The sequence below is a fragment of the Stenotrophomonas sp. Nf1 genome, from assembly GCF_003028475.1.
In the GTDB taxonomy this organism is placed as follows: domain Bacteria; phylum Pseudomonadota; class Gammaproteobacteria; order Xanthomonadales; family Xanthomonadaceae; genus Stenotrophomonas.
Map to the genome: position 1 here is coordinate 115,344 of NZ_PYTV01000008.1, position 57,671 is coordinate 173,014.

Genomic DNA, 57,671 nt, shown 5'->3' on the forward strand with positions numbered 1-57,671 from the left:
GCACGCAACGTACGAGGGCAGGGCATGAACGTGCCGTGGGCGGCACTGGTTGGTGGCGGGCTGATCGGGCTGGCTGCGGTGCTGTTGCTGGCGACCACCGGCCGCGTGGCCGGCATCAGCGGGATCGCGGCCGGCACGCTGCGCCCTGCGCGGGGCGAGCGCGGATGGCGCTGGGCCTTCCTGCTCGGTCTGCTGCTGGCAGCGGGCGCCGTGCTGTGGTGGCAGGCGGCGCCCGCGCAGCCGGCGCGCGCGCTGATCCGCGATGCGCTGCCGGTCTGGCAGCTGGTCGGCGCGGGCCTTCTGGTCGGCTTCGGGACCCGGCTGGGCAGTGGCTGCACCAGTGGACACGGCGTGTGCGGCATGGCGCGAGGTTCGCGCCGGTCATTGGCCGCGGTGCTGGTGTTCATGGGCTGCGCGATGCTGACCACCTTCGTGATCCGTCACGGCGGAGCCATCACATGAGCCGCGCGATCTGGGCCACAGGCCTGTCCGGCGCGCTGTTCGGCGCGGGGCTGGCGCTGGCCGGCATGACCGACCCGCGCCGGGTGCTCGGCTTCCTCGACGTGGCCGGCGACTTCGATCCCACCCTGGCCTGGGTGCTGGGCGCGGCCGTGCTGGTCAGCGCGCTGGGCCAGCGCTGGGTGCTGCGGCGCACGCAGCCGCTGTTCGCCACGGGTTTCCAGCGGCCCGCGCTGACCGGCGTCGATGCGCGTCTGCTGCTGGGCGCGGCCCTGTTCGGTATCGGCTGGGGCTGGGCGGGCTACTGCCCGGGGCCGGCCCTTGCCGGGCTGGCTGTGGGGTCACGTGAAGCGCTGTGGTTCGTGCCCGCCATGCTGGCAGGCTTCTGGCTGCACGCGCGGGTCACGCGCTGAGCTTTCACCGCTGTGTCACCGCACGTGCGGTGAGATCCGGTGATCACGGGGAACGGAGCGCAGCGACATGGCACGGATGAAGTGGAAGCAGAAGGTGATGCTGGCGGTGGCACTGGTGGCGGCCGGCGCTCCCGCACTGGCCTGCACGCGTGCGGTGTACCTGGGTGACAACGGCGATGTGATCACCGCGCGGTCGATGGACTGGAAGGTCGATGTGGCGACCAATCTCTACGTGCTGCCGCGTGGCATGGCACGCACCGGCCAGGCGGGGCCGAAATCGCTGGCGTGGACGGCGCGCTACGGCAGCGTGGTGGCCACCGGCTACGACGTGTCGACCACCGATGGCATGAACGAGAAGGGCCTGGTTGCCAACCTGCTGTGGCTGGTCGAGTCGGAGTACCCGCAGCAGCGTGGCAGCAAGCCCGGCCTGGCCATCTCACTGTGGGCCCAGTACGTGCTGGACAACTTCGCCACGGTGGACGAGGCGGTGGCCGCGTTGCGGCGCGAGCCGTACTCGATCATCACCGACAAGGTGCCGGGCGAGGATCGCCAGGCGACGCTGCACCTGTCTCTGTCCGATGCCAGCGGTGACAGCGCCATCGTCGAGTACATCGGCGGCCGCCAGGTGATCCATCACGACCGTCGCTACCAGGTGATGACCAATTCGCCGATCTTCGAGCAGCAGCTGGCGCTCAACAGCTACTGGCAGCAGATCGGCGGCACGGTGATGCTGCCGGGCACCAACCGCTCGGCCGACCGCTTCGCGCGGGCGTCCTTCTACATCAATGCCATCCCCAAGGCCGAAGATCCGGTGGTGGCGTTGGCCAGTGTATTCAGCGTCATCCGCAATACGTCGGTGCCCTATGGCATCACCACGCCGGGCGAGCCGAACATCTCGTCCACGCGCTGGCGCACCGTGGCCGACCACAAGCGCCGGCTGTACTTTTTCGAATCGGCGTTGACCCCGAACACGTTCTGGGTCGATCTGAACAAGGTCGACTTCGGCGGCAAGGTGCTCAAGCTCGACCTCGGCCCGGACCAGCGCAATACCTTCGCAGGTGATGCACTGGGTCAGTTCGTGCCCAGCGCACCGTTCACCTTCCTGGGGGTCGACGGCTAGCGCGAGGCCTGGTCGGGCAGGTCCTTCGGATAGACAGCCAGTACGCCACAGCTTGGCCGGGCGAAGCGCGGTGTGCTGGCGCGAAGGTCTTCACCGCCGAATGGAGAGGGCAGCATGACCATGCGATCGCCGGGATTGCCGCAGATCAGCCCGTTGCCGAAACCGGATTCGAAGTTCACTTCCTGTGCACCGGCCAGGATCGAGCAGCTGCCGGCCAGTTCGACCCGGTAGTAGCGAATGCCGCCATTGCGGCGTGGGTTGGTTTCCACCACCACACCCTGCGAATCTTCGCTCCAGCTGCGTACATGGCGGCTGGCGAAGCAGAACGCCGGCGAGGTCTGGAAGGTGTGCCGCGGGCTGTTGCCGCCGCGGGTCGGTGTGCCCTTGGCGGTCACATCCACGCGCGGCAGGGTGGACGCATACAGGCGGCTGCTCTCGCGCGCGGTGATGGCGAACTCCCGGTTGTCGATCGGCGTGACGCTGCCGACGCCGCAACGGCGGCCATCCACCACCACCTGCTCGCTGGGCCGCCCGCAGGCCCAGCCTGACGGTGCTTCCAGGCGCAGCGCGCTGGCTTCGTTGATACCCGGGCACGCGGCGCTGAAATCAATGCGGTAGGCCTGGCCCCGGCCATCGCGGACGGCGATGGCGGTCGGAGTCTGCTGCTCGACCTGATGCACGTCGCGCGCGTCCAGGCAGTGCGGGGCGGGCGCGATGCGCTCGCCGGCCGATGGTGTTGTGGACTGGCCCTGTGCGGCCAGCGGCAGCAGGATGGCCAAGGCAAGCGGAAGCATGCGGATCATCGTGTTCACGTTGCCATCCCTGCGTCTGGAACTGGCTGGAACATAGCACGCGCGACGCCGGGCCGCGTTGCAGGCAGATGTCGGCACGCGCACACTCGTCACATGGGCGCGATCTTCCACCTTCGGCACTATGGCCAGGCCACCGGCCTGGACCGCCATGACTACGCGCAGTGGGTGCTGCCGCTGCAGGGCGAGCTGCAGTTCGAGATGGAAGGTCAGGGTGGCCGGTTGGATCTGCTGCAGGGAGCCTTCGTTGCCGCTGGCGAGGCCCACGACCAGATGGCCGATGGGCCCAATGGCTTCGTGATCGTGGATTGCCCTTCTGGTGTGCTGGATGACGATACCCAGGAGCACCTGCGCCGCCAGCGTTGGCTGTACCTGCCATTGTCAGTGCGCCAGCGGCTGGCACAGGTGCGCGAGGATCAGCCATTGCCGGCGCTGTTGCCGCAGCTGCTGCAGATGTTCGCGCCTGCCGGCAGCGGTGCACGGCTGCAGAGCCTGTGCGCGCAGGTGCAGGCCGATCCCGGAAGGGCGTGGCCGGTGGCGCGCATGGCGGTTGTCGTGGGTGTCAGCGAGAGCCGCCTGCATGCACTGTTCCAGCGTGAGTTCGGGCTCAGTCCGCAGGCCTGGCTCAGTGCCTGCCGGCTGCGTTGGGCCAAGCACCAGCTGCGCACCAGCGCTGCGCCGATCAGCGATATCGCGCTGGCCGCAGGCTATTCCGAGCAGAGTGCACTGACCCGCGCACTGCGCCGCGAATGTGGGCAGACGCCCGCCGCCTGGCGCCGGGGCGCAGGACTGTAGCGTCGAGCCCTGCTCGACTGCTTTTGCGCTGACCACCTCGCGAACGGCAGTCGAGCATGGCTCGACTCTACAAACACCGGTGTCCTGTGGAGCCGAGCCCACGCTCGGCTTCCCGCACGCGCGGCAGGGCAGGGCAGTAGCCTGGGTCAAGCGCGCTCGCCGCGCCGCCGCTTACACTGCGCGGCCTGTGCTCTCCCCCTGGCAATTCCAATGCGCAACAACCCGATGGCCCTGGGCATCGCCAATGGCGTTGCCGCCGGCGCACTGTGGGGCGTGGTCTTCCTCGCGCCCGCCGTGCTGCAGTCGTTCAATGCCCTGCAGTTGTCCGCTGGCCGCTATCTGGTCTATGGGCTGATTGCGGTGCTGCTGCTGTTGCCACGCTGGAAGCGGTTGGCGCCGCAGCTGGGGCGCGCCGAGTGGTTCGGCCTGCTGTGGCTGAGCCTGGCCGGCAATCTGGTGTATTTCCTGTTGCTGGCCACCGCCGTGCAATGGGCCGGTGGTGCGGCCGCATCGCTGATCGTCGGCCTGATTCCGGTGGTGGTGACCCTGGTCGGCGTGCGCGAGCAGGGCGCGGTGCCGCTGAAACAGCTGCTGCCCGCGTTGGGCCTGTGCGTGCTGGGCGTGGCGCTGGTCGGCTGGGAAGCATTGATGTCCGAGCATCTGGCAACACCGTGGCGGCAGCGCCTGATCGGCCTGCTGTGCGCATTCGGTGCGTTGTTCTCCTGGGCGCTGTACTCGATCGGCAACAGCCGCTGGCTGGCCCGTCGCCCGGACCTGTCCAGCCACGACTGGTCACTGCTGACTGGCGTCACCACCGGCGGCCTGGCGCTGCTGCTGGTGCCGATGGCGTTCATCGGCCACACCGGCAGCCATACCCCGGCACAGTGGAGCGGCTTCTGGGCGATCAGCGCCGGCGTGGCGGTGGTGGCCTCGATCCTCGGCAACGCGTTCTGGAACCGGGCCAGCCGGCTGCTGCCGCTGACCCTCACCGGCCAGATGATCGTGTTCGAGACCCTGTTCGCGTTGCTGTACGCGTTTGCCTGGCAGCAGCGCTGGCCAACCCTGCTGGAAGCGTTGGCGATCGTGTTCCTGGTCGCCGGGGTGATGCTGTGCGCGCATGCCCATCGTGCGCCGCGGGCGATCGCCGAACATGCGGGCTAGTTGCAGGCGTCAAGCGCGCTGATGCCGGATTTGTCTCAGATGCAACCAAATGCCGGCACGTTGAGCGATGATCGCGGCAGTCGATTTTTGCATCGCAGCACTTGACAGCCGCCCGCCGCGCAGTGTTTTCTGTACGCCATGGTTCTTGATGCCGCCCACGCCAGCCTGATCGCTCCCGCCACTGCGGGCCGTTCGACTGCGCCGGTCGCCACCACCACCATTACCACCACCACCGTCACCACTGCCCTGGTGCGGCCCGTCGTCTTCGTGTAACTCCCGAAAACCACGGCCCCGCACCATCCAGGTGGCGGGGAAACTCGACACCTGCATGCGACGGGGCCTCCTGCCGAGGTCTGCATGTCTTCCCACGCCCCCGCCCATCCCGTTGCCCCGGCCGATCTGGCTGCGCCGTCCACCGTCGTGCACAAGTTCGGTGGCACCTCCGTGGCCGATGCCGAGCGCTACCGCCATGCCGCCGGCCTGCTGCTGGCCCGCCCCGAAACCCTGCAGGTCACCGTTGTCTCGGCGATGAAGGGCGTCACCGACGCACTGATCGAGCTGGCGCAGCTGGCGGCCAAGGGCGATGCGGGCTGGCGCGAGGCCTGGCATGCGCTGCGCGCCCGTCATCGCGGCGCTGCCGTGGCCCTGCTCGGCGAGCAGGTGGGCGACACCGTGGAGTGGATCGATACGCGCTTCGATCAACTGGCTGAGGTGCTGGCGGCGCTGGCGGTGATCGGCGAGTTGCCGCGCGAGGTGCTCGACCGCGTGCAGGGGCTGGGCGAAGTGTTCTCCGCACAGCTGCTGGGTACCCATCTGCGCGCGTTGGGCGAAGACTGCGCGGTGCTCGATGCGCGCGATGTGCTGGTGGTGGGGCATGGTGAGCTGGGCGTGGATGTCGACTGGGAAGCCAGTGCGGACCGCCTGGCCAAATGGCGCCTGCAGCATCCGCAGTCGCGGCTGGTGGCCACCGGCTTCGTCGCCCGTGACCGCCACGACCGCATCACCACGCTGGGCCGCAATGGCAGCGATTACTCCGGTGCGATCTTCGCCGCATTGTTCAACGCCGATGAACTGCACATCTGGACCGATGTCGATGGCGTGCTGTCGGCCGACCCGCGGCTGGTGCCCGAGGCGGTGCAGCTGGAATCGCTGAGCTACGACGAAGCCTGCGAGCTGGCCTACTTCGGCGCCAAGGTGGTGCACCCGCAGACGATGTCGCCGGCGATCCGCCTGGGCTTGCCGATCTTCATCCGCAACACCTTCCAGCCGGCGCACCCGGGCACGCGCATCAGTGCCGAGCGCTCGCCGCGCGGGCCGGTGAAAGGGTTGACCCTGAGCCCCGGGCTGGCCCTGCTGAACCTGGAAGGCACCGGTCTGATCGGCGTGCCGGGTACCGCTGAGCGCGTGTTCGCCGCGCTGCGCCAGGCGCAGGTGTCGGTGGTGATGATCTCGCAGGGCTCGTCGGAACATTCGATCTGCTGCGTGGTGCGCGCCGCCGAAGCCGCACGCGGTCGCGAGGCGCTGCTGCACGCATTCGCGCATGAACTGTCGGTGGGCCAGGTGCAGCGCGTGCAGGTCAGTGAGGGGGTCAGCGTGCTGGCCGCAGTGGGCGATGGCATGGCTGGCCAGCCGGGCGTGGCGGCACGCCTGTTCGAAGCGCTGGGTCGTGCGCAGGTGAACATCCTGGCGATCGCGCAGGGGTCGTCGGAACGCAACATCTCGGTGGCGGTGGACAGCGCCGATGCCACCCGCGCGCTGCGCGCTGCACATGCCGGGTTCTGGCTGTCGCCGCAGACCTTCGCGGTGGGTGTGATCGGGCCGGGCAATGTGGGCGCCGCGCTGCTGGACCAGTTGCTGGTGGCACGGCCGCAGCTGTTGGCCAAGGCCAACGTCGACCTGCGCCTGCGCGCGCTGGCCTCGCGCTCGCGCATGCGCCTGGAAGCCGACGGCCTGCACGCCGACTGGCGGCAGGCGTTGCAGCAGGCCGGTGAGGCCAGTGACCTGGATCGTTTCACCGAGCATCTGCTGGGCGCGCACCTGCCGCATGCGGTGGTGATCGATTGCAGTGGCAGTGCCGAGGTGGCCGAACGCTACGAGGGCTGGCTGGCAGCCGGCATCCATGTGGTCACGCCGAACAAGCAGGCTGGCGCCGGCCCGCTGCCGCGCTACCAGCGCATCCGTGCGGCCGCTGCCGCCAGTGGGGCGCGCTTCCGCTACGAAGCCACGGTAGGTGCGGGCCTGCCGGTGATCACCACGTTGCGCGATCTGGTTGATACCGGTGACGAGGTGCTGGCCATCGACGGCATTTTCTCCGGCACGCTGGCCTGGCTGTTCAACCGCTTCGATGGCAGCCAGCCGTTCTCGGCGCTGGTGGCGCAGGCGCGCTCGATGGGCTACACCGAGCCGGACCCGCGCGATGATCTGTCCGGTGTGGATGTGGCGCGCAAGCTGGTGATCCTGGCGCGCGAGGCTGGGCACGCGCTGAGCCTGGAACAGGTGCAGGTGGAAAGCCTGGTGCCGGCGCTGCTGCGCGAGGGCAGCGTGGATGACTTCATGGCGCGCCTGGGCGAGTCCGATGCCAGCCTGCTGCAGCGGCTGACGGAGGCGCGCGCACGCGGCGCGGTGCTGCGTTATGTGGCGCGGCTCGGTGCCGATGGCGCTTCGGTCGGCCTGCAGGAACTGCCGGCCGACCACGCCTTCGCCAACCTGCGGCTGACCGACAACGTGGTGCAGTTCCGTACCCGTCGTTACTGCGACAACCCACTGGTGGTGCAGGGCCCCGGTGCCGGACCGGAAGTGACCGCCGCCGGTGTGTTCGCCGACCTGCTGCGGGTTGCGGCCGGTGAAGGGGCGCGCCTGTGATCGCACGTGCATTCGCACCGGCGTCTGTGGCCAATGTTGCGGTTGGCTTCGACATTCTTGGCCACGCGATTGCGGGCATCGGCGATACCGTGAGCGTGCGTCGTATCGATGAGCCGGTGGTGCGCATCGATGCCATCCGCGGCAGCGCGGTCGAGTTGCCGCTGGAGGCAGCCGGCAATACCGCCGGCGCCGCGTTGATCTCGCTGCGCGAGCGGCTGGGGCTGGCGTTCGGCTTCGCCATCGAGATCGACAAGGGCATTCCATTCGGCTCGGGCATGGGCGGTTCGGCAGCCTCGTGCGTGGCGGCACTGGTCGCCGCCAACGCGCTGCTGGAGCTGCCGCTGTCGCGTGAGGCGTTGTATCCGTTCGCGCTGGATGGCGAGGCGGTGGCCAGTGGCGGCCGCCACGGTGACAACGTGGGCCCGCTGCTGCTGGGCGGGATGGCGTTGTGCACGGCCGATCGGCTCGTGCCGATTCCGGTACCGGCGCAGTGGCACAGCCTGCTGGTGCATCCGCACGCAGTGCTGGAAACGCGGCGCGCGCGGCAGGCGTTGCAGGGCAGTTATGCCTTGGGCGAGTTCGTGGCGCAGAGCGCGAATCTGGCGCTGGTGCTCAGCGGCTGCCACCGCGGTGATGCCGGACTGGTGCGGGCCGGGCTGCGCGATGTGCTGGTGGAGCCTCGGCGGGCTGGCCTGATCGCGGGCTTTGCAGCGGCGCGCGACGCAGCGCTGGCGGCGCAGGCATTGGGTGCGGGCATCTCCGGTGCCGGTCCCAGCGTATTCGCCTGGTTCGAAGACGCCGAGCAGGCCCACGCCGCCGCCGCGCCGGTGCAGGCGGCCTTTGCTGCCGCGGGCTTCGTCAGCGACGCCTGGGTGTCGCCGCTGGACGCGCCGGGAGCCCGGCTGTGCTGAATCCTTCCCCTCTACTGGATACCGAGCCCATGCAATTCGTTTCGACCCGTGGCCAATCGCCGGCCGTCGGCCTCAGCGCGGCCATCGCCGCTGGATTGGCGCCCGATGGCGGCCTGTATGTGCCGGAGATGCTGCCGGCCGCACGTGAACTGCACGCGGGCGCGACGCTGGCCGAGACCGCGGCCGATCTGCTGGCGCCGTTCTTTGCCGGCGATGCGCTGGCGTCCGCGCTGCCGTCGATCTGCCATGAGGCCTTCGACTTCCCGGTGCCGCTGCGTCCGCTTGGCGACGGCGATCATGTGCTGGAGCTGTTCCATGGGCCGACCGCCGCATTCAAGGACATCGGTGCGCGCTTCCTGGCCGGCACGCTGTCGCGGCTGCAGGCCGGCCAGGATCGCGACCTGACGATTGTCGTCGCCACCTCCGGCGATACCGGTGCCGCGGTGGCGGCGGCGTTCCATCGCCAGCCTGGCGTGCGGGTGGTGGTGCTGTATCCGGATGGCCGCGTGTCGCCCCGGCAGGCGCATCAGCTCGGCTGCTTCGGCGACAACATCGTGGCCCTGCGCGTGGCCGGTGCGTTCGACGACTGCCAGGCCATGGTCAAGCAGGCACTGGCCGACCGCGAACTGCAGGCCCAGGTGCCGCTGAGCTCGGCCAACAGCATCAGCCTGGGCCGCCTGCTGCCGCAGATGAGCTACTACGCGCATGCGGCACTGACCCATCATGCCCAGACCCGGCGCCGGCTCAACCTGGTGGTGCCGACCGGCAACCTCGGCAACGCGATGGCCGCGGTGCTGGCGCGCGCGCTGGGCGTGCCGATCGGCCAGATCGTGCTGGCCACCAATGCCAATGCCGTGCTGCCGGCGTACTTCAATGGCGGCGACTACCAGCCGCAGGCCAGCGTGGCGACCGTGGCCAATGCGATGGACGTGGGCGCGCCGAGCAACTTCGAGCGGCTGCGCTGGCTCTACCACGGCGACGATACTGAACTGCGCGCGGCGTTCCGTGCGTTCGCGGTGGATGATGTGACCATCCGTGCCACGATTGCCGGCGCGCATGCCAGCCGCGGCGAGCTGTTCTGTCCGCACACGGCGACGGCGGTCAAGGTGTTGAAGGACCTGCGTGCGCGTGGCGCCAAGGGCGACTGGGCGGTGGTGGCCACCGCACATCCGGCCAAGTTCGAGGCGGTGGTGGAGCCGTTGATCGGCGAAACGGTGGCAGTCCCGCCGGCACTGGAGGCGCTGTTGCAGCGGCCGGCGCACGCCGAACCGTTGGCCGCCGATTACGCGGCGTTGCGCGAGGTGTTGTTGCGTTGATCGAGGATGTCTGGGGTTGCCGGCCAGCGGCCGGCACTACCAGAAGGATGCAACGCGGGTTGGGTATGACCGGATGGATCCCGCCCGGATTGGGTACGACCGGATGGATGCGGCGCGGGTTTGGCGCGACCGGATGGATGCAACGCGGGTTGGGTGCGACCGGATGGATGCAACGCGGGTGGGGCGCGACCGGATGGACGCAACGTGGGTTGGGCGCGACCGGATGGATGCCGCCCGGTAGTGCCGGCCGCTGGCCGGCAACCCCATGAACTGCGAAACCCTCAGATCAACCCTTCACCGGCCAGCCCGCGCAATCCGTCCTCGTCGAGGATCTCCACCACGTTCAGGTGGGGCAGGGCGATCAGCCCCTGCTGGCGCAGCTTGGTGAAGGTGCGGCTGACCGTTTCCATGGTCAGGCCCAGGTGGTCGGCGATGTCACCACGCCCCATCGGCAGCGACACGCGCAGTCCGTTGCCGCCAAGCCGGGCTTCGCGTGCGGCCAGGCGCAGCAGGAAATCGGCCACCTTCTCCGCCGGCTGCAGCCGGGCCAGCGCCAGCGCAGCGTCCTGTGCCGCATCCAGTTCCTGGCAGGCGCGTTGCAGCAGCTTGCGCTCCAGGTGCGGGAAGCGGCTGCGCAGCGCTTTCATCTGCGGCAGCGCGACGCGGCACACGCGGCTGTCGGCGATGGCTTCGATATCGTAGCGATGGTGGTCGCTGCCACTCAGGCCCAGATAATCGCCCGGCAACACGAATCCACTGATCTGGCGGCGGCCATCGGCCAGGGTGCGCACCAGGCGCAGCGCCCCAGCGGTCAATGTATAGACATGCTGGCGCTCTTCGCCGGTGCGGGCCAGCGTACTGCCCAGGGTGATCTGCTGCGACTGGGTGACCTGTTCCAGCGCCTGCACTTCATCGGGCGACAGCGCCGAGCACACCGCAAGGTGGCGGACCGAGCAATGCAGGCAGTCCAGCGTGGTGCAGGACGGCGAGGCGGGATCGGGGGTGGCGGGCGGAGCGCCGGAAGGCCGGGACATGTTGCGGGGGCGTATCACGGGCGGGGAGGCCTTTATGATACTTCATGCGGCCTTGCGGCCCCTTATCGGCGGCTGAGCGCTGCGGGGCGCTAGAATGTCGCCCCCTCCCACGTCCCGTTCCAGCAGGAGTTCCGCCCGTGATCAAGCCCCGTACCCCGCCCGGCACCCTTGAACTGCTGCCGCGCGAGCAGATTGCGTTCCAGCGCATGCTGGACGTGATCCGTCGCAACTACGAGCGCTTCGGGTTCCTGCCGGTGGAGACGCCGGTGTTCGAGCTGTCCGACGTGCTGCTGACCAAGTCCGGCGGTGAAACCGAGCGCCAGGTGTATTTCGTGCAGTCCACCGGTGCGCTGGCCAACGCCGCCGAGTCCGGTGACCGCTCGCTGCCGGAAATGGCACTGCGCTTCGACCTGACCGTGCCGCTGGCACGCTATGTGGCCGAGCACGAGCACGAGCTGACCTTCCCGTTCCGCCGCTACCAGATGCAGCGCGTGTACCGCGGTGAGCGTGCCCAGCGCGGCCGCTTCCGCGAGTTCTACCAGTGCGACATCGATGTGATCGGCAAGGACAGCCTGAGCGTGCGCTATGACGCCGAAGTGCTGGCGGTGATCCACGCGGTGTTCTCGGAACTGCGCATCGGTGAGTTCAGCATCCAGTTGAACAACCGCAAGCTGATGCGCGGCTTCTTCGAAAGCCTGGGCGTGGCCGAAGGCGAGCGCCAGCTGGCGGTGCTGCGTGAAGTGGACAAGCTGGACAAGCGCGGCGCCGATTACGTGCGCGACACCCTGGTGGGCGAGGGGTTTGAAATCCCGGCCGAACAGGTCGAGAAGATCCTGGCCTTCGTGGCTGTGCGTTCGCAGGGGCACGACGATGCACTGGCCCAGCTGGCCGCCCTGGAGGCCGGCGCGGCATCCTCGGAGACGTTGCGTACCGGCGTTGCCGAGCTGCGCGAAGTGCTGCAGCTGGTACAGGCGCTGGGCGTGCCGGAAAGCGCGTATTGCCTGAATTTCTCGATCGCGCGCGGCCTGGATTACTACACCGGCACCGTGTATGAGACCACGCTGACCGACCACCCGCAGATCGGCTCGATCTGCTCGGGCGGTCGTTATGAAGACCTGGCCAGCCACTACAGCAAGTCCAAGCTGCCGGGCGTGGGCATTTCCATTGGCCTGTCGCGCCTGTTCTGGCAGCTGCGCGAAGCCGGCCTGATCGACGGCATCGAGGCCAGCAGCGTGCAGGCGCTGGTGGCGCTGATGGACGAGCAGGGCATGGCGCAGTCGCTGGACATCGCCCGCCGCCTGCGCAGCGGTGGCATCAACACTGAAGTGCAGATGGAGCCGAAGAAGATCGGCAAGCAGTTCCAGTACGCCGCCAAGGCGGGCATCCGCTTTGTGGTGCTGGCCGGTGAGGACGAGCTGGCCCGTGGCGTGGTGGCGGTGAAGGATCTGCTGCGCGAGCAGCAGTTCGAAATCTCCCGCGACGAGCTGGCCAGTGCCCTGCAGGTGGAGCTGGAACAGTCGAAGGCGATGGCGTGATGCGCACCGCCGCAGGAGTGCTTTTCGTGCTCCTGCTGGCGGGCTGCCAGAGTGATCCGGCGCTGCATGCGGCGCGGATCGGCCCGGCACAGTACCGGTTGCAGGTCGATCGCTGCCACGTGATCGACCAGGCTCAGCTTGAGAGCGACCTGCGGGCCCTGGGCGCGCGGAAGTGCCCTGCGGGTGTGGGTGCGTTGGAAAACGTCCAGCCCCTGCCGAGCCGGCAGGGCAGCCTGCTTGGCGAATGCCTCCGGCGCGGGGCGCTGCAGGCCGAGGTGTGCTGCCTGCCCTGAGTCGAGCCAGGTTGTTGATTTGCAAGCAAAACGCCCGCCCTTTGGCGGGCGTTCTGCGTTTCCGGACGAAGCGCAGTCGAGCATGGCTCGACTCTACAAAAGCCGTTCCCGATCAGTTCCCAGCGAGATCCAGCAGATCGCGGCCAACTGTCGAAGGCGGGGTGGGTCCGGTTGAGGGGGCGTGAGCGCCATGGATGGCGCGACCGAGGCTACATGGACGTATTTACGCCGTCCCCCTCAACCGGACTCACCCCGCCAACCCTCAGCAGCCCAGCTCTTGCCGTTGCCGTTGCCGTTGCCGTTGCCGTTGACGGGTGCAGGGCGCAGCCCTGCCCACAACCCCGATTTGACGCACTGCGCAAGAATGCGCTAATGTACTAACGCGCTATTACATTGATGCATGGACACGACCCCGTGAAAGCCCGTCCCGAGATTGCCGCCAAAGACCCGAAGGCCGACCTGCACGCCCTGGCCCGGGCCTTTGCTGCCCTGCCCGAGCCGGAGCAGGTCGAGGCGTTCCTGCGTGACCTGTGCACGCCGGCCGAGCTGGAAGCCATGGCCGACCGCTGGAAGGTGGTGCCGCTGCTGCAGCAGGGCGTGCCGTACCGCGAGATCCACGAGCGCACCGGCGTCAGCGTGACCACCACCGGACGGGTGGCACGCACGCTCGAGCATGGCCATCGAGGCTATGCCGCCGCCATCGACCGCCTTGCTTCGCGCTGATCCACGCCCCGTTCCGAACTTCGAGACCTCCCCCATGAGTGCAACCCAGGCAGCGCCGGCGCGAGACCGGCTGCGTATCGCCATCCAGAAGAGTGGCCGGCTGGCCGAGCCCGCCCGCAACCTGCTCAGCGCCTGTGGCCTGAGCTGGCGCGAAAGCCGCGACAAGCTGTTCTGCTATGGCGAGTCGCTGCCGGTGGATCTGTTGCTGGTACGCGACGACGATATCCCCGGGCTGATTGCCGACGGCGTCTGCGACCTCGGCATCGTCGGCCGCAACGAGCTGGACGAGCAGGCCGCCGCACGCCGCCAGATTGGCCTGCCGGATGCTTACCAGGCGCTGCGCGGGCTGGGCTTCGGCCAGTGCCGGCTGATGCTGGCGGTGCCCGAGGAATGGCAGTGGCAGGGCCCGGCGCAGCTGGCCGGCACCCGCATTGCCACCAGCTATCCGGCCATCCTCAAGCAGTGGCTGGCCGAGCAGAGCGTGGACGCACAGGTGGTGGAACTGTCCGGTTCGGTGGAGATCGCTCCGCGGCTGGGCACCGCCGACCTGATCTGCGATCTGGTGTCCAGCGGCGCCACGCTGCGCGCCAACCAGTTGACCCCGGTGCACAACCTGCTCGACAGCGAGGCGGTGCTGGCCGGCGCGGTACGCGTGCCGGACGATGCGCGTGCGTCGCTGCGCGCGATGCTGCTGCGCCGCCTCGACGGCGTGGTGCAGCGCCAGGACCGCAAGCTGCTGATGTTCCGCGCCAGCGAGGACCGCGTGGATGCGTTGGCGCAGCTGCTGGCCGATGCCGAGCCGCTGGTGCGGCTGCCGGCCGATGGCGGCGCGCTGCGCCTGCAGACCATGTGCCCGGGCCCGCTGAGCTGGCAGCGCATGGAAGAACTCGAGCGCGCCGGTGCGCAGGGCCTGATGGTATTGAGCGTGGAGCGGTCGCTGGCATGAATCGTCTGATCTGGTCGCAACTTGATGACGCCGCGCGCACCGAGGCCTTGACCCGCCCGGTGCAGACCGTGGCCCAGCAGACCCGCGATGCGGTGGCGGCGCTGATATCGCAGGTGCGCGCGCAGGGCGACGACGCGCTGCGTGCGTTCACCGCGCGCTTCGATGGCGTGTCGCTGGCGTCTTTCGAAGTGTCGAACGCCGAATTCGTGGCCGCCGAAGCGGCGGTACCCGCCGAACTGCGCCAGGCGATGGTCGAAGCTGCCGATCGCATCACGCGCTTCCACAAGGCTGGCATGGGCAAGGGCTATGCCGTGGAAACCGCGCCAGGCGTGGTCTGTGAGCGCATGCTGCGGCCGATCGGCCGGGTGGGCCTGTACGTACCGGCGGGCAGCGCGCCGCTGCCGTCCACGGCGCTGATGCTGGGCGTGCCGGCGCAGCTGGCCGGCTGCCCGCAGGTGGTGTTGTGCACCCCGCCGCGCGCCGACGGCACGGCCGATCCGGCGGTACTGGTGGCCGCGCGGCTGACCGGCGTGCAGCGCGTGTTCAAGCTCGGCGGTGCGCAGGCCATTGCCGCGATGGCCTATGGCACCGACAGCATTCCCGCCTGCGACAAGCTGTTCGGGCCGGGCAACAGCTTCGTCACCGAAGCCAAGCAGCAGGTCGCACAGGACGGCGCCGCCGCCATCGATATGCCGGCTGGTCCCTCCGAAGTGCTGGTGATTGCCGATGCCGGCGCAAACCCGGCGTTCGTTGCGGCCGACCTGCTGTCGCAGGCCGAGCACGGCCCCGATTCGCAGGTGCTGCTGTTGACCGACGATGCCGCGATGCTGGCGGCGGTCGAGGCGGAAGTGGAGCGCCAGGTCTCGCTGCTGCCACGACAGCAGATTGCGCGTCAGGCCTTGTCGGCCTCGCGTCTTATCCAGGTCGGCACTCTGGGTGAGGCGTTCGCGATCAGCAACCGCTATGCACCTGAGCACCTGATTCTGGCGCTGCGCGAGCCGCGCGACTGGTTGCCGCAGGTGCAGGCAGCGGGTTCGGTGTTCCTGGGCGATTACACGCCTGAAGCGCTGGGCGACTATTGCAGCGGCACCAACCACGTGCTGCCCACCGCCGGCGCCGCGCGTGCCTACAGCGGTGTCAGCGTCGCCAGCTTCCAGAACCTGATCAGCGTGCAGAGCGCCAGTGCTGCCGGGCTGGCCGCGATCGGCGGCTGCGCGCGCATCATCGCCCGCGCCGAGGGCCTGGATGCGCACGAGCGTGCGGTTGCACTGCGCATGGAGGTAGCAGCATGAGCGCCGCCATTGATGATGTGCTGGCATGGGTACGCCCCGATCTGCAGGCCTTCACCGGCTACAGTTCGGCGCGCAGCGCGGCAGTGCAGGGTGATGTCTGGTTGAACGCCAACGAATCGGCCTGGGCCAATCCCGCTGATGCCGCAGGCAGCAGCCGCCGCTATCCGGAACCGCAGCCGCTGGCATTGCGCGAGGCCTTGGCCGCGCTGTACGGCGTGACGCCACAGCAGCTGCTGATCGGTCGCGGCAGCGACGAAGCCATTGATCTGCTGGTTCGCGCGCTGTGCGTGCCGGGTCGTGATGGCGTGCTGGTCACCTCGCCGGTGTTCGGTATGTACGCGGTCTGCGCGCGCCTGCAGGGCGCACCGCTGATCGACGTGCCACTGCTCGATGGCGAGGAAGGCCTGCGCGCCGATACTGATGCGGTCATCAGCTCGGCCAAGGCACACGGCGCCAAGCTGGTATTCCTGTGCGCACCGTCCAACCCGGCTGGCAGCGATATCAGCCTGGACGAGATCGAGCGTGTGGCCACGGCGTTGCGCGGACAGGCACTGGTGGTGGTGGACGAGGCCTACGTGGAGTATGCCGGACGTGCCTCGGCAACCACGCTGCTGGCCGCGCACGCCAATCTTGCGGTGCTGCGCACGCTGTCGAAGGCGCACGCGCTGGCGGCCGCCCGTATCGGAACCCTGATTGCAGCCCCCGAGCTGATTGCCGTACTGCGCCGCTGCCAGGCGCCCTATCCAGTGCCGACCCCGTGCGCGGAACTGGCTGTGCAGGCACTGCAGCCAGCCGCGCTGGCGCGTACCGCCGAGCGCGTGGCCACGGTCATCGCAGAACGCGAACGACTGCGCGCAGCACTGCCAGGCCTGCCTGGCGTGCGCCAGGTGTATGCCTCGGCCGGCAACTACCTGCTGGTGCGCTTCGCCGATGCCCAGGCCGCTTTCGATGCGCTGCTGGACGCCGGCGTGGTGGTGCGCGACCAGCGCGCCGCACCGCAGCTGGGCGATGCGCTGCGCATCAGCATCGGCAGCCCTGAAGAGAATGACCGCGTACTTGCGGCCCTGTCGGCGCGGAGGGCCGCAGCATGACCCCGATCCTGTTCATCGACCGCGACGGCACCCTCATCGAAGAGCCCGCCGATTTCCAGATCGACGCCTACGAGAAGCTGCGCTTCGTGCCGCAGGTGATTCCGGCGTTGCTGAAGCTGCGTGATGCCGGCTACCAGTTCGTCATCGTCAGCAATCAGGATGGCCTGGGCAGCGACAGCTATCCGCGCACCAGCTTTGATGGCCCCAACGACCTCATGCTGCAGATCTTCGAAAGCCAGGGCATCACCTTCCGTGATGTGCTGATCGACTGCAGCTGGCCGCAGGACAATGTGCCGACCCGCAAGCCGGGCATCGGCCTGATGACCGCCTACCTGCAGGACCGCAGCATCGACTGGGCACGTTCGGGCATGGTGGGGGACCGCATCACCGACCTGCAGTTCGCCGACAACCTCAACATCCGTGGTTTCCAGCTGCGCACCGAGCAGTTTGGTGGCGAGTGGGACTGGCCGGGCATCGCCCACGCGCTGGCCGATGCGCCGCGCACCGCGGTGGTCCAGCGCAACACCAAAGAGACCCGGATCCGCGTCGAACTCGACCTGGACCGCGCCGGTGACGCCCACATCCACACCGGCTTGCCGTTCTTCGACCACATGCTGGAGCAGATCGGCAAGCATGGTGGTTTCGCCCTGGACATCCAGGCCGAGGGTGACCTGCACATCGACGAACACCACACCATTGAAGATACCGGCCTTGCGCTGGGCCAGGCGCTGCGTGAGGCGCTGGGCGACAAGCGCGGCATCGGTCGCTATGGCTTCACCCTGCCGATGGATGAAACCCTGGCCAGCGCTGCGCTGGATTTCAGTGGCCGCCCGTATTTCGTGTTCGAAGGTGAGTTCAAGCGCGAACGGGTGGGCGACATGCCGACCGAACTGGTGCCGCACTTCTTCCGTTCGCTGTGCGATGCCAGTGGCTTGAACCTCAATCTGCAGGTGCGCGGCGACAACGACCACCACAAGGTGGAGGCCTGTTTCAAAGCGTTGGCGCGCGCGTTGCGCCCGGCGCTGGCCCGCCAGGGCACGGCGCTGCCGAGCACCAAGGGTGCGCTATGAGTGATGTCGCGTTGATCGATGCCGGCGGTGCCAATCTGGGCTCGGTGCGCTATGCACTGGAGCGGTTGGGCGCGAGCGTGCGGCTGGTGCGCGATGCTGATGGGCTGGTCGGTGCGCAGCGGGTGATCCTGCCTGGCGTCGGTGCGGCCGGACCGGGCATGCAGCGCCTGCATGCGCAGGGCCTGGTCGAGCCGTTGCAGCGGCTTGAAGTGCCGCTGATGGGCATCTGCCTGGGCATGCAGCTGTTGTTCGAGCGCTCGGAGGAAGCAGGCGTGGAAACGCTGGGGTTGATCCCAGGCGTGGTACGCAAACTGGTACCGGCCTGCGGCATCCGCGTGCCGCACATGGGCTGGAACCGCCTGCTGCCGCTGCGCGAATCATTGCTGCTGCGCGGCGTGCCGGAGCGCGCCAGCGCCTACTTCGTGCACAGCTATGCGGCTCCCCTGAACAGCCATACCGTGGCCGCCTGCGATCACGGGGGCCTGTTCACTGCCGTGGTGGAGCAGGGCCGCTACTACGGCGCGCAGTTCCATCCCGAGCGTTCCGGCGACACCGGTTCGCTGATGTTGCGCAATTTTCTCGAGGGCACCGTTGCATGAGTTTCATCGTCTACCCCGCGCTGGATATCCGCGATGGCCGTGTGGTGCGACTGCGGCAGGGCGACTACGCGCAGGAAACCTCCTACGGCGACGATCCACTGCCACGCGCGCAGGCGTTCGCCGCACAGGGCGCGCAGTGGATGCATCTGGTCGACCTGGATGCCGCGCGTGCCGGCGGCTATACGCTGGCGCCGCTGCTGGCGGCGATCCGCGCGAACACGCCGCTGCAGGTGCAGACCGGTGGCGGCGTGCGCGGCCGCGATGATGTGGCGCGTATTCTCGATGCCGGCGCCCACCGCGTCGTGGTCGGTTCGCTGGCGGTGCGCCGCCCCGACGAAGTCGTCGGCTGGCTGGAGGAATTCGGCGCCGAACGCATCACCCTTGCACTCGATGCACGCCAGGACGCGCAGGGGCAATGGCAGCTGCCGGTGCACGGCTGGACCGAGAACGCCGGGGTGACCCTGGATGATCTGGCCCAGCGCTACGCGCGCGCCGGCATGCGTCATCTGCTGTGCACCGACATCGCCCGTGACGGCATGCTGGCCGGGCCCAACATCAGCCTCTACCAGCATCTGTCGGCACTGCTGCCGGGTGTGGCGGTGCAGGCCTCCGGTGGCATCCGTGACGTGGCCGACGTCGCCGAGGCACGCGCGGCGGGCTGCGGCGGTGCGATCCTCGGCAAGGCGCTGCTGGAGCAGCGCATGGACCTGGGCGAGGCGCTGGCATGTTGAGCCGCCGCATCATTCCCTGCCTGGATGTACGCGATGGACGCGTGGTCAAGGGCGTGCGCTTCCGCGACCACGTCGACATGGGCGACATTGCCGAACTGGCACAGCGCTACCGCGACCAGGGCGCCGACGAGCTGGTGTTCTATGACATCGGTGCCAGCCCCGAGGCTCGTTCGGTGGACGTGGCCTGGATCGAGCGCATCGCGCGGCTGATCGACATTCCGTTCTGCGTGGCCGGTGGCATCGACAGTGTCGAAACGGCGCGTCGTGTGTTGTTTGCCGGTGCCGACAAGATCTCGATCAATTCACCGGCGCTGGGGCGCCCCGAGCTGATTACCGAGCTGGCCGACGAATTCGGCGTGCAGTGTGTGGTGGTGGGCGTCGATTCGGTGCGCGAGGCCGACGGGCAATGGCGGGTGCGCCGCTTCAGCGGCGATCCGGACAAGACCCAGGCGGTGCCGTTGCGCACCCTGGACTGGATCGTCGAAGCACAGCGCCGTGGCGCCGGCGAGATCGTGTTGAACTGCATGGACAGCGACGGCGTGCGCCGCGGCTACGACGTCGCGCAGCTGCAGCAGGCGCGGGCACTGTGCCAGGTACCGCTGATCGCCTCCGGTGGCGCCGGCACGATGGCGCACTTTGCCGAAGCGTTCGACCAGGCTGACGTGGATGGCGCGTTGGCCGCCAGCGTGTTCCACAGCGGCGCGATTGCCATTGCGGACTTGAAGCGCTACCTGCGCGAGCAACAGATCGAGGTGCGGGATGTCTATTGAAATCAAGCCGTCATCGGGCGCACTGCAGACGCTGGACTGGGGCAAGAGCGAAGGCCTGTTGCCGGCGGTGGTGCAGGACGCCGATACCCTGCAGGTGCTGATGCTCGGCTACGTCAGCGCCGAGTCGCTGGCGGCCACCCTGGCGATCGGCCACATGACCTTCTTCAGCCGCAGCAAGCAGCGCTTGTGGACCAAGGGCGAGCAGTCCGGCAACGTGCTGGTGGTGCAGTCGATCCATGTCGACTGCGATGCTGATTCGCTGCTGGTGTTGGCGCGCCCGGCCGGACCAACCTGCCATACCGGCGCGGAGAGCTGCTTCGACGGGGCGCCGAAGGATTTTCTGGGCGGGCTGAACCAGCTGGTGGCGGTGCGCGACGCGCAGCGGCCCGCCGGCAGCTACACCACGAGCCTGTTCGAAGGCGGCATCCGCCGCATCGCGCAGAAGGTGGGTGAGGAGGGCGTGGAGACCGCGCTGGCGGCGGTGGCGCAGGATGACGAAGCGCTGCTGGGCGAGGCCTCGGACCTGCTGTATCACCTGCTGGTGCTGCTGCGCGCGCGCGGGCTGTCGCTGGATGATGCGCGGGCGGTGCTGGAAAAGCGCCATCGTTGAAGGAGGCGTGCGGACCAACGGTCCGCACCCACCTTTGCAATGCAGCCGAGCATGGCTCGGCTCTACAATACCGCGTCTCTTTCTGCCGGATCGCCCCCATGAAACTGCCTGCCGCCTGGCTGTGCTGCCTGTTGCTGACCTCGCCGGCCTGGGCCGCCGATACCGTGGTCAGCGGCAAGGTCTATCTGGAGCGCGACGGCAAGCCGGGCCGTGGTGCCACCGATCCGGGCTTGGCCGGGGTACAGGTCTCCAATGGCGAGGCCATCGTCAAGACCGCCGCCGACGGCAGCTACAGCCTGCCGCTGCGCGACGGCCAGACCGTATTCGTGATCAAGCCCGATGCCTACGCCTTCCCGAAGGCGGCCGATGGGCTGCCGTCGTTCTGGCGCCACTACCGCCCGAACGGCTCGCCGGCGCTGAAGTACGGTGGCATCGCCGCCACCGGTGAGGTCACCCGCAACTGGGATTTCGCCCTTCAGCCGGACCGCCACGACAGCCGCCGCGGCTTCCAGATGCTGGTGTTCACCGATTCGCAGACCGCCAGCCTGAAGGACATCGGCTACTACCAGCAGTCGATCGTGGCGCCGCTGGTCGGCCAGACCAGGGCGCGTCTGGGCACCACGCTGGGCGACATCGTCAACGACGATCTGACCCTGTATCCGGCGATCAACACGGTCACCACCTCGCTGGGCGTGCCTTGGTTCCATGTGCCGGGCAACCACGACCTCGATTTCGATGCCGCCAGCGACGAACATTCGCTGGACAGCTGGCGCAACATCTATGGCCCGGACACCTACGCGGTGGAAGAGGGCGGTGCCAGCTTCGTGTTCCTCGATGATGTGGTGTATGACCCCAAGGCCAAGCCGAAGTACGTCGGCGGCCTGCGCGAAGATCAGTTCGCCTTCCTCGCCAGCTACCTGAAGGGCCTGCACAAGGACCGCCTGCTGGTGCTGGGCATGCACATCCCGCTGTTCGACGCGGCGCCGGGGCGCGAGACCTTCCGCCATGCCGACCGCCAGCGTCTGTTCGATCTGCTCAAGGACTTCCGCAACGTGCTGGTGCTCAGCGGCCACAGCCACACCCAGCAGCACGTCTACCACGGCAAGGCCGACGGCTGGAATGGCGACAAGCCGCTGCACGAGTACAACGTCGGTGCCAACTGCGGGGCGTTCTGGTCGGGCGTGAAGAATGCCGCCGGCGTGCCGGACAGCACCATGAGCGATGGCACGCCCAAGGGCTACGCGCTGCTGGATGTGGCCGGCAACGGCAGTTACACGCTGCACTACCGGGTGGCGGGCAAGCCGGCCAGCGAACAGATCGGCCTGCACGCACCCAAGGTGCTGCGCCAGGGCGCCTACCCGGCGTGGGGCATCTACGCCAACGTCTACATGGGTGAGGACGCCAGCGTGGTCGAGTACCGCGTCGATGGCGGCGCCTGGCAGCCGATGAAGCAGGTCAGCCAGCCCGATCCGCGCCTGATGGTGGAGAACGTGGCCGATGATCTGGCCAGCACGCTGCGCGGCTACGACCGCTCGCCGGAAGCCACCGCGTCGCCGCACCTGTGGCGGGGCGCGCTGCCGACCGATCTGGCGGTAGGCAGCCACAAGGTCGAGGTCCGCTCGACCCAGCCCGACGGCGCAGTGTTCACCGCCACCACCAGCTACAGCCTGCAGACGGCCCAGCCCTGACCCCGGCACTTCAGACCCACGGTTCCCATCACGAAAGGACGCAGCATGGATATCCGTTTCATGGCCGGCACCACGCCGGTCACTCTCAGCCGCCACTGGTTCACCGGCGCGATGCTGCTGCAGAGCGCCACCGAGAAGGTCTGGGTGCAGCATCCGTGGCACCCGGGCACGCATTTCTCGTTCTCGCTGGTACAGTCGTGGCTGCGCCACATCGCCGGCCACGAAGTGCTGGTCGAGCGCACCCGGCCGCTGCTGTTCGCCGGCTTCCGCCCACAACGTCTGCGCGTGCTGGTGGATGGCGTACAGGTGGCCGAACAGGAAGGCATGTAGGCCCACCTGAACGACCGGCGCGCTAGGCAAAGCCGCCCCGATGCCTGAGAATCGGGGCGATTCAATCGATCCAAGCAGGCCAGCGTGACCATCGCAGCAGCGTCTCCGGTTTCTTCCGACTCCGCCCGCGGGGGGCTTCCACGCAGCCTGGTTGTCGCCGATGTCGGCGGCACCTTCGCGCGTCTGGCGCTGGCCGAAACGCAGCCCGGCCAGGCCCCGCGCCTGGGCGGTTACCGCACCTACGCCTGCGCCGACCATCCCAGCCTGGCCGCGATTCTGGCCGACTTCACCGCCGGCCTCGGCCAGCCGGTACAGACCGCGGTGGTGGCCATCGCCGGCCTGCTCGATGGCGATGTGCTGATCAATGCCAACCTGCCGTGGACGGTGTCGCTGTCGGCCACCCGCGCGCAGTCCGGGCTGCACGAGCTGCAGCTGATCAATGATTTCGAGGCGGTGGCGCTGGCCATTCCCTACCTGCAGCCTGACACGCTGGTGCCGCTGAACGGCGATGCCGATCCGGCGCACGCGTTTCCGGCCCTGGTGCTGGGCGCCGGCACCGGCCTGGGCGCCGCACTGCGCTTTGCCGACGGCGAGCGCCCGGTGCTGGCCAGCGAAATCGGCCATGCCGCGCTCGGCGCCGGCAATGCGCTGGAACTGCAGGTGCTGGGCAAGCTGCTGCAGCGCTGGGCGCACGTGGACAACGAGCGCGTGCTGTCCGGCAGTGGCCTGATGAACCTGTATCCGTGCCTGTGTGAACTGCGCGGCGTCGCCCCGGTTTGGACCAGCACCGAAGCGCTGATCGGCGCGGCCCGCAGCGGTGAGGATGCGCTGGCGGTCGAGACGTTGCAGGTGTTCTGCGCCTGGCTGGGCAGCCTGGCCGGTGACGCGGCAATCGCCGTCGGCGCGCGCTCGGTGTACCTGGCCGGCGGCATCTCCGCGCATGTGCAGGATTTCCTGGCCGATGGCCGCTTCCGTGAGCGCTTCCTCAACAAGGGCGTGCTGACCGAGGTGCTGCGCCAGGTGCCGGTGTGGCGGGTGGAGCATGGCCAGCTGGGCGTGCTCGGCGCGGCGGTCTGGCATGCCGCGCGGCAACCCACGCACGACTGATCGCTGCGACCGGCATCGGGCCGGCCGCGCATTGCAGACTGGGAGGGGAAGATGGTGGATCGCAGGCAGTTCCTGCAGGCCGGCGCGCTGGCCGCAGGCATCGCAGCATTACCGGGCGTGCAGGCGCGCAGCCAGGGCGGGGCGAAGGTCGTTTCAACCTGGGATTTCGGCGTGCCGGCCAACCAGGCGGCGTGGAAGGTGCTGGCCGGCGGCGGCAGCGCGCTGGATGCGGTCGAAGCCGGCGCACGCTGGGCCGAGAGCGAACTGTGCAACCCCACCGTCGGCCATTGCGGCAACCCGGATCGCGACGGCGTGCTGAGCCTGGATGCCAGCATCATGGATGGCGATGGCCGTTGTGGCGCGGTGGCCGCGCTGGTCGACATCCTGCATCCGGTGTCGGTGGCCCGCAAAGTGATGGAGAACAGCCCGCATGTGCTGCTGGTGGGCGAGGGCGCGCAGCAGTTCGCCGTGCAGCAGGGCTTCGAACGCAAGCACCTGCTGACGCCACAGGCCGAGGCCGCCTGGCGTGAGTGGCTGAAGACCGAGAAGTACCAGCCGCAGATCAACGCCGAGCGCCGCGGCATCCCCGGCAACAGCGACAACCATGACACCATCGGCATGCTGGCACTGGATGCCCGCGGTAACCTGGCCGGCGCCTGCACCACCAGCGGCATGGCCTGGAAGCTGCACGGCCGGGTCGGCGACAGCCCGATCATCGGTGCCGGCCTGTATGTCGATAACGAAGTGGGTGCGGCGACTGCTTCGGGCGTGGGTGAGGAGATGATCCGCAACGCCGCCTCGTTCCTGGTGGTCGAGCTGATGCGCCAGGGGCGCTCGCCGGCGCAGGCCTGCCGCGAGGCGATCGACCGCGTGGTGCGCAAGCGCCCCGAAGCGAGCAGGACCCTGCAGGTGTGCTTCCTGGCCATGAACAAGCAGGGCGAGGTGGGCGCATATGCGCTGCATCGCGGCTTCGTCTATGCGGTGTGCGATGCGCAACGCCAGGACGACCTGCGCGATTCGCCGTCGATCTACACGAGCACCCAGGCGTGAGCACGCGGCTCAGCCTGGAGATCGCCAGCAACTCGCTGGCCTCGGCGTTGGCCGCGCAGGCCGGCGGCGCTGACCGCATCGAGCTGTTCGACAACCTGGCCGAGGGTGGCACTACGCCGTCGTTCGCCAGCATTGCCATCGCCCGCGAACGCCTGTCGATTCCGCTGTTCGTGCTGGTGCGCCCGCGCCCGGGCGACTTCCACTACGACGCGCTGGAAACCGAACTGATGCTGCGTGACATCGCCCAGTGCCGAGCGCTGGGTTGCGATGGCGTGGTGATCGGCGCGCTGGATGTGCAGGGCAACATCGACCTCGCGTTGTGCCGTGAACTGGTGCAGGCCGCCGGGCCACTGCAGGTGACCTTCCATCGCGCCTTCGACGCCGCGCGCGATCTGCCGGCCGCGCTGGAGCAGGTGATCGCACTCGGCTGCCGGCGCGTGCTGACCTCCGGTGGCCAGGTCAGCGCCGAGGCCGGCGCCAACGTGTTGGCCGGCCTGGTGGCCCAGGCGGCGGGGCGCATCGCGGTGATGGCCGGCGCTGGACTGGCCCCGGGCAATATCGCCGCCGTCGCGCGGCAGAGCGGCTGCACCGAGCTGCACGCCTCGGCCAAGGGCCTGCGGCGCTCGTCCATGCAGTTCCAGAATCCGGCCCTGCGCGGGCTGGACCCGGACTGGAGCCAGACCGCCACCGCCACCGTGGCCGCGCTGCGGCAGGCGCTGGACGGCGCGGGGTAGTCCGTTTCTTCTGTAGAGCCGAGCCCACGCTCGGCTGCTCTTTGCGGCGAACAACAGGAGCCGAGCGCAGGCTCGGCTCTACACCGATCCGCTGCCGGCCGCACGCGACGACGCGGACAAAACCGTTCCGCGCGTGATTGTCGCGATCGTGTCATGCATTCCTGCGCCGCTCTCTCGGCGATAGTCCGCAACCCATTGATTGCTCTCGAGATCGGTAGCCAATAGCGGCATTCCGTCGCCGCTTGCTGCGTCGCCGCATGCCCGGCATGGTTCAGCTGTGCTTTAGTTTGGATCGATCCACAGGGGAGGGTGCCGGGACGGTGTTGAACCGATCCAGGCGCCCGGATCAGCTGTCGTGCCGCGCCACCACCCGTCCGTGCGTCCACACTTTCCAAGAGCAACCACCCATGGCTCAGTTCGTCCGCAAGCGTCGTCACCTGCTGTCCCAGGCTCTGGTCCTGGCCCTGTTGCCCCTGGCTGCCAGCGCGCAGGAGGCGCCCAGTTCCTCCACCAAGGATCTCGACGCGGTCACCGTGACCGGCTCGCGCATCAAGCGCGCCAGCGTCGAGGGCCCGGCGCCGGTCAATGTGATCACCGCCCAGCAGATCCAGAAGGAAGGCTTTGTCAGCGTGTACGACGCGCTGAAGACCCTCACCGAGGCCACCGGTACCGTCGAGGCGGCCTCGCAGTGGGGCTCGCACACGCCCAACGCCAGCGGCCTGAACCTGCGCGGGATGGGCCCGAACCGCTCGCTGCTGCTGGTCAACGGCCGCCGTGTGGCGGACTACCCGCTGCCTTACGGCGGTGAAACCAACTTCTCCAACTACGGCAACATTCCCGCTGCCGCGGTCGAGCGCATCGAAGTGCTGACCGGTGGCGCCTCGGCCATCTATGGCTCGGATGCGATCGCCGGCGTGGTCAACGTCATCCTGAAGACGAACTACGACGGCGACGAAGTGCGCGTGCGTGGTGGTACCTCCACCGAGGGCGGCCGCGATACCTGGGACCTGTCCTGGGCCGGCGGCAAGACCGGCGACCACTGGAGCGTGACCTACGCGCTGCAGTACACCAAGCGCGATCCGTTGTTCGGCCGCGACCGCCCGCAGATGGACGATGCCGATGATGCGCCGTACCCGTCCTGGAACATGGAACAGCGCAAGGTCGGCTTCCGCCCGACCGCGGGCCTGGCGCTGATCGATCCGAGCAACGGCCAGCGCCTGGCGCCACCGGCCGGCACCTGCGAGAAGTTTGACGGCGAGTACTACACCGCTGACCGCCTGGTCTACAACTACGCCGCCAACACCATCAGCAACACCGGCCGCCTGTGCGGCATGAGCGCTGACTACGCCAACTGGCTGCTCACCGGCGGTGCCGAGAACGTGTCCGGCAACCTGTATGCCACCTTCGATTTCAGCAACGACCTGCAGGCCTGGACCAACCTGGCGGTCTACCGCTCCGAAGCGATCTGGGGCACCAACCCGCCCGGCGTGTCGCTCATCGACGATGCCAACGGCTACTACTGGGATGCCAACCGCAACCGCCCGATCCTCGGCGTGCGCCAGTTCACCCCGAACGAGGTGGGGGGCCTGGATACCCTGCGCAATACCAACCGCGAACTCTCCTGGGACTGGAGCGCCGGCCTGCGCGGCCGCCTGGCCGATCGCTTCGACTGGAGCGCGTCGGTGGGGCGCTCGTACTACCGGGTGGAGGAGCGGCAGAACGTGGTGGACGAGCAGAAGTCCTATGATTTCTTCCTCGGCCCGCGGTTGGGCACCACCGCCGATGGCGAGGCGATCTACGCACTGAACGAATCGCGCTGGTGGAACCCGATCACGCCGGACCAGTACTGGCAGATGGGCACGGTGGCCAAGAACCGCGCCGCCTCGTGGGTCAACCAGGCCTCGGCGGACATCACCGGCGAGCTGTTCCAGGGCTGGGCCGGCCCGATCTCGTTCGCGGCGGTGGCTGAAGTCGCACAGCAGGGCTATCACCTCAGCCCCGACCCGCGCGCAGGCATCGATTTCGACCTGCAGAACGTCGATCGCGGTGGCGGCGAGCGCACCCGCTATTCGGCCGGTGTCGAATTCAAGATTCCGCTGCTGGAAAGCGTGACCGCCACTGCGGCCGCGCGTTATGACCGCTATGGCAACTACAAGGCCGACGACAGCAGCGAAGCGCTGAACATCGGCAGCCAGAAGGAAACCACCTGGAACGTCGGCCTGGAGTGGCGGCCGGTCGAATCGCTGCTGGTGCGGGGTTCGTACGCCACCAGCTTCCATGCACCGGACATGCATTACCTGCTGGGCCAGCCGAGCAGTTCGGAGGTGCTGACCTACGATCGGCTGCGCTGCATCCAGAGTGGCGCCTACCTGGTCAACAACTGCGGTGTCGGCAACACCGATGTCTGGTATGCGTTCGACGTGAACCGTCGTGGCACACCGCTGCTGCGCTCGGAGACCGGCGATTCGTGGACGGTGGGCTTCGTGTGGGACGTGATGTCGAACCTGTCGGTCAGCGCTGATTACTGGGCGATCAAGCTGGAAGACATGATCGTCGATGTGGGTGCCGACGAAGTGCTGGCCAGCGAGGCGGGCTGCCTGACCGGCAAGAACATGGACGGTACGCCGTGGGCCAATCCGGCCGGCGGCGAGTACTGCGCCGGCATCCTGGCCCGTGTGAACCGCGACAGCAACGGGCGCCTGGTGTCGATCGAGCGTGGCCCGTTCAACCTGGCCAGCCGTGAAGTGCGTGGCATCGATCTGACCGCGCGTTATCGGTTGGACACCGCGCAATGGGGCAGCTTCCAGCTGGGCCTGAACTACACCAACCAGATTTCCACCAAGGAGCAGCGTTACGCCGCCGACCCCAACCCGGAACGCCGTGACCGCGACCTGCGCAGCAAGCTGCGTGCGAGCCTGGCCTGGCAGCGGGGCAACTGGAACGCCAATGTCTATGCCGACCGTGTGGGTTCGGTGCCGGGCGTGCGCTACCACTGGGGCACCGATCGCCTCGACAACCCCGGTGGCTGCCTGCCGTTCGCCGATGGCTATGTGCCCAGTGACAGCCCCTCGCTGAACTGCCTGGAGCCGTCGACGCGTCCGGATGGCTCACCCAATCCGAACCCGAATGCAGGCCAGCGGACCGCGCGCTACTTCGGCCGGGTCGGGCCGTTCATCACCTGGAATTTCAACGTGGGCTACCAGGTGACCGAGCACGCCAAGGTCAACGTGTACGTCAACAACGCGTTCAACTCGACCAGCTGGAACCACAAGGACCCGTACAAGCTGGACTACGACTTCGCCCCGACCCGCCTGTTGAGCGCGGTGGGCCGCGAGTTCGCGCTGGAGTACGTGTTCACCTTCTGAGGCGGGTTGCAGGCGGTACGCCGGGCATGGCCCGGCGCTACCGGTCGGTCCCGGGGCGGCTGGATTTGACCTTCCCACGATGGCAAGGTTTAGCCTGTACGCATCCACAAGCACGCCCGGGAATCCGATCATGAGTACGCCTCGCGCCACTGCCGTCCCTGCCACGATCAGCCTGCCCATCGAGGGCATGACCTGCGCCAGCTGCGTGGGCCGCGTTGAAGCGGCGCTGTCAAAGGTGGAGGGCGTGGGCAGCGTAGCGGTGAACCTGGCCACCGAGCGTGCGGACATCCGCCCCTCTGGCCCGGTTGATCGCGCAGCGCTGATCCAGGCCGTGGAGCGGGTGGGCTATGACGTACCGGCCGCCACCACCGAACTGGCCGTGGAAGGCATGACCTGTGCCTCCTGCGTGGGCCGTGTCGAGCGCGCGCTGTTGGCCGTGCCCGGGGTCAGCCAGGCCAGCGTGAACCTGGCCACCGAGCGTGCCACGGTGCGCGGCGTGGCCGATGCGGCTGCGCTGATTGCGGCCATCGACAAGGCCGGCTATGACGCACGCGTGGTCGAGGACGGCGCCCCTGCCGAGGATGAAGCGGCCGAAAGGAAGGACGCCGAGCGCGCCGAACTCAAGCGCGACCTGATCGTGGCCAGCGCGCTGGCACTGCCGGTGTTCGTGCTGGAGATGGGCTCGCACCTGGTTCCCGGCATGCATCACTGGGTGATGTCCACGATCGGCCTGCAGGCCAGCTGGTACCTGCAGTTCGTGCTGACCACCCTGGTGCTGGCGATCCCGGGCCGCCGCTTCTACCTGAAGGGCTTCCCGGCACTGCTGCGGCTGGCACCGGACATGAATTCGCTGGTGGCGGTAGGCACCGCCGCAGCATTCGGCTACTCGGTGGTGGCCACCTTCCTGCCGCGGCTGCTGCCGCCCGGCACGGTGAACGTCTACTACGAAGCGGCGGCGGTGATCGTCGCCCTGATCCTGCTGGGGCGCTTCCTCGAAGCGCGTGCCAAGGGCCGGACCTCGGAGGCGATCAAGCGCCTGGTCAAGCTGCAGGCGAAGGTCGCCCATGTCATCCGTGACGGGCGCGCGATTGATATTCCGGTCGGCCAGGTGCTGGCCGATGACGTGGTAGAGGTGCGCCCGGGCGAGCGCGTACCGGTGGACGGCGAGGTGATCGAAGGCCGCAGCTACATCGACGAATCGATGATCAGTGGCGAGCCGGTTCCGGTCGAGAAGCAGCCTGGCAGCAACGTGGTGGGAGGCACGATCAACCAGACCGGCGCATTGACCGTGCGCGCAACGGCGGTCGGTGCACAGACCCTGCTGGCCCAGATCATCCGCATGGTCGAACAGGCACAGGGCTCGAAGCTGCCGATCCAGGCCGTGGTCGACAAGGTGACGCTGTGGTTCGTGCCGGCGGTGATGCTGGCCGCGCTGGCGACCTTCCTGGTCTGGTTGATGTTCGGTCCGTCGCCGGCGCTCAGCTTCGCCCTGGTCAACGCGGTGGCGGTGCTGATCATTGCCTGCCCGTGCGCGATGGGGCTGGCCACGCCGACCTCGATCATGGTCGGCACCGGCCGCGGCGCGGAAATGGGCGTGCTGTTCCGCAAGGGCGAGGCCTTGCAGCTGCTGAAGGACGCGCAGGTGGTGGCGGTGGACAAGACCGGCACCCTGACCGAAGGCCGTCCGCGGCTGACCGACCTGGAGATCGCCGACGGCTTTGAACGCAGCACGGTACTGGCAGCGGTGGCGGCGGTGGAGTCGCGCTCGGAGCATCCGATTGCCCGCGCGATTGTGGATGCCGCCACCGCGCAGGGCATCGCGCTGCCGGCGATGGTCGATTTCGAATCGGTCACCGGCATGGGCGTGCGTGCCGGTGTGGGTGGCGCGCGGGTGGAGGTTGGCGCAGATCGCTTCATGCGCGAGCTCGGCGTGGACATCACGCCCTTTGCTGCGCAGGCCAGCGAGCTCGGAACGCAGGGCAAGTCGCCGCTGTATGCCGCCATCGATGGGCGCCTGGCGGCGATCATCGCGGTTTCCGATCCGATCAAGCCGAGCACGCCCGCGGCCATCGCGGCGCTGCACCAGCTGGGCCTGAAGGTGGCGATGATCACCGGTGACAATGCCGGCACCGCGCAGGCGATCGCGCGTCAGCTCGGCATCGACGAGGTGGTCGCCGAGGTGCTGCCGGCTGGCAAGGTCGAGGCGATACGTCGACTGAAGGCGGTGCATGGGCACGTCGCCTTCGTCGGCGACGGCATCAACGATGCGCCAGCACTGGCCGAGGCCGATGTCGGACTGGCCATCGGCACCGGTACCGATATCGCGGTGGAATCGGCCGATGTGGTGCTGATGTCTGGCAGCCTGCAGGGCGTGCCCAATGCCATCGCACTGTCGAAGGCGACGCTGGGCAACATCCGGCAGAACCTGTTCTGGGCCTTCGCCTACAACACCGCGTTGATTCCGGTGGCGGCCGGCGTGCTGTATCCGGTCTGGGGCGTGCTGCTGTCGCCGGTGTTCGCGGCCGGTGCGATGGCCCTGTCCAGCGTGTTCGTGCTGGGCAACGCACTGCGCCTGCGCCGGTTCCAGCCGCCGATGGCGGATGCGTCCACTGCGGCCCATTGAAGGAGACCTGCATGAACATCGGTGAAGCCGCCAAGGCCTCGAATGTTTCGGCGAAGATGATCCGCTACTACGAACAGATCGGCCTGATTCCCGCGGCCGATCGCACCGAGTCGGGCTACCGGGCTTACTCGCAGGCGGACATCCACCGCCTGCGCTTCATCCGCCGCGCACGCGATCTGGGCTTCCAGGTGGCCGAGATCACCGATCTGCTCGGCCTCTGGAACGACACCTCGCGACACAGTGCCGACGTCAAGCGCCTGGCCGAACAGCACATCGCCGACCTGGAACAACGCATCGAAAGCATGCGGCAGATGGCCGACACGCTGAAGTCGTTGATCAGCTGCTGCGCCGGCGACGAACGCCCCGAATGCCCGATCCTGGAGCGGTTGGGTGAGGATGAACAGATGCATCCGCCGGTGGATGCTCCGAAGACCGGCGCGGTGCGGCGCCGCCCGCACAAGCACTGAGGCGCTGTCGCGCACATGAAAAAGCCCGCCGGGTGTGATTGCACCGGGCGGGCCTGGTCGTCGACGCGAGGCTGCGGATCAGGCGGTGCGCGGCGGGAAACCCGCATCGTTCACCGCAGCGAACACCTGCTCCTGCGAGGCGGTGGTCTGCACCTTGACCCGTCCGGTCGGCGGATCGGCCTCCACGCGGGCGTCCGGATCAATCTGCTGGATCGCGCGGGTCACGCTGCGCGCGCAGCCGCCGCAGGTCATGCCGTCAACATGGAATTCCATCTGTCGCTCCTTCGCTGCTCTTGAGAGGGAACCAGTGTGCACCTTCCAACGATGGCAGGGTCAAGCGCGGGGATGAACGCCAGTCCATCGCCTCCAACGCATCACCCCTTCCAACAAAAACGGCAGCCACCTGTACCAGCGTGGCTGCCGTGGAGGAATGGCCCCGCGCGCGGCGGGGCGGGGCAGCACCGGGTCAGACCCGGGCCACCCGGTGCGACGTCAGAACTTCCAGGTGGCGCCGAAGTACAGCTGGCGGCCTGCGTAGGTGTTGGAGATGAGGCGGGCCTTGCTGTCACTGCCCAGGTGCACGCGCTGTTCGGACTTGGTGGCGTTGATCACCGAGGCGGTCAGCGTCCAGTCCGGGGTCAGGTTGTAGGCAACGTTCAGATCCAGCTGATCGTAGGGTTCGGTGTAGACGGTCAGGCCGTTGTTGAGTCCGCCGACCACCTGGCCACGCCGGTTGAACGAAGCGCGTGCGAGGAACTTCTCGTTCTCGTAGAACACGGTCACGTTGGCCTGGTTCTTGGCACTGCCGACCAGCGGCGAGGAGCCGATCTCCTGGCCGTCCAGCACGATCGATGCCAGGTTGGTGTCGTTGTAGGTGTAGTTGGCCTGCACGCCCACGCCGAAATCGAAGGTGTACTGGCCGTACAGCTCCACGCCCTGGGAAACGCCATCACGGCCGTTGGCCTGGGTCTCGTAGCGTTGCACGGTCACCGCCTCGCCACCGATCACCATCGGGGTGTCACGCACCACCGGCAGGGTGAAGTTGTCCACGTTCTTGCGGAACAGGCCCACGCCGGCAACGGCACCGGGCTGGAAGTACCACTCCAGGCCCAGGTCGAACTGGGTTGCCTTGAACGGCTCCAGCTGCTTGTTGCTGCCCTGGCCGACCCAGCCGGCGGTCGATGCGCCGCCCGCCACGCGGCGATCATTGACGTACTCCTGGCTGTAGTAGCTCAGTGCGCCGGGCGCGGCGATGTCGGTGTAGCCGGGGCGGGCGATGACCTTGGACGCCGCGCCGCGCAGGACCAGCGTATCGGTGATGTCCCAGGCGATGTTGAAGCTCGGCAGTACGTCGGTGTAGGTGCGGTCCACGCCGATCAGGTCGTAGGTCTTGCTCTGCGCCAGATCATGCGGAAGGCGCACGAAGCCACTTTCGCAGCTGTAGGTCGGATAGGCCGCCGCGGCCGGATCGGTGCACGCCATCGGCGCGCCGGAGGCGTTGTCCAGGAAGTAGTCGTTGAACTTCTCGATCGAGTCGGAGGACTGGGCGAACTGCTTGGTACGCACCACGCGCACGCCGACATTGCCGCGCAGGCGCTCGGTACGGAAGTTGGCCTGGAAGTAGCCGGAGTAGATCTTCTCGTTGACGTTGTAGACGAAATCTTCCTCGGTCCGGTTGTGCGAACCGCCGTAGGTCTGGTTCAGGTAGTCGATGTAGGCCGGGTAGTTGATGCCCGGGAACACATTGGCGTTGAAGCCGCCGGCAATGTTGCTGATCGGGTTGGACAGGAAGAAGCCCGGCTGCGCGTTGCCGGCGGTCGGGTCGCAGCCGCTCTGGTAGCGGCTGTTGTCATAGTCGGCAGGGTCGCGGCCCGGGCACACCCAGTAGGTATTGCCGGTGTTGCGGTGGACCTTGCCGTCACGGTACTTGGCGCCGAACTGGATCGAATCCAGCCAGCCGGACTCGAACAGCTTGGTCACATCGGCCTGGAAGTAGTTCTGCTTGACCTCGGTGCGCTTCCACGACGAATCGGTGGAGCCGGTATCGACTTCGGCGATGCCGTTCATCAGCTGCTGCTGCAGGTCCGGCGAGAAGGTCGCAGACGGCGTGCCGGTCAGATCCCACGCGCTGTACAGGTTGCCGGGCAGGTAGACGTTGCCGTCCTTGCGGCGCGGCTTGGCCGACATGCGGAAGTTCATCGACGGGCCACCTTCGGACCAGGTGCGGCCACCGGTGAACGAGGCCTTCCACAGCGGACTGATGTCCCAGTCGATGCTCAGGTCGGCGGTCTGCGAGAGTGCCTTTTCCTTGCTGTAGCCACCGGTCAGCTGCGGGGTGGGAACGGTGCAGTCGTCCGGGCCCCAGCCGCCGGGTGCGAGACCGGCGGCCTTGGCCTCGTCCTCGCTGCAGTAATAGGTTTTACCGGCCAGCTTCTCGAACTGGCCACCGGTGACGATGCTGCCACTGGGATCAAAGTCCAGGCCGTTGAGCAGGCGGCCACCGGCCCAGTTGCCGTCGCCGTTGAAGCGGGCCATGCTCCATTCGGGAATCTTCAGCATGTTCTGGGTGTAGTCACCCTGAAGCTCGAAGCGGAAGTAGTTCGCGGTCAGGGTGAGGTTGTCGACCGGCTTGAACTGGAAGGTCAGCTGACCGCCCTTGCGCTCACGCTTCTCTTCCTTCACCGCGAAGTTCACCGAGGTCGGCATGAAGAAGTCGGTGTAGTTCTGGCCGGACTGGTTGTTGAAGCCGGAGCGGCCCCACCAGTAGTGGATGCCATCCTGTGCCTGCGTATTGCCGTAGGCATCACGGGCCTTGCCGGCGCCATACCACTGGTAATCCTCGGTGCTGGCTTCCATGGTCCGGGTGGTGCGCTTCTGCTGGGTCACGCCCACCAGCACGCCGAAGCGTTCGTCCTGGCTGTGCCATGAGTACAGCGCCGACGCCTGCGGATCGATATCGTGATGGGTGTCGGAGGAGGTGCCCTCGAGCGTGACGAAGCCCGAGTTGGATTCCATGTCCAGCGGGCGTCGGGTGTGCAGGATGACCGTGCCGCCGATGCCGCCTTCGTCGATGCGCGCTTCCGGCGACTTGAACAGCTCGGCGCTGGACAGCATGTTCGACGGCAGCAGGGTGTAGTTGAACGAACGCGTGGCTTCGTCATTGGTTTCCGAAGTAGCAACGTAGTTGCCGTTCAACTGGGTCAGGGTCAGGTCCGGGGCAAGGCCGCGCACGCTGACACTCTTGCCTTCACCGCCACTACGGGTGATGACCACGCCGGGGACGCGCTGCAGCGCATCGGCCACGTTCTTGTCGGGGAACTTGCCGACGTCTTCGGCGGTGATCACTTCGACCACGGCGTTGGCGTCGCGCTTCTGCTCGAGGCTCTTCTCGATGGCGTAGCGGTAGCCGGTGACCTGGACGCTGTCCAGGGTGGTGGCGTCCTGCGTGCCGGTGCTGGCGGCCTGCTGCGCGGCGGCGCCAGCCGGCAGAACGGCGGCAGCCAGGGCCAGCGCGATGGCCAACGACAATGCGTCCTGGCCATGCGTACGTGTTGAATGCTTCATTCCCATCTCTCCCTCTCTCCTGGATTGATCCGGTGACGTGGCACGGACAACTTGAATCGATCTAATTTGAAGTGACATTGTCGCTGTCGCCATGCGGTGGCAGTGGCACCGTGCGCGTGGCCTGGTACGTCCTGTTCCCGCTTCCCCAACTCCCGGCCATCGCAATGTCGTCTTGGATCGATCTAAGCGATGGGCGGGCGATTTTTAGCATGGGTCGCGCGTGGGCGCATGCTGCTGCGCAATATGGTACTGGCGTGGCAATGCTGTGACGGTTTGCTGAAAGCAGTGGAAACGTTTTCGTGCGCAGGGGAGGGTGGGTCGGCAGGGCGGCGCCCTGCACCTGCGGGTAGTGCCGGCCGCTGGCCGGCAACAGCCAAAGGCACAGCCAAAGCCAAAGCCAAAGCGGCTCTGGGTTGTCTGTGGTTTGGCGGGGCGGTGTGGGCTGGCAGGACACGCCGTAAACCCGTCCATGGGGGCTTGATGGCGCCATCCATGGCGCCAACGGTCCTGCCAGCCCACACCGCCCCGCCCTGGACAGTTTCCCGGTGACGGTTGGATGGGGCCTGGGGATGGCAGGGGGTAACGGCCCGGGGTCAGATCCGTTTTCCGTAGGAAAACGGATCTGACCCCAATTGATTTCGATATCTGCCAGAGATTCATCCACGCATGGCGTGGATCCGTCGCAGATCGCGGAAATCTGTCGAAGGCGGGGTGGGTCCGGTTGCGGGGGTGTCCGCGGCATGGATGCCGCGGCCAAGCCCCCAAGGATGGGTTTACGGCGTCCCCCGCAACCGGGCCCACCCCGACTCCCCACAGGAAACCGGCTTCTGCTGTTGCTGTTGCTGTTGCTGTTGCTCCAGCTCGGAGCAGGTGCAGGGCGCAGCCCTGCCGAACACCCCCTCATGCTGCGCCGCAGAATGCATTCGGCTGAACCTGCATGCTCTACTTGAATCGATCTAAATTCACGGTCACGTGGGTCAGGCGTCATTCCAGGGGGAGCCATCTGCCGATGCGGGCAAGGCTCAGCGGAACGGTGCCGGACGGCCCCGATCGTCTGCCTTCGCGTCATCGACTACAGGAACCCGACATGCGTCCAGTGCCGTCCGCTCCCGCCGTCCCCTTGTCCGAGCGCCCGCTGGCGCGCCTGGCCTGCCTGCTCGCCCTGTCGGCCATGCCGATGCTGCTGCAGGCGGCACCGGCGGCGCTGGAGCGCGAGGTCAATACCTTCATCGGCAGCAAGGACGATGGCAACACCTTCCCGGGCGCATCGGCGCCGTTCGGCCTGATCCAGGTCAGCCCGATCGGCAGCCATTACTCGGGCTGGCGCTACGACGACGAGAAGATCCGCGGTTTCGGCCACTCGTTCATTTCCGGCGCCGGTTGCTGGGAGCAGGGCGGGCAGGTGTCGGTACTGCCGGTGACGGGCAGCATCGGCCCGGGCGGCGATTTCGATACCGGCAACCCCAAGCAGTTCGATCACAAGGCCTACGCCGCGTCCTATACCCATGACGGTGAGATCGGCCAGGCCGGCTACTACAAAGTGCGGCTGACGAGCTATGGCGGCATCGATGCCGAGGCGACCGCGCGCACCCGCGCCGCCGCTGAGCGCTACACCTTCAGCCAGCGCAGCGGCGACGGCCACGTGCTGGTCAACGTCGGCCAGGCCAACGAACGCCATTCGGTGATCGGCAGTGTGGTCGATGTGGTCGGCGACCGCGTGGTGGAAGGCAAGCTGGTCACCAAGAGCTTCTGTGGCGGGCACCAGTACACCACCTGGTTCCGCATCGAGTTCGACCGCCCGTTCAAGGCGCACGGCACCTGGGGTGAAGGCGGTGGCCTGCCCGGCGCGCGTCACAGCATGGAAGGCGAGCAGAAGCCGAATGGCGCCTGGCTCAGTTTCGATCTGGCCAAGGGCCAGTCGGTGACGGCGGTCAGCGCGATCTCGCACGTGGACGCCGAAGGCGCGCGCACCAATCTGCGCGCCGAGGGCATGCAGGGTGGGGCGCTGCTCGGTTTCGACCGCATGCGCACGCTGTCCCAGCAGTCCTGGCGCGAGCAGCTGGGCCGGGTGCGCGTGCAGGGCGGCAACGCTGACGACCGCGCCGTGTTCTACAGCGCGGTCTACCACGCGCTGCTGCAGCCGATGACCGGCAACGATGCCGACGGTCGCTACCGTGGCTATGACGATGGCATCCATCGTGCCGATGGCTGGACCTACTACGAGTACTTCTCGCTGTGGGATACCTACCGCGCGCAGAATCAGTGGCTGGCGCTGACCCGCCCGGATGTGGCGCGCGACATCGGCCGCACGCTGCTGGCGATCGACGAACAGGGCGGCTGGCTGCCGCGCTGGGGCTATGCCAACTTCGAGACCAACATCATGACAGGCGATCCGGTCACCCCGTTCATGGTCGACCTGTGGCGCTTCGGCGCGCTCAAGGGCCGCGAATCGCAGGCCTGGGATGCACTGCGCCGCAACGCTTTCGGCACGCCGCCGCTGAACTCGCGCATGGCTGGCCGTTCCGGCAACCCGACCTACCTGGACAAGGGTTATGTGGTCTATGACCGCGCGTTCCCGTCCAAGGGCATGGACGTTGATCCGCACCACGGCGGCTCGGCGACGCTGGAGTACGCGCTGGCCGACTGTGCGCTCTCGCAGATGGCCGATGGCCTCGGTCATGCGCAGGACGCGGCGACGCTGCGTGAGCGCGGCCGCAACTGGCGCAAGGTGTGGGACCCGCAGGTGCGCGATGCCGAGACCGGCTTCACCGGTTTCCCGCGCCCGCGTACCGAGGATGGCCAGTGGTACACCCCGGCCGATGGCCACTACAGCCCGCGTTCGCACCACGGTTTCCATGAGGGCACCGCGTGGCAGTACCAGTGGCTGGCGCAGCAGGACGTGCCGGGCCTGGTCGAAGCGATGGACGGCCGCGAACAGGCCGGTCGCCGCCTTGACGCGTTCTTCGCGATGGACGCGCTGCAGGCCGATCCGCTCAACGCCGCCCGCAAGGAGTGGGTGGTCGGACCGTACAGCTACTACAACCAGTTCCGCTACAACCCGAACAACGAACCGGACCTGCACTCGCCCTGGCTGTACACGCTGATCGGCCAGCCGTGGAAGACGGCGGCGGTGGTGCGCGCTGCGCAGCAGCTGTTCACCAATGCCCCCAACGGCGTGACCGGCAACGATGACCTCGGCACGATGTCGGCCTGGTATCTGTTCAGCGCCATCGGTGTGTACCCGGCGGTGCCCGGCAGCGGCCAGTTCCTGCTGCACACCCCGCGCTTTGCCAAGGTGGAAGTGGACATGGGCAATGGCCGTACCCTGCGCATCGACGCGCCGGGCGCCGACGGTCGCCGCCTGCAGTACGTGCAGGGCGTGCAGGTCGATGGCCAGGTGCATGCACCGGTGTGGCTGGACTGGGACCGCCTGCAGCAGGGCCCGCGCCTGCACTTCGCGCTTGATGGCAAGGCGCCGGAGCAGGGCTGGGGTACCGCCGTGAAGGACCTGCCGGTGTCCTGGTGCGCGGCACCGGGCAGCGCATTGCGCTGAGCCGGACTGTGCCGTTCGCGGTGACCCAGCGAACGGCACCGCACGACATGGCCGTGATCCATTAGGCTTGAGCCTCCAGCGGAGTCCGGGAAGACGATGAACGACAACGGCAGCAGTTCCAGCAAGCGCGCCGGCAAGGCGGTGACGGTGACCGACATCGCGCGTGCCATCGGCGTGTCGCGGGCCACCGTGTCGCTGGTGCTGCGCGGCAGCCCGCTGGTCAACGTTGACACCCGGGCCAAGGTCGAGGCCGAGCTGCGTCGCCAGCGCTATGTTTATAACCGTGCGGCGGCCAACCTGCGCCGGCGCACCTCGTCGAGCATCGCGCTGGTGATCAACGATCTGTCCAATCCGTTCTTCGCCGAATTCGCTTCGGGCGTGGACGAGGCGCTGGGCGGGCGTGGTTACGTGACCCTGCTGGGCAGCACCGGCGAATCGCCGGAGCGGCAGCAGGCGGTGCTGTCCACGTTGATGGAGCACACCCCGGCCGGCCTGATCCTGTCGCCAGCCGAGGGCAGCGATACCACGCAGCTGCGCCAGGCACTGGGCGCCAATGCCAACGTGCTGCTGTTCAACCGCGAACTGGACGGCGCCGACTGGGACTTCCTGACCCTGGACAACCAGCACGGTGCCTATCTGGCCACGCGCCACCTGATCGAGCGTGGCCATCGCCAGATCGCCTTCTTCGGCGGCCATGCGGCATCGAGCTCGTGCCACCAGCGCCGCGCCGGTTTCCAGCAGGCGCTGGCCGAGGCTGGCCTGTCGCTGCCGCCGGGCTGGATGATCGAGTCGGCGCCGAACCGGCTGGAGGCTGCCGCGCGTACCGATGAATTGTTTGCCGATGGCCATCGCCCGAGTGCGGCGGTCTGCTACAACGACACCGTCGCGCTGGGCCTGATGCTGGGCCTGAATTCGCGCGGCATCCGTCCCGGCGGTGATTTCGCGGTGACCGGCTTCGACGATATCTCCGAGGCGGCGGTGGCCGTGCCGCCGCTGACCACGCTGACCGCCGACCCGCGCGAGCGCGGCCGCCAGGCCGCCGCGCTGCTGCTGCAGCGGCTGGACGAACCGGATGCGCCGCCACGGCGCACGGTCGCGCCGGTGCAGCTGCGCATCCGCGAAAGCAGTGCCGCGCGACCGAACTGAATTCTTTCCACAGACTCCCTTCCACGCAACAACGACCTTCCACGCAACAACGACCTTCCGCGCATCGAGGCGCGTACCGCATGCCGATCTCCGCAACGCCCCGTCCATCGGGTTCTTCGGGCAACGCACCTGCCGTCACCAACGGCAAGGCGCTGGCCGTGGTCACCACGATCTTCTTCATGTGGGGCTTCCTGACCTGCCTCAATGACATCCTGATTCCGCACCTGAAGGCGGTGTTCGAGCTGAACTACGCCAAGGCGATGCTGGTGCAGTTCACCTTCTTCGGCACGTATTTCCTGATGTCGCTGCCTGCAGGCCGGTTGGTCGCCGCGCTGGGTTACAAGAAGGGCATCGTGGCCGGCCTGGTGATCGCCGGCATTGGCGCGCTGGGCTTCTGGCCAGCGGCCGAACTGCGCGTGTACGGCGCCTTCCTCGGCGCACTGTTCGTGCTGGCCACCGGCATCACCGTGCTGCAGGTTGCTGCCAATCCCTACGTCGCGCTGCTGGGTCCGGAGCAGACCAGCTCCAGCCGCCTGACCCTGGCGCAGGCCCTGAACTCACTGGGTACGGCCATTGCACCGATCTTCGGCGGCATGCTGATCCTGTCCAATACGGTCAAGAGTGCCGACGATCTCGCCGCGATGCCGGCCGCCGAGCAGCTGGCCTACCGTGCCGCCGAGGCGCAGGCCGTGCAGGGCCCGTACGTGGGCCTGGCGGTGGCACTGGTGCTGCTGGCGCTGTTCGTGTTCCTGTTCCGCCTGCCGGCGTTGAGTGACGCCACCGAGCAGGCCGACCAGGGCCATCACCACAGCTACCTGGACGCGCTGCGCAAGCGCCACCTGCTGCTGGGCGTGCTGGGCATCTTCTTCTACGTCGGCGCCGAGGTGTCGATCGGCAGCTTCCTGGTCAACTATCTGTCGATGCCGAACATCGGCGGCTTCAGCGAGCAGGAAGCCACGCACTATGTGTCGGCCTACTGGACGATGGCAATGATCGGCCGCTTCGCCGGCTCGGCGCTGCTGGCACGCTTCTCGCCCAGCCGCCTGCTGGCGATCTTCGCGCTGGTCAACGTGGCCCTGCTGGTCACGACCATGATGAGTTCCGGCCACGTCGCGCTGTATTCGGTGGTGGCGATCGGCCTGTTCAACTCGATCATGTTCCCAACCATCTTCGCGCTGAGCATCGAGCGCCTGGGGCCGCTGACCAACAAGGGCTCCAGCCTGCTGATCATGGCCATCGTCGGCGGTGCCGTGGTGCCGTACCTGCAGGGCGTGCTGGCCGACCATATCGGCGTGCAGGCCAGCTTCATCCTGCCGCTGCTGTGCTACGGCTACATCATCTTCTACGGACTGGTCGGCGCGCGTACGCCGGCTTCCGCAACGCAGGGAGGCTGAGTCCGGAATGGGTTCCATCGTTTGCTTCGGCGAAATTTTGATCGATCTACTAGCGCAGCCGCCGGCCTCGGCCGATACCCCGCGCGCGTTCCTGCAGTACGCCGGCGGTGCGCCGGCCAACGTCGCCGTGGCGGCCGCGCGGCTGGGTGCAAAGACCCAGTTCGTCGGCATGCTCGGCCGCGACATGTTCGGTGACTTCCTGGCCGACAGCCTGGTTGAGCACGGCGTCGGCACCGACTACATCGCGCGTACCGACGCGGCCAAGACCGCGCTGGCGTTCGTGGCGCTGGATGCCACGGGCGAGCGCAGCTTCAGCTTCTACCGCCCGCCGGCGGCCGATCTGCTGTTCCGTGACAGCGACTTCCAGGCCGCCTGCTTCGACAGCGCGCAGTGCTTCCACGTCTGCTCCAACAGCCTGACCGAGCCGTCCATTGCCGAGGCGACCTTCGCCGGCATGGAGCGCGCTCGCGCCGCCGGCGCGGTGGTCAGCCTCGATCTCAACCTGCGCCCGGCACTGTGGCCGGCCAACGAAGATCCAACGTCGCGCCTGTGGCAGGCACTGGAACGGGCCGACCTGGTCAAGCTGTCGCGCGAGGAACTGGATTACCTCGCCGCGCCGCTCGGCGATGACGGTGAGCGACTGGTGCTGCGGCGCCTGCTGGCCGCGCAGGCACGCTGGGTGATCGTCACCGACGGTGCGGCCACGCTGCACTGGTACACCCGCGACGACCACGGCACGGTCACCAGCTTCCGTGTGGCCACGGTCGATACCACCGCCGCCGGCGATGCCTTTGTCGGTGGCGTGCTGGTCGGCCTGCTGGAGCGGGGTGGGGCAGGTGCCGGTTTCGCTGCGTTCTGCCAGGACCCGCAGGCGATTACTGCCACGCTCCGCTTCGGTGCTGCGGTCGGCGCACTGGCGGTTACCCGCAAGGGCGCGTTTGCCGCGATGCCCTCGCTCGATGAAGTGCAGCAGCTGCTGCAGGCCCAGGACATTACCGCATGAGTACCTCGCCCGATTTCCGTTCGCCCGCCTTCCTGCGCGCGCATATCGCCGACACGATGGCCTTCTACCATCCGCGCTGCATCGATCCGAACGGCGGTTTCTTCCACTACTTCCGTGATGACGGCAGCATCTACGATGCCAGCCACCGCCATCTGGTGAGCAGTACGCGCTTTGTCTTCAACTACGCGATGGCCTACCGCGAATTCGGCAACGCCGAGTATCGCGACGCGGTCGAGCATGGCGTGCGCTACCTGCGCGAGGTACACCGCAACCCGACCACGGGCGGTTACGCCTGGACCCTGCGCGACGGCAAGGTTGAGGACGACATGAACCACTGCTACGGCGTGGCGTTCGTGCTGCTGGCCTACAGCTGCGCGCTGAAGGCCGGCATGGAGCAGGCCCGTGGCTGGATGGATGAGACCTGGCAGTTGCTGGAAGCGCGCTTCTGGGAGCCGCAGCACGGCCTGTACAAGGACGAAGCCGATGGCCAGTGGAACTTCACCGGTTACCGCGGCCAGAACGCCAACATGCACATGTGCGAGGCGATGCTGGCCGCGTTCGAGGCCAGCGGCGAGCAGCGCTATGTCGAGCGCGCGCTGCAGCTGGCCGACAACATGACCCGCCGCCAGGCGGCCAAGGCCGGTGGTCTGGTCTGGGAGCACTATGACGTGAACTGGGAGATCGACTGGGATTACAACCTGGACGATCCCAAGCACTTGTTCCGCCCCTGGGGCTTCCAGCCGGGGCACCAGACCGAATGGGCCAAGCTGCTGCTGATCCTCGATCGCCATGTGCAGGCCGATTGGCTGGTGCCGACCGCGCAGCACCTGTTCGATGTGGCCGTGGCGCGCAGCTGGGACGAGGCACGCGGTGGCCTGTACTACGGGTTCGCACCGGAATCGCGCCGGCAGCCCGGCATGGACGGCGCGCCGATCGGCGGCGACAGCTTTGTCTGCGACGATGACAAGTACTTCTGGGTGCAGGCCGAGACGCTGGCCACGGCCGCGCTGATGGCCCAGCGCACCGGCGATGAGCGCTACTGGCAGTGGTACGAGCGCATCTGGGCCTATTCCTGGGAACACTTCGTCGACCACCAGTATGGCGCCTGGTTCCGCATCCTCGATGCCGACAACCGCAAGTACAGCGACGAGAAGAGCCCGGCCGGCAAGGTGGATTACCACACCATGGGCGCGTGCTACGAAGTGTTGAACGTGGTGCGTTGAGGTTGGTACGCCGGGCATGGCCCGGCGCTACCGTGAATCGGATCTGCAGGTAGCGCCGGGCTACGCCCGGCGGAAAAACAGGAGTCGTGCGTGCATCGTCTTTCCCTCGTTGTCCGTCTGCTCCTGCTGCTGATCGCAGCTTCTGCTTTCCCTGCGTTGGCGGCCCCGCTGCAGGCGCAATGGGAGTTCCGCATGCTGCCGGGTGACGCACAGGGCGCCGCCCATCCCGGCCTGCAGCAGTGGCGTGGCGCCACGGTGCCGGGCAGTGTGCATACCGACCTGCTGGCGCATGCGTTGATCCGCGACCCCTACGTCGGCGCGCCGGAGGGCGAGCTGCAGTGGATCGGGCTGGCCGATTGGGAGTACCGGGCCCGCTTCGACGTGGATGCTGCAACCTTGGCAAAGCCCAACGCCGAACTGCGCTTCGACGGACTGGATACCTATGCCGAGATCAGCCTCAACGGCAAGCCGCTGCTGCGCGCAGACAATGCGCACCGTACCTGGCGTGCCCGTGTGGAAGGCCGTCTGCGCGCGAAGGGCAACGAGCTGCGGATCGTGTTCCGGTCGCCGATCCGCACCCTGTTGCCAGGCGTGCAGGCAATGCCGCACAAGATTGCCGGCAACTATCCCTCGCCCTATGGCGATGAGCCGAAGGACGCGATGGTCGGCAACTTCGCGCGCAAGCCGGCCTATCACTTCGGCTGGGACTGGGGCCCGCGGTATGTCACTGCCGGTGTCTGGCGCGGGGTCGACCTGCAGGCCTGGGATGCGCATCGGCTGACCGATCTTGCCGTGCGCACCGATGCACTGGACGCCCGCCAGGCGAAGCTGGCGGTGCTGCTGCACGTGGAGCAAGGCAGTGCCGCCGGTTCTGCGGTCGTCAATGTCGAGGTGCGCGATCCGCAGGGTCGCAGCGTGGCCCAGGTGCAGCGCACGGTGCTGCTGAAGCCCGGCCAGAACAGTGTGGAACTACCGATTGAACTGGCGGAACCGAAGCGCTGGTGGCCGGTGGGCCACGGCGCACAGGATCGCTACACCGTGCGGGCACGGCTGGACGGTGGCGCCGATGCAACGCTGGTGCGCGAGCAACGCATCGGACTGCGCACGGTTGAGCTGCGCCGCGAGGAAGATGGCAAGGGTGGGCAGGGCTTCGCTTTCGTCATCAATGGCGTGCCGATCTTCGCCAAGGGCGCCAACGTGATTCCGTTCGACGCCTTCCCCGCACGCGTGGACGCCGCGCGCCTGCGCCAGGTGCTGGTGGCGGCGCGCGATGCCAACATGAACATGCTGCGCAACTGGGGCGGCGGCTACTACGAAGACGATGCCTTCTTCGATATCGCCGATGAACTCGGCCTGCTGGTCTGGCAGGACTTCATGTTCGGCGGCGGCATGCAGCCCGGTTACGATCCGGCGTTCCGCGCCAGTGTGGTCGCCGAAGCCCGCGACAACGTGCGCCGCCTGCGCCATCACCCCAGCATCGCGTTGTGGTGTGGCAACAATGAAGAAGAGACCGCCTGGAAGGATTGGGGCCATGGCCGCGACCTGAAGGCGGCCGATCCGGCGTTCGCCGCCAAGGTCTGGCAGGGTTATGTCGATCTGTTCGGCAATGATCTGCGCCAGGTGGTTGGCGAGGAAGGGCTGGGCGTACCGTACTGGTCCAGTTCGCCCAGCAACGATCTGGACGAGAAGGCCAACGACTCCACTCGCGGCGACAAGCACTACTGGCAGGTGTGGGGCAATCCGGCGTTGCCGGTGCAGGCCTATCTGCGCGAGACCCCGCGTTTCATGTCCGAATACGGGTTGCAGGCGTGGCCGTCGGTGGCGACGGTGGACCAGATCGCGACCCGCGCCGAGCAGCGCATCGACAGCCCGGTGATCCGCGCGCACCAGAAGTTCATGGCCGGCGAGGGCAACAGCCGCCTGCTGCACTACATCGAGCTGGGCTATGGCACACCGAAGGACTTCGAGGACTTCGTCTACCTCAGCCAGGTGATGCAGGCCGATGGCATCGCGCTGGCCGCGTTGCATCACCGCGCCTCGCGACCGTACACGATGGGTTCGTTGTACTGGCAGCTCAACGACGTCTGGCCGGGCGCCTCATGGTCCAGCGTGGATTATTTCGGTCGCTGGAAGGCGCTGCACTACGCCGCACGCCGCTTCTTCGCGCCGGTGGCGGTGGCGGCGCTGCGTGACGAAGGCCGCACCCGGGTGCGGCTGCTCAATGACGGTGCTGCACGGGATGCGCGCTGGCGGCTGCGGGTGATGGACGTGGACGGCAAGGTGCTGCGTCGTCGCGAGCAAGCGGTGAGCCTGGCCGCAGCAGGGGTGACCTCGATCGGTGATTTCACCGATGCGGAACTGCTGGCCGGCGCCGACCCGAAGCGCACGGTGGCGGTGTTCGAGCTGCTGCAGGACGGCAAGGTAAGTGCGCGCCAGGTGGTCGGTTTCGTCGAAGCCAGGGACCAGGCGCTGCCGCGGCAGAAACTCAAGGCCACCTTGACCATTGAGGGCGACCACTACCGGCTGCGGCTGGAAAGCGCGGCGTACATGCGCGCAACGTGGATCGACTTCGGCGCACTGGATGTGCACGTCGAGGACAATCTGTTGGATCTGCTGCCGGGCGAGACCCGCGACATTGCAGTGCGTGGCCCGGTAGATCTGACCACCCTGCGCGAAGCGCTGAAGGTGAAGACCCTCAACGACCGTTGAGGGCGGAACATCCTGCTCTGGCAGGTGCCAACCAAGGTTGGCATCTACCGGGACCATCGGGCAGGCATATCCGCTCTGGTAGGTGCCAACCTTGGTTGGCACGCCGGGAGCATGCCAACCAAGGTTGGCATCTCCCCTTTTCGAATTACAGCTGGATCTGCTGGAAGTTCTCGACGCGATCGTGGCCGTTGGCAGCCTGGCCGGTGCGCGGCAGCGGGTAATCGTCCAGGCGGTCGATCAGGCGGGTCTGCAGGCCGGCGTCGCGGGCAGCGTCCAGCTCTTCCACCACATCCGACAGGAACAGGATCTCGCCGGCCGGTACGCCGATGGCCTGCACGATCCGGCGATAGCTGTCGGCCTCACGCTTGCCGCCCACTTCGGTATCGAACCAGCCCGACACCAGCGGGCTGAGGTCGCCGGCATCGCTGAAGCCGAAGAACAGCTTCTGTGCCGGCACCGAGCCGGAGGAGTACACGTACAGCGGCAGGCCAGAGGCGTGCCAGCCCTTCAGTACCGCCGCCACTTCCGGATAGAAGTGCGCGGTGTAGTCGCCGCGACGGTAGCCGGCGTCCCAGATCCGGCCCTGGAGGGCCTTCAGCGCGGTGTGCTTGCGGTCCTGGTCGATCCAGCCCTGCAGCGTTTCCACCACCAGGCTGTCCTGGCAGGCGCCACCGATCTCGGTGGCCACCGCGTCCAGCCAGCGACGCACGTCCGGGTCCTGGCCGTGTTCGGCAACGAAGCCGGGCAGCGCCTGGCGCGCATAGGGGAACAGCACGTTCTTGACGAACGAGATGCTGCTGGTGGTGCCTTCGATATCGGTCAGGATGACGCGGGGCTGCATGGATCAGGATGCCTGGGTAGGGACGTAACGGGGGAACTTCTGCGCGATGTCGGTGCCGGTGAAGTGACCGACCCAGCCATCCGGCTCGGTGAAGAAGCGGATCGCCACGAAGCTGGGCTCATCGCCCATGTCGAACCAGTGGGTGGTGCCATCGGGCACGGCGATCAGGTCGTCCTTCACGCACTCGATCTCGTACACTTTGTCTTCCACGTGCAGGGTGAACAGGCCGGAGCCGGCGACGAAGAAGCGCACCTCGTCTTCCTTGTGGAAGTGTTCGTCGAGGAACTTCCTGCGCAGTTCGGCGCGGTTCGGGTTGTCCGGCGCGATCGAGGCCACGTCCACGCTCTTGAAGCCGTTCTCGGCCACCAGGCGGTCGATGTCGGCGCGGTAGGCGGCGAACACTTCCTCCTGGCTGGCGCCCGGCGCGACCGGGGCAGTGGCCTGCCAGCGTTCAAAGGTGACGCCGATCTGCTTCAGCTCGGCAGCGATGAGCGCGCCGTCCTGGGTGTCCAGCAGTGGCGATTCGGGGCGGGTGTCGTCGTAGATGCGCAGTCGGCTCATGGCGGCAGCTTGAACGTCTCGGGGGGAAGACAGGGTAGCAGGGTAGGGGCAGGGTGCAGATTCCGGATCGGCATCTGCACCTGCGCGCGGGTTCAGCCGCGCAGCCTGCGCAGTTCCAGCTCGCAGTGGAACAGGAATTCGAAGGCTTCCAGGTGGCGGCGCGCTTCGGCCATGTCGCGGCCCCAGGCATACAGCCCGTGGCCATCGATCAGGTAGCCCCAGAGCGGTTGGCGATCGAGCAGGTCATCGACCTGCGCCGAGAGCACGTTCATGTCCTGGGTGTTGGCGAACACCGGCACGTCGATGGCCATCTCATGGGTGCTGTTGCCGGCAAAGGCCTTCAGCAGTTCATAGCCTTCCAGGCGGATGTGGCCCTGCGGCGCATACAGGCGCGAGGCGATGGTCTGCACCGGCGAATGGGTGTGCAGCACGCAGCCCACCTCGGGGAAGCGGCGGTACAGCTGGGTGTGCAGCAGGGTTTCGGCGGACGGGCGCAGCGGGCGGCCGACGGCCTGGCCGTCGAAGTCCACCACCATGATGTCGTCCTCGATCAGGCGGCCCTTGTCCTTGCCGGACACGGTGATCGCGGCGTGGCGGTCGTCCAGGCGGTGGGAGAAGTTGCTGCTGGTGGCCGGGGTCCAGCCGGCGTGGGCCAGCTCGCGGACGTTGTCGATCAGCAGCTGGGCCAGTTCGCTCAGGCGCGCGGTGTCGTAGGGGAAGGTGGGGGCGTTCATGGGGTCGATTTTACTGGATTCGGCCAACGGCTGAGCCCCTCGTGGCGGGCGGTGGGGCTGGATCTCGCTTTGGCCGGGCGGGTGGGCTGTGCAGGGGACGCCGTAAACCCGTCCATGGGGGCTTGGCCGCGGCATTCATGCCGCGGACACCCCTGCACAGCCCACCCGCCCGGCCACGGACAGGTTCCGTGCGCGCCAGCCACGGAATTAAGAAGGAAGAGCGGAAAGCGGGTCGCGGCGCTGCGCTTGCTCGCAGCCGGGCATGGCCCGGCTCTACAGGAGCATCGTCTGCCGGAAAGATTCCATCCACGCATGGCGTGGATCTACCACAGAAGCATCTCCCAGACAGAGTCCATCCACGCATGCCGTGGATCTACCGGACGCGCCGGGAGACTGTCAGGGCGGGGAGGCATGGGTACGCGGGGGTGTCAGCCGCATGGATGCGGCTGCCAAGCCTACATGGATGTACTTGCGGCGTCCCCCGCGTACCCATGCCTCCCCGCCAAACCAACACACCCGCTCTTGCCGTTGCTCCGGCGGGTGCAGGGCCGCAGGCCCTGCAACACAACCCCTCACTTACCCCGCAGACGGCTATGCCTGAAGCCGTAGCAGAAATAGATCACGAAGCCGACGAAGGTCCACACGCCCATCAGCATCCAGTTGTGCATCGTCATCGCCGACAGCAGCGCCAGGCAGCTCAGCACGCCCAGGCTGCAGATCAGCCAGGCCATCGGCATGCGGAACGGGCGCGGCAGGTCCGGCTGGGTGCGACGCAGGATCAGCACGCCGGCACACACCGCGGCAAACGCGATCAGCGTCCCCATCGAGGTCAGTTCGCCGAGGATGTCCAGCGGGAACAGCGCCGCCAGCAGCGCGATGCCGATGCCGGTGATCACGGTGTTGATGTGCGGGGTGCGGTACTTCGGGTGGATCTTGGTGAACACCGGCGGCAACAGGCCGTCGCGGCCCATGATCATGAAGATGCGCGGCTGGCCGATGATCATCACCAGCACCACCGAGGACAGGCCGACCAGTGCGCCGACTTCGACCACCCAGCGCAGCCAGCCCAGCTGCGGATGCGCGGCCACCGCCGTCACTACCGGCTCATCGGTGCCGAGCAGCTGGTACGGCACCAGGCCGGTCATCACCGCGGCCATCGCGATGTAGAGCACGGTGCAGACCAACAGCGACAGCATCATGCCGATCGGCATGTCGCGCTGCGGATTCTTCGATTCCTGCGCCGCCACCGACACCGCCTCGAAGCCGATGTAGGCGAAGAACACCATCGCTGCGCCGCGCAGCACGCCTTCCATGCCGTACTTGCCAGGGCCTTCGTTGGCCGGAATGAACGGGGTCCAGTTGCTGGTGTCCACGTATTTCCAGCCGACCACGATGACCAGCACGATCAGGCCGGTCTTGAGCACGACCATGGCCATGTTCATCGCCGAGGATTTACTGATGCCGACGTAGCACAGCCAGGTCAGCAGCAGCACCAGTGCGGCCGCAGGCAGGTTGGCGATCGCGCCGGTCGGGCGCAGCTGTGCGTCCAGTGGCGCGCTGACCAGCGCGGCGGGTAGATGGATGTCGAACTGGCTGAGCAGGCTGAGGAAGTAGCCGGTCCAGCTGACCGCGACCGCCGAGGCGGACACGCCGTATTCGAGCACCAGCATCCAGCCGATGAACCAGGCCGAGAGTTCGCCGAAGGTGGCGTAGGTATAGGTGTAGGCGCTGCCGGAGACCGGCACCATCGAGGCGAACTCGGCGTAGGCCAGTGCGCAGAACGCGCAGCAGATCGCGGCCAGCACGAACGACAGCATGATCGCCGGGCCGGCGTGGTTGGCGGCAGCCTGGCCGGTGATGACGAAGATGCCGCCGCCGATCACCGCGCCGATGCCGAGGGCGGTCAGGCCCCAGGGACCGAGGTGGCGGCGCAGGCTCAGGCCGTTGGCGTCTTCATGGGCGGCGTGCGGGTGCTTGGTGGCCCACAGTTGCTTGAACATGTCTGGTGGTCTTGTCGAAGCGCCGTTCGAGGCGGCGCGGGGAAAACGGACGGGCCGGCGCAGGGCCGGCCCGTAGGCGGATCAGGAGGACTTGGCCAGCTTGCTGTTGCGGATGCCGTAGCCCAGGTAGATCAGCATGCCCAGCACGGTCCAGCCGACGAACAGGTGCCAATGCACCACGAACGCCTGCCAGAACAGGAACAGGCAGGTGGCCGCGCCGAGCGGGCAGATGATCCAGACCATCGGCACGCGGAACGGGCGATGGATCTCCGGCTTGGTATAGCGCAGCACCAGCACGCCGATGCAGACCGTGGCGAAGGCCAGCAGGGTGCCCATCGACACCAGCTCGCCCAGCACGTTCAGCGGCACCAGGCCGGCCAGTGCGGCGGCGATCACGCCGACCACGATGGTGGCGACGTACGGGGTGCGGAAACGGGCGTGGACCTTGCCGAAGAACTTCGGCAGCAGACCGTCGCGGGAAATGGTGTAGGCGATGCGGGTCTGGCCCATCATCATCACCAGCACCACCGAAGACAGGCCGGCGATGGCGCCGATTTCCACCGCGGTCTTCAGCCACGACAGCTGCGGGTAGCCTTCCAGCGCGGTGGCCACCGGCTTGTCGGTGCCCAGCAGGTGGTACGGCATCATGCCGGTCAGCACCGCGCAGACGATGATGTAGACGATGGTGCACACCGCCAGCGAGCCGAGCAGGCCGATCGGCATGTTGCGCTGCGGATCCTTGGTTTCGCCGGCGGCGGTGGAAACCGCGTCGAAGCCGATGTAGGCGAAGAACACGATGGTGGCCGCGCGGAAGATGCCGCTCCAGCCGAACTCACCCGGAACGCCGGTGTTTTCCGGAATGAACGGCTGCCAGTTGGCCGGATCGATGTGGGCCGCGCCGATGCCGATGAACAGGCAGATGACGGTGACCTTGATCGCCACGATGATCGCGTTGACGAAGGCCGACTGGGTCACGCCCACGTAGAGCAGGCCGGACACCGCCGCCACGATCAGCACCGCCGGCAGATTGAACAGCTTGCCGGAGGCGACGAACTCGCTGCCGGTCCAGGCGATGGGCGCGGCGCTGAGCAGGTCCGGGAACGGCATGTGCAGCGTAGTGCTGATGAAGCTGATCAGGTAGGCCGACCAGCCCACCGCGACCGAGGCCGAGGCGAACAGGTACTCCAGCACCAGGCACCAGCCGATGAACCAGGCCATGCCTTCGCCGAGGGTGGCGTAGGAATAGGAGTAGGCGCTGCCGGAGACCGGCATCATCGCGGCGAACTCGGCATAGCACAGGCCCGCCAGGGCGCAGGCGAAACCGGCGATCACGAACGACAGCATGACGGCCGGGCCGGCGTGGTTGGCCGCCGCCTGGCCGGTCAACACGAAGATACCAGCGCCGATCACCGCACCCACGCCAAGCAGGATGAGGTGTTTAGCCGTGAGGGTCCGTTTCAACGTGGCTTCGCCGTCCAGGCTGCCTTCGATGGGTTCGCCGGCATCGACGTGCCCGGCCGGCTGGACCGGCTTGACCCTCAACAGAGCTTTCAGCATGCAGTACTTCCTAGTGATCGGATTTGGGTGGGCCGCCGATACGTTGCCGGCAACCTTGAATGGTGAAGGCCGCGCGAACGGCCCGCTGTACCTTAGCCAAAGCTGAAGCCAACGCACAAGCGCAATCGCAACAATGAACGGCGATAATGAGGGGTCTTTTTCCGGACCCCGCCCATTCATGCAGCAGACCGCCGAAACCCTTGCCGTGCTTGATGATCGCCTGCGTGGTCTGTTGCGCGACTATGCCCTTCGTGAGCCGGCCCACGACGCACTGGCTGCCGAATTCGGCACATTGCTGGACGATCCGGAAGATCCGTTCCGGCGTGAACGGCTGGCCGGGCACTTCACCGCCAGCTGCTGGCTGGTCAGCGCCGATGGCCAGCGCCTGCTGCTGACCCATCACCGCAAGCTGCAGCGCTGGCTGCAGCTGGGCGGCCACGCCGACGGCGAGCGCGATCTGGCTCTGGTCGCATTGAAGGAAGCTGAGGAAGAATCGGGCCTGAGCGGCCTGGTGCTGGAAGACCCGGCCATCTTCGACATCGACAAGCACTGGATTCCCGAACGCAAGGACGTGCCGGGGCACTGGCACTACGATGTGCGTTTCGTGATCCGGGCGCTGGGCGGCGAGGCCTTCGTGCTCAGCGAAGAGTCGCTGGCGCTGGCCTGGCGGCCGGTGGCCGAGGTCGCGGCCGATCCGCAATCGGATGAATCGATGCAGCGCATGGCCAGCCGCTGGCTGGCGCGTTGATCGATGCATCCACGCATGGCGTGGATCTACTGATGGCTGCACGCCATGCCCCGGACCCGGTAGATCCACGCCATGCGTGGATGGGCGGGGTGCCAGGATCAATACAGGATGCGCGTCCGCAGCGTGCCCGGAATCGCGGCCAGCTCGTCGCGCACGGCGGCGGCCTGTTCCTCGCTGGCGGTGATGTCGATCACCACGTAACCCACCTTCGGGTCGGTGCGCAGGAACTGGCCGTCGATGTTGACGTTGTGGCGCGAGAAGATCTCGTTGACCTTGGACAGCACGCCCGGCACGTTCTGGTGGATGTGCAGCAGGCGCAGGCTGTCGGCGTGCTCGGGCAGGGTCACTTCCGGGAAGTTGACCGCCGACAGGGTGCTGCCGTTGTCGCTGTAGCGCACCAGTTTGGCCGCCACTTCCACACCGATGTTGTCCTGCGCCTCCAGCGTGCTGCCGCCCACGTGCGGGGTCAGGATCACGTTGTCATGGCGGGTCAGCGGCGATTCGAAGATATCGCCGTTGCCCTTCGGCTCGACCGGGAACACGTCCAGCGCGGCGCCGCCGACGTGGCCGCTGGCCAGCGCGGCATCCAGCGCATCGATGTCGACCACGGTGCCACGCGCGGCGTTGATCAGGTGCGCGCCCTTGCGCATCTTCGCCAGCTCGGTGCTGCCGATCATCCACTGCGTGGACGGGGTCTCCGGCACGTGCAGGGTGACGATGTCGGCGCGTGCCAGCAGGTCGTCCAGGCTGGCTGCGGCACGCGCATTGCCCAGCGCCAGCTTGGTTTCCACGTCGTGGAAGATCACCTGCATGCCCAGCGATTCAGCCAGCACGCCGACCTGGGTGCCGATGTGGCCGTAGCCGATGATGCCCAGCGTCTTGCCTCGCACCTCGTGGCTGCCGCTGGCCGACTTCGACCAGCCGCCGCGATGGCATTCGGCGTTCTTCTGCGGAATGCCGCGGGTCAGCATGATCGCCTCGGCGATCACCAGCTCGGCCACGCTGCGGGTGTTGGAGTAGGGTGCGTTGAACACCGGGATGCCGGCCAGCTCGGCGGCGTCCAGGTCCACCTGGTTGGTGCCGATGCAGAAACAGCCCACCGCGATCAGGCGCTTGGCCTCGGCCAGCACCTCGGCGCTGAGCTGGGTGCGCGAACGGATGCCGACGATGTGCGCCTCGGCGATGCGCGCCTTCAGTTCGTCCTCGGGCAGCGCCTTGGTGTGCGCCTCGATCTGGCTGTAGCCGGCGGCGCTGAACACCTCCACGGCGGTCTGGCTGACCCCCTCCAGCAACAGCACGCGGATATCCTGCTTCGGGAACGAGGTCTTCTTCGGCGACATGGGGCAACACGGCCAGTGGGACAGGGGCCAATCACTATGCCAGATCGCGACGCCGATGGTGCAGTGCGCAATTGGTTGCATCGGTAGCTATCTGCCTGCCTGCGGGGCTGGACGCTGGCGCGTGCCGCTGGCACGCTTGCCCGTTCTTCACGCCCCGCGCTGGACCGTCATGACCGATTCCCGCATTGCCTCGCTGCAGCAGGCCTGTCCCGGCCTGAAGCTGAAGACCGACCCGGCCGACCTGGAGCATTACGGGCGCGACTGGACCCGACGCTGGACGCCGGCGCCGCTGGTGATCGCGCTGCCGGCCACGGTCGAGGAAGTGCAGGCGGTGATGCGTTGGAGCGCCGAGCATGGCGCGGCGGTGGTGCCGTCCGGCGGCCGCACCGGCCTGTCCGGTGGCGCAGTGGCGGCCAACGGCGAGCTGGTGCTCAGCCTGGAACGGATGAACAAGGCGCTGGCCTACGATGCGGTCGATCGCACGCTGGTGGTGCAGGCCGGCATGCCGCTGGAAGCCGTGCACAACGCCGCGCTGGACCACGGTCTGATCTACCCGGTGGATTTCGCTGCACGCGGTTCCTGCTCGATCGGCGGCAACATCGCCACCAATGCCGGTGGCATCCGGGTGATCCGCTACGGCAATACCCGTGAATGGATCGCCGGCCTGAAGGTGGTGACCGCCAATGGCGAACTGCTCGAACTCAACAAGGGCCTGATCAAGAACTCCAGCGGCTACGACTTCCGCCAGCTGCTGATCGGCTCGGAAGGCACGCTGGGCGTGATCGTCGAGGCGACGCTGAAGCTGACCGATCCGCCGCCGGCCAGCAACGTGATGCTGCTGGCGCTGCCCAGCTTCGAGGTGCTGATGCAGGTGTTTGCCGCGTTCCGCGCGCGCCTGCAGCTGCAGGCCTTCGAGTTCTTCACCGAGCGCGCGCTGGAGCATGTGCTGGCACATGGCGCGCAGGCGCCGTTCGATGAGGTGCACCCGTACTACGTGGTGACCGAGTTCGCGGCCAACGACGAGGCGCAGGAAGCGGCGGCGATGGCGGCGTTCGAGGACTGCATGGGCAACGGCTGGGTCAGCGACGGCGTGATCAGTGCCAGCGACGCCCAGGCCGCCCAGCTGTGGCGCCTGCGCGAAGGCATCACCGAGGCGCTGGCGCGTTACAAGCCTTACAAGAACGACGTCTCGGTGCGGATCTCGGCGATGCCGGCGTTCCTGGCCGAGACCCAGGCGCTGATCGGGCAGGCCTACCCGCACTTCGACGTGGTCTGGTTCGGCCACATCGGCGACGGCAACCTGCACATCAACGTGCTCAAGCCCGATGACACCGGCGACGCCGATTTCGTGGCGCAGTGCGAGCACGTGACCAAGCTGCTGGCGCAGGTGCTGGCCCGCTTCGACGGCAGCATCTCGGCCGAGCACGGCATCGGCCTGGTCAAAAAGGGCTACCTGGACAGCACCCGCGGCCCGGCCGAGATCGCGCTGATGAAAGCGGTCAAACGTGCGTTCGATCCCCAAGCGCGGCTGAATCCCGGCAAGCTGTTCGACGTGTGAGCCGCGCATAGTCTTCACACACCCGTTACGCTCCCCGCATCCCAACAACCGGCTTCGAACCGATGACCCGTCCGCTTCTGCTGCTCGCCCTGCTGTCCCTGCCGCTGGCCGGCTTTGCATCCAGCTTCGCTGGCACCTCGGCCGGTTCGGCCACCGGTGCATCTTCCGGTTCCTCGGGCAGCAGCTCGGGTGATGACAAGGTGGTGCTGGCTGCACGCGATGATGCGGCCGCCTTCGTGGCCAGCGATGGCCAGATCCGTGGCGCGCGCCTGCAGGCCGCGCTGGTCCACCTGCGTGAGCAGAGTGCTGCCGCGCAGCAGCAGAGTGACCTGGAGCTGGCCCGCGCGCTGCTGGCGCGTTGATCCGGGTTGCATGGCATCCGCGATATCGCATTCTGTAGAGCCGAGCCATGCTCGGCTGAATGCCAGGCGCAGATGGGCGATTACAGCAGCCACGCATGGCGTGGCTCTACTGCTGAACGCTCACGTCGCGCACGCAGCTGATCGCCTGGAGCTCGATCCGTCCGGTCTTGATCCGACACAGCAGCTGCTGGCCGGCCAGACCCTGGCCGACGTGCAGTCACTGCTGCCCGATGGCCTGCTGCGCGCGTTGCCTGCACACGTGCAGGTGCGCTGGAGCGACGACCTGCCGGCGGAGGTGCACGGCCGTGCCTTCGCTGGCGGTATCACCCTGCGCCGCGACCTGCTTGCAGACGGCCTGCCGGGTGCGCGCCGGGCAAGGCGCAGCGCGCTGGTGCACGAACTGACCCATGTGGCAGATCGCAGCGGCGCGGCATGGTCGCGCAGCCCGCGTTGGCGCGATCTGGCCGGGTGGCAGCGCAAGCCCTGGCATCTGGGCCGCGGCGACAACGACTTCCGTGACCGCAGCCCGGATGGCTATGAGCTGAAGAGTCCGGCCGAGTACCTGGCGGTGAATGCCGAGCATTTCGTGCTCGATGCCGATTTCGCCTGCAGGCGCCCGGCGCTGGCGCAGTGGTTCCAGGCCCATTTCGGAACGCCGCCATCATTGCCGCGGCCGCAGTGCGCAGCCGCGCTGCCGCTGCTGCAGGCCGAAGCCGAGGAGGGTGCGGCGTCGCTGCTGCAGCTGGACCCTGCGCGCGTCTATGCGGTGGACTACCTGTTCGCCGAGGGCAGCGCACAGCCGATGAGCCGTTGGGGCCACAGCATGCTGCGGCTGGTGATCTGCCGTCCAGGGCGTGCGCCGGGTCCGGACTGTCGGTTGGATCTCGAGTATCACCGCGTACTGTCCTTCCGCGCCTTCGTCGGCGATGTGCAGATCTCCAACTGGCGCGGACTGACCGGCGGCTATCCCTCGCGGCTCTTCGTGCTGCCACTGCAGCAGGTGGTGGATGAGTACACCAAGGTAGAGCTGCGTGGGCTGCAATCGCTGCCGTTGCAGCTGCAACGCGACGAGATCGCCAGCCTGCTCGAGCGCACCGCGCAGGTGCACTGGAGTTACGACGGCCGCTATTACTTCGTCAGCAACAACTGCGCGGTGGAAACCGCCAAGCTGCTGCAGGCCGGCGTGCCACGCCTGGGCCAGGCCGGCCTGGCGCAACTGACCCCGCGCGGGCTGAAGCGTCGTCTGGCACGGCTGAAGGTGCTGGACGAGCAGGTGTTGGCCGATCGCGATCTGGCGCAGGCGCAGGGCTACTATTTCGCCTCGGCGCGTGACCATTACCAGCAGCTGTTCGGCGTGGCGGCCGCGCAGCTGGCCTTGCCCGCACGCGATGTACGCGGCTGGCTGAAGCTGCCGGCACAGCAGCGCGCGCCCTGGCTGTTGCAGGGCGATCTGCGCGCCAGCGCCAGCCTGCTG

48 protein-coding genes (1 of these 48 only partly in view) are annotated in these 57,671 nt (G+C 67.6%); 37 read left to right on the top strand and 11 right to left on the bottom strand.

Annotation, left to right across the window (positions count from 1 at the left end; translation table 11 throughout):
- The first annotated feature begins 24 nt into the window (after positions 1–24).
- The 3 genes from C9412_RS15120 to C9412_RS15130 all read left to right on the top strand — a co-directional run bounded on the left by C9412_RS15120 (position 25) and on the right by C9412_RS15130 (position 1,992).
- Positions 25–462, top strand: a complete 438-nt coding sequence (locus C9412_RS15120; protein WP_107232392.1) for a YeeE/YedE thiosulfate transporter family protein — start codon at positions 25–27, stop codon at positions 460–462.
- Positions 459–872 carry a DUF6691 family protein gene (locus C9412_RS15125; protein WP_107232393.1) on the top strand — a complete coding sequence of 138 codons (414 nt, stop codon included), beginning with the start codon at positions 459–461 and terminating at the stop codon, positions 870–872. The genes C9412_RS15120 and C9412_RS15125 overlap by 4 nt, the downstream gene beginning before the upstream one ends.
- A 67-nt stretch (positions 873–939) precedes the next feature.
- Positions 940–1,992 carry a linear amide C-N hydrolase gene (locus C9412_RS15130; RefSeq protein WP_107232394.1) on the top strand — a complete coding sequence of 351 codons (1,053 nt, stop codon included), beginning with the start codon at positions 940–942 and terminating at the stop codon, positions 1,990–1,992.
- On the opposite strand, the gene C9412_RS15135 is transcribed toward C9412_RS15130, so the two are convergent.
- Positions 1,989–2,786 (bottom strand): DUF6491 family protein, encoded by a 798-nt coding sequence (locus tag C9412_RS15135; protein ID WP_258190270.1) that lies wholly within the window; start codon positions 2,784–2,786, stop codon positions 1,989–1,991. The genes C9412_RS15130 and C9412_RS15135 overlap by 4 nt on opposite strands.
- Before the next feature lie 111 nt (positions 2,787–2,897).
- Here C9412_RS15135 and C9412_RS15140 point away from each other — a divergent pair, with 111 nt between their 5' ends.
- Both C9412_RS15140 and C9412_RS15145 read left to right on the top strand, forming a co-directional pair.
- Complete coding sequence (locus tag C9412_RS15140; protein WP_107232396.1) at positions 2,898–3,596, top strand: AraC family transcriptional regulator; 699 nt, start codon at positions 2,898–2,900, stop codon at positions 3,594–3,596.
- 210 nt (positions 3,597–3,806) lie between these two features.
- Entirely contained in the window at positions 3,807–4,757 is a 951-nt protein-coding gene (locus C9412_RS15145; RefSeq protein WP_107232397.1) for a DMT family transporter, read from the top strand.
- Positions 4,758–4,766: 9 nt separating this feature from the next.
- Here C9412_RS15145 and C9412_RS20710 read toward each other — a convergent pair whose 3' ends face one another.
- Positions 4,767–5,087, bottom strand: coding sequence for a hypothetical protein (locus C9412_RS20710; RefSeq protein WP_181358679.1), 321 nt, complete (start codon positions 5,085–5,087; stop codon positions 4,767–4,769).
- 27 nt (positions 5,088–5,114) lie between these two features.
- Between C9412_RS20710 and thrA the strand changes: the two genes are divergently transcribed.
- Genes thrA through thrC form a run of 3 tightly spaced genes read left to right on the top strand, consistent with a single transcriptional unit; the run spans position 5,115 to position 9,846 of the window.
- The gene (gene thrA / locus C9412_RS15150; protein WP_107232398.1) at positions 5,115–7,619 is read left to right on the top strand and encodes a bifunctional aspartate kinase/homoserine dehydrogenase I; all 2,505 of its coding nucleotides are present in this window, start codon (positions 5,115–5,117) and stop codon (positions 7,617–7,619) included.
- Positions 7,616–8,530, top strand: coding sequence for a homoserine kinase (locus C9412_RS15155; protein WP_107232399.1), 915 nt, complete (start codon positions 7,616–7,618; stop codon positions 8,528–8,530). The genes thrA and C9412_RS15155 overlap by 4 nt, the downstream gene beginning before the upstream one ends.
- A gap of 29 nt (positions 8,531–8,559) precedes the next feature.
- Positions 8,560–9,846, top strand: coding sequence for a threonine synthase (thrC, locus tag C9412_RS15160; RefSeq protein ID WP_107232400.1), 1,287 nt, complete (start codon positions 8,560–8,562; stop codon positions 9,844–9,846).
- A gap of 281 nt (positions 9,847–10,127) precedes the next feature.
- On the opposite strand, the gene C9412_RS15165 is transcribed toward thrC, so the two are convergent.
- Positions 10,128–10,880, bottom strand: coding sequence for a helix-turn-helix domain-containing protein (locus C9412_RS15165; RefSeq protein WP_107232401.1), 753 nt, complete (start codon positions 10,878–10,880; stop codon positions 10,128–10,130).
- Positions 10,881–11,017: 137 nt separating this feature from the next.
- Here C9412_RS15165 and hisS point away from each other — a divergent pair, with 137 nt between their 5' ends.
- The 19 genes from hisS (at position 11,018) to cueR (ending at position 31,904) form a co-directional block, all read left to right on the top strand.
- On the top strand, positions 11,018–12,415 hold the full coding sequence (gene hisS, locus C9412_RS15170) for a histidine--tRNA ligase (RefSeq protein WP_107232402.1): 1,398 nt from the start codon (positions 11,018–11,020) through the stop codon (positions 12,413–12,415).
- Positions 12,415–12,708: a hypothetical protein gene (locus C9412_RS15175; RefSeq protein ID WP_258190271.1), complete on the top strand. Its 294-nt coding sequence runs from the start codon at positions 12,415–12,417 to the stop codon at positions 12,706–12,708. The genes hisS and C9412_RS15175 overlap by 1 nt, the downstream gene beginning before the upstream one ends.
- 396 nt (positions 12,709–13,104) lie before the next feature.
- A complete protein-coding gene (locus tag C9412_RS15180; protein WP_258190272.1) occupies positions 13,105–13,431 on the top strand; it encodes a YerC/YecD family TrpR-related protein in 327 nt (108 codons plus the stop codon).
- 34 nt (positions 13,432–13,465) lie between these two features.
- Complete coding sequence (gene hisG, locus C9412_RS15185; RefSeq protein WP_107232405.1) at positions 13,466–14,377, top strand: ATP phosphoribosyltransferase; 912 nt, start codon at positions 13,466–13,468, stop codon at positions 14,375–14,377.
- Positions 14,374–15,669 (top strand): histidinol dehydrogenase, encoded by a 1,296-nt coding sequence (hisD, locus tag C9412_RS15190; protein ID WP_107232406.1) that lies wholly within the window; start codon positions 14,374–14,376, stop codon positions 15,667–15,669. The genes hisG and hisD overlap by 4 nt, the downstream gene beginning before the upstream one ends.
- On the top strand, positions 15,666–16,760 hold the full coding sequence (hisC, locus tag C9412_RS15195; RefSeq protein ID WP_107232407.1) for a histidinol-phosphate transaminase: 1,095 nt from the start codon (positions 15,666–15,668) through the stop codon (positions 16,758–16,760). The genes hisD and hisC overlap by 4 nt, the downstream gene beginning before the upstream one ends.
- Positions 16,757–17,830: a bifunctional histidinol-phosphatase/imidazoleglycerol-phosphate dehydratase HisB gene (gene hisB / locus C9412_RS15200; RefSeq protein ID WP_107232408.1), complete on the top strand. Its 1,074-nt coding sequence runs from the start codon at positions 16,757–16,759 to the stop codon at positions 17,828–17,830. The genes hisC and hisB overlap by 4 nt, the downstream gene beginning before the upstream one ends.
- The gene (hisH, locus tag C9412_RS15205; protein ID WP_107232409.1) at positions 17,827–18,429 is read left to right on the top strand and encodes an imidazole glycerol phosphate synthase subunit HisH; all 603 of its coding nucleotides are present in this window, start codon (positions 17,827–17,829) and stop codon (positions 18,427–18,429) included. The genes hisB and hisH overlap by 4 nt, the downstream gene beginning before the upstream one ends.
- On the top strand, positions 18,426–19,160 hold the full coding sequence (gene hisA, locus C9412_RS15210) for a 1-(5-phosphoribosyl)-5-[(5-phosphoribosylamino)methylideneamino]imidazole-4-carboxamide isomerase (RefSeq protein ID WP_107232410.1): 735 nt from the start codon (positions 18,426–18,428) through the stop codon (positions 19,158–19,160). Before hisH ends, hisA begins: the two co-directional genes overlap by 4 nt.
- A complete protein-coding gene (gene hisF, locus C9412_RS15215; protein ID WP_107232411.1) occupies positions 19,154–19,930 on the top strand; it encodes an imidazole glycerol phosphate synthase subunit HisF in 777 nt (258 codons plus the stop codon). Before hisA ends, hisF begins: the two co-directional genes overlap by 7 nt.
- Positions 19,920–20,540 (top strand): bifunctional phosphoribosyl-AMP cyclohydrolase/phosphoribosyl-ATP diphosphatase HisIE, encoded by a 621-nt coding sequence (gene hisIE / locus C9412_RS15220; RefSeq protein WP_107232412.1) that lies wholly within the window; start codon positions 19,920–19,922, stop codon positions 20,538–20,540. Before hisF ends, hisIE begins: the two co-directional genes overlap by 11 nt.
- Before the next feature lie 98 nt (positions 20,541–20,638).
- On the top strand, positions 20,639–22,228 hold the full coding sequence (locus tag C9412_RS15225) for a calcineurin-like phosphoesterase family protein (RefSeq protein ID WP_107232413.1): 1,590 nt from the start codon (positions 20,639–20,641) through the stop codon (positions 22,226–22,228).
- A 45-nt stretch (positions 22,229–22,273) separates the two neighbouring features.
- On the top strand, positions 22,274–22,558 hold the full coding sequence (locus C9412_RS15230; RefSeq protein WP_006436871.1) for a hypothetical protein: 285 nt from the start codon (positions 22,274–22,276) through the stop codon (positions 22,556–22,558).
- Positions 22,559–22,642: 84 nt separating this feature from the next.
- Positions 22,643–23,665, top strand: coding sequence for a glucokinase (locus C9412_RS15235; RefSeq protein ID WP_107232414.1), 1,023 nt, complete (start codon positions 22,643–22,645; stop codon positions 23,663–23,665).
- Between the two features lie 51 nt (positions 23,666–23,716).
- Positions 23,717–24,715 carry a N(4)-(beta-N-acetylglucosaminyl)-L-asparaginase gene (locus tag C9412_RS15240; RefSeq protein ID WP_107232415.1) on the top strand — a complete coding sequence of 333 codons (999 nt, stop codon included), beginning with the start codon at positions 23,717–23,719 and terminating at the stop codon, positions 24,713–24,715.
- The gene (locus tag C9412_RS15245) at positions 24,712–25,449 is read left to right on the top strand and encodes a copper homeostasis protein CutC (protein ID WP_107232416.1); all 738 of its coding nucleotides are present in this window, start codon (positions 24,712–24,714) and stop codon (positions 25,447–25,449) included. The genes C9412_RS15240 and C9412_RS15245 overlap by 4 nt, the downstream gene beginning before the upstream one ends.
- Before the next feature lie 407 nt (positions 25,450–25,856).
- Positions 25,857–28,814 carry a TonB-dependent receptor gene (locus tag C9412_RS15250; RefSeq protein WP_107232417.1) on the top strand — a complete coding sequence of 986 codons (2,958 nt, stop codon included), beginning with the start codon at positions 25,857–25,859 and terminating at the stop codon, positions 28,812–28,814.
- A 130-nt stretch (positions 28,815–28,944) separates the two neighbouring features.
- A complete protein-coding gene (locus tag C9412_RS15255; RefSeq protein WP_107232418.1) occupies positions 28,945–31,437 on the top strand; it encodes a heavy metal translocating P-type ATPase in 2,493 nt (830 codons plus the stop codon).
- Positions 31,438–31,448: 11 nt separating this feature from the next.
- On the top strand, positions 31,449–31,904 hold the full coding sequence (gene cueR / locus C9412_RS15260) for a Cu(I)-responsive transcriptional regulator (protein WP_107232419.1): 456 nt from the start codon (positions 31,449–31,451) through the stop codon (positions 31,902–31,904).
- A gap of 78 nt (positions 31,905–31,982) precedes the next feature.
- Here cueR and C9412_RS15265 read toward each other — a convergent pair whose 3' ends face one another.
- Together C9412_RS15265 and C9412_RS15270 are read right to left on the bottom strand one after the other, a co-directional pair.
- On the bottom strand, positions 31,983–32,177 hold the full coding sequence (locus C9412_RS15265; RefSeq protein WP_107232420.1) for a heavy-metal-associated domain-containing protein: 195 nt from the start codon (positions 32,175–32,177) through the stop codon (positions 31,983–31,985).
- 219 nt (positions 32,178–32,396) lie between these two features.
- The gene (locus tag C9412_RS15270; RefSeq protein ID WP_107232421.1) at positions 32,397–35,474 is read right to left on the bottom strand and encodes a TonB-dependent receptor; all 3,078 of its coding nucleotides are present in this window, start codon (positions 35,472–35,474) and stop codon (positions 32,397–32,399) included.
- 1,165 nt (positions 35,475–36,639) lie between these two features.
- Here C9412_RS15270 and C9412_RS15275 point away from each other — a divergent pair.
- From C9412_RS15275 to C9412_RS15300, 6 genes are all read left to right on the top strand, one after another.
- Positions 36,640–39,021 (top strand): GH92 family glycosyl hydrolase, encoded by a 2,382-nt coding sequence (locus tag C9412_RS15275; protein WP_258190292.1) that lies wholly within the window; start codon positions 36,640–36,642, stop codon positions 39,019–39,021.
- Positions 39,022–39,117: 96 nt separating this feature from the next.
- Complete coding sequence (locus C9412_RS15280; RefSeq protein WP_107232423.1) at positions 39,118–40,167, top strand: LacI family DNA-binding transcriptional regulator; 1,050 nt, start codon at positions 39,118–39,120, stop codon at positions 40,165–40,167.
- 80 nt (positions 40,168–40,247) lie between these two features.
- Positions 40,248–41,561 (top strand): L-fucose:H+ symporter permease, encoded by a 1,314-nt coding sequence (gene fucP, locus C9412_RS15285; protein ID WP_107232424.1) that lies wholly within the window; start codon positions 40,248–40,250, stop codon positions 41,559–41,561.
- 7 nt (positions 41,562–41,568) lie between these two features.
- On the top strand, positions 41,569–42,564 hold the full coding sequence (locus C9412_RS15290) for a carbohydrate kinase (RefSeq protein WP_107232425.1): 996 nt from the start codon (positions 41,569–41,571) through the stop codon (positions 42,562–42,564).
- Positions 42,561–43,787, top strand: a complete 1,227-nt coding sequence (locus C9412_RS15295) for an AGE family epimerase/isomerase (protein WP_107232426.1) — start codon at positions 42,561–42,563, stop codon at positions 43,785–43,787. Before C9412_RS15290 ends, C9412_RS15295 begins: the two co-directional genes overlap by 4 nt.
- 90 nt (positions 43,788–43,877) lie before the next feature.
- On the top strand, positions 43,878–46,496 hold the full coding sequence (locus tag C9412_RS15300; RefSeq protein ID WP_107232427.1) for a glycoside hydrolase family 2 protein: 2,619 nt from the start codon (positions 43,878–43,880) through the stop codon (positions 46,494–46,496).
- A gap of 145 nt (positions 46,497–46,641) precedes the next feature.
- Here the strand turns inward: C9412_RS15300 and mtnC are convergent, their stop codons facing one another.
- The 5 genes from mtnC to C9412_RS15325 all read right to left on the bottom strand — a co-directional run bounded on the left by mtnC (position 46,642) and on the right by C9412_RS15325 (position 52,189).
- Entirely contained in the window at positions 46,642–47,337 is a 696-nt protein-coding gene (mtnC, locus tag C9412_RS15305; protein ID WP_107232428.1) for an acireductone synthase, read from the bottom strand.
- Between the two features lie 3 nt (positions 47,338–47,340).
- Positions 47,341–47,898 carry an acireductone dioxygenase gene (locus tag C9412_RS15310; RefSeq protein WP_107232429.1) on the bottom strand — a complete coding sequence of 186 codons (558 nt, stop codon included), beginning with the start codon at positions 47,896–47,898 and terminating at the stop codon, positions 47,341–47,343.
- Between the two features lie 92 nt (positions 47,899–47,990).
- Positions 47,991–48,632 carry a methylthioribulose 1-phosphate dehydratase gene (locus tag C9412_RS15315; protein WP_107232430.1) on the bottom strand — a complete coding sequence of 214 codons (642 nt, stop codon included), beginning with the start codon at positions 48,630–48,632 and terminating at the stop codon, positions 47,991–47,993.
- 572 nt (positions 48,633–49,204) lie between these two features.
- The gene (locus tag C9412_RS15320; RefSeq protein WP_107232431.1) at positions 49,205–50,632 is read right to left on the bottom strand and encodes an amino acid permease; all 1,428 of its coding nucleotides are present in this window, start codon (positions 50,630–50,632) and stop codon (positions 49,205–49,207) included.
- An 81-nt stretch (positions 50,633–50,713) separates the two neighbouring features.
- Positions 50,714–52,189, bottom strand: a complete 1,476-nt coding sequence (locus C9412_RS15325; protein ID WP_107232432.1) for an amino acid permease — start codon at positions 52,187–52,189, stop codon at positions 50,714–50,716.
- 133 nt (positions 52,190–52,322) lie between these two features.
- Between C9412_RS15325 and C9412_RS15330 the strand changes: the two genes are divergently transcribed.
- Entirely contained in the window at positions 52,323–52,937 is a 615-nt protein-coding gene (locus tag C9412_RS15330; protein WP_107232433.1) for an NUDIX hydrolase, read from the top strand.
- A gap of 98 nt (positions 52,938–53,035) precedes the next feature.
- Here C9412_RS15330 and serA read toward each other — a convergent pair whose 3' ends face one another.
- Complete coding sequence (gene serA, locus C9412_RS15335; protein WP_014037034.1) at positions 53,036–54,277, bottom strand: phosphoglycerate dehydrogenase; 1,242 nt, start codon at positions 54,275–54,277, stop codon at positions 53,036–53,038.
- Positions 54,278–54,446: 169 nt separating this feature from the next.
- Here serA and C9412_RS15340 point away from each other — a divergent pair, with 169 nt between their 5' ends.
- From C9412_RS15340 to C9412_RS15350, 3 genes are all read left to right on the top strand, one after another.
- Positions 54,447–55,835, top strand: coding sequence for an FAD-binding oxidoreductase (locus tag C9412_RS15340; RefSeq protein ID WP_107232434.1), 1,389 nt, complete (start codon positions 54,447–54,449; stop codon positions 55,833–55,835).
- Between the two features lie 62 nt (positions 55,836–55,897).
- Positions 55,898–56,197 (top strand): DUF2388 domain-containing protein, encoded by a 300-nt coding sequence (locus C9412_RS15345; RefSeq protein WP_049447145.1) that lies wholly within the window; start codon positions 55,898–55,900, stop codon positions 56,195–56,197.
- 100 nt (positions 56,198–56,297) lie between these two features.
- On the top strand, positions 56,298–57,671 hold the 5' portion of the coding sequence (locus C9412_RS15350; RefSeq protein ID WP_258190279.1) for a DUF4105 domain-containing protein. The gene runs 390 nt beyond the window's last position; only the first 1,374 of its 1,764 coding nucleotides appear in the window; it begins with the start codon at positions 56,298–56,300; the stop codon falls past the right edge of the window.

Coding starts and splice junctions, on each gene's coding strand:
- C9412_RS15120 (WP_107232392.1), top strand. CDS start 25: ATGAACGTGCCGTGGGCGGCACTGGTTGGTGGCGGGCTGATCGGGCTG.
- C9412_RS15125 (WP_107232393.1), top strand. CDS start 459: ATGAGCCGCGCGATCTGGGCCACAGGCCTGTCCGGCGCGCTGTTCGGC.
- C9412_RS15130 (WP_107232394.1), top strand. CDS start 940: ATGGCACGGATGAAGTGGAAGCAGAAGGTGATGCTGGCGGTGGCACTG.
- C9412_RS15135 (WP_258190270.1), bottom strand. CDS start 2,786: ATGCTTCCGCTTGCCTTGGCCATCCTGCTGCCGCTGGCCGCACAGGGC.
- C9412_RS15140 (WP_107232396.1), top strand. CDS start 2,898: ATGGGCGCGATCTTCCACCTTCGGCACTATGGCCAGGCCACCGGCCTG.
- C9412_RS15145 (WP_107232397.1), top strand. CDS start 3,807: ATGCGCAACAACCCGATGGCCCTGGGCATCGCCAATGGCGTTGCCGCC.
- C9412_RS20710 (WP_181358679.1), bottom strand. CDS start 5,087: ATGCAGGTGTCGAGTTTCCCCGCCACCTGGATGGTGCGGGGCCGTGGT.
- thrA (WP_107232398.1), top strand. CDS start 5,115: ATGTCTTCCCACGCCCCCGCCCATCCCGTTGCCCCGGCCGATCTGGCT.
- thrC (WP_107232400.1), top strand. CDS start 8,560: ATGCAATTCGTTTCGACCCGTGGCCAATCGCCGGCCGTCGGCCTCAGC.
- C9412_RS15165 (WP_107232401.1), bottom strand. CDS start 10,880: ATGTCCCGGCCTTCCGGCGCTCCGCCCGCCACCCCCGATCCCGCCTCG.
- C9412_RS15175 (WP_258190271.1), top strand. CDS start 12,415: ATGCGCACCGCCGCAGGAGTGCTTTTCGTGCTCCTGCTGGCGGGCTGC.
- C9412_RS15180 (WP_258190272.1), top strand. CDS start 13,105: ATGCATGGACACGACCCCGTGAAAGCCCGTCCCGAGATTGCCGCCAAA.
- hisG (WP_107232405.1), top strand. CDS start 13,466: ATGAGTGCAACCCAGGCAGCGCCGGCGCGAGACCGGCTGCGTATCGCC.
- hisD (WP_107232406.1), top strand. CDS start 14,374: ATGAATCGTCTGATCTGGTCGCAACTTGATGACGCCGCGCGCACCGAG.
- hisC (WP_107232407.1), top strand. CDS start 15,666: ATGAGCGCCGCCATTGATGATGTGCTGGCATGGGTACGCCCCGATCTG.
- hisB (WP_107232408.1), top strand. CDS start 16,757: ATGACCCCGATCCTGTTCATCGACCGCGACGGCACCCTCATCGAAGAG.
- hisH (WP_107232409.1), top strand. CDS start 17,827: ATGAGTGATGTCGCGTTGATCGATGCCGGCGGTGCCAATCTGGGCTCG.
- hisA (WP_107232410.1), top strand. CDS start 18,426: ATGAGTTTCATCGTCTACCCCGCGCTGGATATCCGCGATGGCCGTGTG.
- hisF (WP_107232411.1), top strand. CDS start 19,154: ATGTTGAGCCGCCGCATCATTCCCTGCCTGGATGTACGCGATGGACGC.
- hisIE (WP_107232412.1), top strand. CDS start 19,920: ATGTCTATTGAAATCAAGCCGTCATCGGGCGCACTGCAGACGCTGGAC.
- C9412_RS15225 (WP_107232413.1), top strand. CDS start 20,639: ATGAAACTGCCTGCCGCCTGGCTGTGCTGCCTGTTGCTGACCTCGCCG.
- C9412_RS15230 (WP_006436871.1), top strand. CDS start 22,274: ATGGATATCCGTTTCATGGCCGGCACCACGCCGGTCACTCTCAGCCGC.
- C9412_RS15240 (WP_107232415.1), top strand. CDS start 23,717: ATGGTGGATCGCAGGCAGTTCCTGCAGGCCGGCGCGCTGGCCGCAGGC.
- C9412_RS15250 (WP_107232417.1), top strand. CDS start 25,857: ATGGCTCAGTTCGTCCGCAAGCGTCGTCACCTGCTGTCCCAGGCTCTG.
- C9412_RS15255 (WP_107232418.1), top strand. CDS start 28,945: ATGAGTACGCCTCGCGCCACTGCCGTCCCTGCCACGATCAGCCTGCCC.
- cueR (WP_107232419.1), top strand. CDS start 31,449: ATGAACATCGGTGAAGCCGCCAAGGCCTCGAATGTTTCGGCGAAGATG.
- C9412_RS15265 (WP_107232420.1), bottom strand. CDS start 32,177: ATGGAATTCCATGTTGACGGCATGACCTGCGGCGGCTGCGCGCGCAGC.
- C9412_RS15270 (WP_107232421.1), bottom strand. CDS start 35,474: ATGGGAATGAAGCATTCAACACGTACGCATGGCCAGGACGCATTGTCG.
- C9412_RS15275 (WP_258190292.1), top strand. CDS start 36,640: ATGCCGATGCTGCTGCAGGCGGCACCGGCGGCGCTGGAGCGCGAGGTC.
- C9412_RS15280 (WP_107232423.1), top strand. CDS start 39,118: ATGAACGACAACGGCAGCAGTTCCAGCAAGCGCGCCGGCAAGGCGGTG.
- fucP (WP_107232424.1), top strand. CDS start 40,248: ATGCCGATCTCCGCAACGCCCCGTCCATCGGGTTCTTCGGGCAACGCA.
- C9412_RS15290 (WP_107232425.1), top strand. CDS start 41,569: ATGGGTTCCATCGTTTGCTTCGGCGAAATTTTGATCGATCTACTAGCG.
- C9412_RS15295 (WP_107232426.1), top strand. CDS start 42,561: ATGAGTACCTCGCCCGATTTCCGTTCGCCCGCCTTCCTGCGCGCGCAT.
- mtnC (WP_107232428.1), bottom strand. CDS start 47,337: ATGCAGCCCCGCGTCATCCTGACCGATATCGAAGGCACCACCAGCAGC.
- C9412_RS15310 (WP_107232429.1), bottom strand. CDS start 47,898: ATGAGCCGACTGCGCATCTACGACGACACCCGCCCCGAATCGCCACTG.
- C9412_RS15315 (WP_107232430.1), bottom strand. CDS start 48,632: ATGAACGCCCCCACCTTCCCCTACGACACCGCGCGCCTGAGCGAACTG.
- C9412_RS15320 (WP_107232431.1), bottom strand. CDS start 50,632: ATGTTCAAGCAACTGTGGGCCACCAAGCACCCGCACGCCGCCCATGAA.
- C9412_RS15325 (WP_107232432.1), bottom strand. CDS start 52,189: ATGCTGAAAGCTCTGTTGAGGGTCAAGCCGGTCCAGCCGGCCGGGCAC.
- C9412_RS15330 (WP_107232433.1), top strand. CDS start 52,323: ATGAACGGCGATAATGAGGGGTCTTTTTCCGGACCCCGCCCATTCATG.
- serA (WP_014037034.1), bottom strand. CDS start 54,277: ATGTCGCCGAAGAAGACCTCGTTCCCGAAGCAGGATATCCGCGTGCTG.
- C9412_RS15340 (WP_107232434.1), top strand. CDS start 54,447: ATGACCGATTCCCGCATTGCCTCGCTGCAGCAGGCCTGTCCCGGCCTG.
- C9412_RS15345 (WP_049447145.1), top strand. CDS start 55,898: ATGACCCGTCCGCTTCTGCTGCTCGCCCTGCTGTCCCTGCCGCTGGCC.